Below are 54,942 nucleotides of genomic sequence, written 5' to 3' on the forward strand. Positions count from 1 at the left end.
GGACCCGCGCCCGGGCAGGCGCCGCCGGCCACGCCACGATGACGTCCGCCCCGGGCGGGCGCCCGACGGATCCCACCGGGCACGGGGCCGGTGGGATCCGCGGGTTCACCGTCCTCTACGACGCGCACTGCCCGCTGTGCCGGGCCGCCCGGCAGTGGCTCGCGTCGCGCGCCCAGCTCGTACCCCTGGAGTTCGTGCCGGCCGGTTCGGCGGAGGCCCGGCGGCGCTTCCCCGGGCTCGACCACGACGCCACGCTGCGGGACCTGACCGTGGTGGCCGACACGGGCGCGGTCTACGCGGGCGACGGCGCCTGGTTCGCCTGCCTCTGGGCCCTGGTTGACCACCGGAGCACCGCCGAGCGGTTGGCCGGCCCACACCTGCTGCCGCTGGCCCGGCGGATGGTGACGACCGCCTCCGCGGCACGCGAGCTGGTCCGGGAACCCCGCCCGGACCCGGGATACGGTGACGACGATGACCGAGCAGACTGCGCCGACGACCGCTGCGGGTGGCCCGAGCACCGGGGCGACGGCCCGGGGTGAGCAGACCCGCCAGCTGATCCTGGACACCGCCATGCGGCTGTTCCGCGAGCGGGGGTACGCGCGCACCACCATGCGCGCCATCGCCCAGGAGGCCGGCGTGGCGGTGGGCAACGCCTACTACTACTTCGGCTCGAAGGAACACCTGATCCAGGAGTTCTACGCGGAGACCCAGCGGGAACACCGGGTGGCGGCCGCGCCCGCGCTGGCCCGGGAGCGGGACTTCGCCGCCCGGCTGGGCGCCGTGCTGCACGCCGGCGTGGACGTGCTCACGCCGTACCACTCGTTCGCCGCCAGCTTCTTCAAGACGGCGGCCGAACCGACCTCGCCGCTCAGTCCGTTCTCCACCGAGTCGTCCGGCCCGCGGGACGCCTCGGTGTCGCTGTTCCGGGAGGTGCTGGAGGGCTCGGCCGCCACGGTGGACGCCGAACTGCGTGAACCCCTGCCGGAGCTGCTCTGGCTCGGCTACATGGGCGTGGTGCTCTACTGGGTGCACGACCGCTCCCCCGACCAGGCCAAGACCCGCCAGCTCATCGACGGCGCGGTCCCGCTGGTCGACCGGCTGGTGAAGCTGTCCCGGCTGCGGGTGCTGCGCCCCGTGACCCGCCAGGTGGTCGGCCTGATCCACACGCTGCGTCACTGACCGCCGCACCCGCCCCCATCGGCTGAACCGCAGGTCAAGTCCGCAACCGGACAGGGGCCAGCAGCCCTTCACCCCTTGCTCGGCACGCGGCGGACACTTAGCGTTACCAGGGTCGGGACCTGGGGGGAGAGGCCGCGGACCGTGGATCCGGCCCGGGATTCACGGTCCGCGCCCGCCCCGGTCAGCGGGGGAACACCCCGTACGAGGTCCAGCCCCGGTCCGGGAAGCCGGCCGCCTCGGCCACCCGCGCGGAGGTGTGGTTGTCGTGGTTGTGCAGATAGGTGGGAATGGCTCCCTCGTCCAGCACCCGCCGGGCCGCCTGGGCGACCAGCCGCCGGGCCAGCCCCCGCCCCCGCGCCGCCGGCACGGTCCCCACCGCCAGCTCGTGCCCGTACGCGTCGTGCCGTTTGATTCCCGCCCCGGCCAGGTACGCCCCGTCGGCGTCCCGGACCACCAGCACCTCCCGGTCGAACAGCCGCAGCCAGGGCGGCAGCCCGGGTGTGGTCGGCGCGACCCACTCGCCGGCGTCCGGCAGCGGTGCCGGTGCGGTGCTCCACCGGAACAGCCCGGCGTGGGTGGTGAAGTCGGGCGTGCCGACCGCCGACGGAAGGGCCGGCAGCAGCCGTTCGCCGGGCCGCTCCCGGACCAGGTCCCGCACCAGGCCGGCCCGGTCCGGCGGCACCGAGAGGATCGCGCACGCCGGTGACGCGACCGCGATGGCGGGACGCAGCCGCCCGTCCCAGGCCGGCCGGGCCCGCCGGTGCGAGCGGACCACGTGCAGCCCGGGACCGGCCGGCCACTGCCCCAACCAGGTCGCCAGGTGCAGGAACAGCCGCCGGTCGAGCACGTGATCATGGTACGCCCACCGCGGCCCTGCGGCGTGCCGGATCCACCGGGGTGATTGGAGTGCGCGGCGGGCGGGTAGACGACGTCAGAACCGCACCGACAGCGGCGGGAACCTCAGGCATCGATGCCGCGTCATATTCATTTCCATACATGTACAAGTTTCTCTGGGACGGTAATGGTCATGCCGAATCAGCCGAATGACCGGTACCAGCAGGACGCCGAGCAGCGCTGGCGGGCCGTCGACGCCGCCGGGCGGTTCCCGGCGCAGGCCGACTACCGGGGGGCTCGCCGCGGGACGCTGTCCTGGGCCGAGCTGAACGCGCTGCCGGCGGGCGCCTCGCCCCGGCGCGGCCTCACCGCCCGTTGACGCGCCCGACACACCGGGCGCTCCGCACCGAGCTTTCGCACACCTGTCCTGTAGCGTCTTGTGGTCCGAATCCCGGCTACCACAGGAGAAGCTTCGCGCATGGGCAAGAAGACGATCCACGTCTCCGACTTCAGCGGCCAGGTGCTGCGCCCCGACGACGAGGTGGTCAAGGTCGTCGTGCTGGAGCACCCGGACCTCGTCGCCGGGCCCGTGCAACTCGACGCCACCCCGGTCGAGGTGGAGAGCATCGACGACGCGGCGCTGGACGTGGCCGTCGTGGAGATCCACGACCGCCACGGCGGGGGCGAGCCGCGCCGGGTGGTGCTGACCGCCAGCGAGTTCGACGCCATGGCCACCGACATGCCGATGGCGCAGTTGCTGCGCACCGCCGAGCGGGTCAAGCCGCCCAAGGCCCGGCGCTCCGCCGAGAAGGTCGACTACGGCACCATCGAGCACGCCGGAAGGCCGCACCGGGGCCGGGTCACCGAGGAGGAGGCGAGACTCGTCCGCGAGCAGCTCGACGAGGTGAACAAGCGCCTCGCCGACGCGGGGATCCGCCAGGTCGACCCGGCCGACCCGGAGCACGCGGCCCGCTACGGCTTCCCCACCGCCTGACGTTGCACCGGCCGGGCACGCGCCCCCGTGGCGCGTGCCCGGCCGGTGCGGTACCGGGGCCCGGCGCGGGTCAGGCCCGCTTGCGGGTGATCTCGGCGAGGGCGCCCTCGACCGCCGACTCCATGGCCGCCTTCTCCAGCCCGAGCCCGGTGAGCACGCCGTCGCCGGCCTCCTCCTCGAGCAGGGCGAGCAGGATGTGCTCGGTGCCGATGTAGTTGTGGCCCATCCGCAGCGCCTCCCGGAAGGTCAACTCCAGCACCTTCTTGGCCCGCGCGTCGTAGGGAATCAGGTCCGGGACCGTGTCGGCCTTCGCCGGCAGGGTCTCGGTGACCGCCTCCCGCAGCCGCTCCAGGGGTACGCCCCGAGCGACGATCAGCGCGGCCGCCAGTCCCTCGGGCTCGGCCAGCAGGCCCAGGGCGACGTGCCCCGGCGTGATCTCGGCGTTGCCGGCGGCCCGCGCCTCCTCCTGAGAGGACACCACCACGTTGCGGGCCCGCGGAGTGAACCGGCCGAAGCCGGCGCTCGGGTCGAGGGCCGCCGCCGTCTCGGCCTTCGCGGCGGACCGCTTCTGGGCGGCCTGCTTGCTCACCCCCATGCTGCGGCCGATCTCCGTCCACGAGGCCCCCGAGCGGCGGGCCTGGTCGACGAAGTGCCCGATCAGGTGGTCGGCGATGTCGCCCAGGTGGTCGGCGACCAGGACGGCGCCGGCGAGCTGGTCCAGGGCGTCACCGTGCACCTTCTTGATGCCCTCGATCAGCTCGTCGAGGCGTATCGGTTGGGTCATCTTCAGCGGCTCGATCTCCTCCGTCATGCGTCAACCATAGGTTGACGAAGCGAGGTCGTCAACCACCGGTTGACGTTCTCCGGGCGCGCACGACGAAGCGCCCCGGTCCGCGGGTGCGGGCCGGGGCGCAGGGGGCGTGCGGTCAGGCGAGCGGGGCTGGACAGACATCAGGCCCGGTCCGCGAAGGACCGGGCCTGAGTGAACCGTGCGCCGCCAGGGACTCGAACCCCGAACCCGCGGATTAAGAGTCCGCTGCTCTGCCAGTTGAGCTAGCGGCGCTCGCCGGCAACGGGAAGCACGTTAACACGCCGCCCACCGGCTCGTTTCAGGGGCAGCCACCGTCCCAGCGAGGGTGTGGCGGCTACGGCCGGATCACCACCCGCCGGCCACGCAGCTCCCCCTGCTCCAGCATCCGGTGCGCCTCACCGACGGACGACAACGGCATCGGCACGACCTCGCGCGGGGCCACCCGACCGGCGGCGAGCAGGCGGTTCACCGCGCCCGCCGCCTCGGCCAGCTCGGCGACGGTGGCGTGCGAGATGACGAAGCCGAGCACGCTGCGGTCGTTCATGTAGAGCGGCCCGGCCGGCAGCACCGGCCGGGCCCGGGCACCGGCCAGCAGCACGATCCGGCCACGCAGCGCCAGCAGGTCGACGACCGACTCCAGCTCGTTGCGACCCGAGGTGTCCAGGTACACGTCGATGCCGTCGGGGCACACCGACCGCAGCCCGCTCAGCAGGGCCGGGTCCCGGTAGTCGAGCACCTCGGCGGCGCCGATCCGGCGGCAGTATCCGGCATCGGCCGCCGACGCGGTGGCCACCACCCGGGCGTCCGCCGCCGCGGCGAGGGTGACGAGCGCCGCGCCGACGTTGCCGGCGGCGCCCGCGACCACGACGGTCTCCCCCGGCCGGAGCCGGCCGTGCACGAACAGCGCCAGGTACGCCGTGGCGGCCGGGTGCAGCACGGTCACCGCGGTCGCCGGGTCGACCCCGTCGGGCAGCCGGTAGAGCCGGTCCGCCGGCACCACGGCCTGCTCGGCGGCGGCACCCTGCCGGCCGTCGTGCCCGAGGCTGTTGCACCAGACCAGGTCACCGGGGCGGACGCCGGGCACACCGGGACCGGCCTCGGCGACCCGGCCGACCAGGTCGCGGCCGACCACGAACGGCAGCGGCAGCGCCGTGGGGTACGCCCCGGAGCGGACGAAGGTGTCGACGGGGTTGACCGTGGTGGCGAGCACGTCGACCAGCGCGTCGGTCGGGCCGGGGCGCGGTGCCGGGAGTTCGCCGTACCGGATCTCGGCGGCCGGGCCGGGGCGCTCGATGTAGGCGGCTCGCATGCCCTCATTCTGGTCGCCGCCAGGCGGGAAAAAATTCAGGCCCGGTGCATCGCACCGGGCCTGACCTGAAGTGTGCGCCGCCAGGGACTCGAACCCCGAACCCGCGGATTAAGAGTCCGCTGCTCTGCCAGTTGAGCTAGCGGCGCTCGCTGACAACGGGAAGAACCTTAGCACGCACGCCGACCGGGGTTCCAATCCGATACCGGGCTCCACCCTTCGGACGAGCTTAACCGGCGAAAGCCCCCAAAATTCGCGTCTGTCCGGTCGAGGGGCGCGGGCGGCGGGCCCTCATGCGGCACGATGTCCGCCAGGCACGCGAGAACAGAGGTGGGGATGGGCAGGTTCGCGCGGTCCGGGGCGATGGTGGGTGTCCTGGTCCTCACGGCGTCACTGGCACTGACCGGGTGCGGTGACGACCAGAAGAAGCCGGCGTTCGTGGCCGGCGCGCAGCAGGGCGACCCGGCGGCGACCGCGTCGCCGGACGCGACGGGCGAGCCGAGCCGGCCCGCCGTGCCGGCGCTGACGGTGAACCCGGCCGACGGGTCCGACAAGCGCCCGGTCAGCACCGAGATCAGCGCGCGGATCCCGGGTGGCGGCAAGGTGTCGAAGGTCGTCCTGACGGCCGCCAACGGCGCGACCGTCGCGGGGCGGCTGCGCCGGGACGGCTCGTCCTGGGTGCCGTCGGCTCCGCTGAAGTACGGGACCCGGTACACCGCCACGGTCACGGGCACCGGCACGGACGGTCAGACCCGGCAGGGCACCAGCAGCTTCACCACGATGGCCAAGCCGAAGTCGATGATCGGCTCCGGGCTCTACATGTTCAGCGGCAAGACGTACGGGGTGGCCATGCCGGTGGTCGCCGAGTTCTCGCCGGGCATCCCGAAGAAGGACCGCGCCGCGATGCAGAAGCGGATGTTCGTGCAGACCGACCCGCCGCAGCCGGGCGCCTGGCACTGGCTCTACAACGGCACGCAGGCGTACTACCGCGCGCCGGAGTACTGGAAGCCGGGCACCACGATCACGGTCCGGCTGGCGCTGGCCGGGATCCCGCTGAGCAACGGCCGCTACGGCAACGTCGACCGGAGCGCCACCGCCAAGATCGGGCGCGCGTTCGAGATGAAGGTCGACAACGCGACCAAGCGGATGACCGTGTACGAGAACGGGTCGGTGGTCCGCACCGTGCCGGTGAGCCTGGGCAAGAAGAGCACCCCCTCCTCCAGCGGCACGATGGTGGTGATGGAGAAGAAGGAGTCCACGGTCTTCGACACCCGGGACGAGCCGGATCCGAGCAACCAGTACGTCACGAAGATCGACTTCGCTCAGCGGCTGACCTGGGGCGGCGAGTACATCCACGCCGCACCCTGGTCGGAGGGCGTGCAGGGCCGGGTGAACGTCTCGCACGGCTGCGTGAACGTCTCGATGGCGGACGGCCGGTGGCTCTTCGGCAAGACGCTGGTGGGCGATCCGATCACGGTGAAGGGCACCCCGCGGCGGCTGGAACCCGGCAACGGCTGGACGGCCTGGAGCATGAGCTGGTCGCAGTTCGTCGCCGGCAGCGCCGTGCCGGTGCCCGAGGGTGGCCAGGGGTCGCCCTTCTGAGCAGGCGTAACGTGGGCGGATGCGCCACCGGCGGTGGGTCGTTCGTCCGCGTACCCTCGGGCGGAGGTGGAGACCACTCCGCTCGACAAAGCGCCGCACGGTATCAGAATCGTTACATCGCGGGCGGGGTGTTTCGGTTCACTTCCGGCAACGGGTAACCGTTCCGGCGCGTCTGTAAGGACGATGGGACCCGGACCACGACTGTGAGGGAAGCATGCGAGCTAGCCAGGACGAGCTGATCCGGGGCGGGGCCCCCCGGCGCGGCGGGCGACGCCGCGTGTTCGCGGCCGCGGTGCTCGCCGCCGCCATGGCCCTGACCGGCTGCACCAGCGGCGGGGGCGGCGACGGGGACAAGTCGTCGAGCTGGCAGGGCGGCGGCGAGAGCGGCCCGAAGGCGGCCGCCACCATCACCGAGCCCGCGGCCGACGCCAAGGACGTGCCGGCCTCCACCGCCGTCACCTTCACCACGAAGGAGGCGCAGGAGACCACCGTCGAGCTGAAGGACTCCGCCGGCAAGGTCGTGGAGGGCCAGCTCGCGAAGGACGGGAAGAGCTGGCTGCCGGACGGCGCGCTGGCCTACGGCGAGACGTACACGGCCACCGTCACCGCGACCGGCGACGACGGCAAGCCGGCCACCGCGACCAGCACCTTCACCACGATGGCGAAGCCGGGCAAGCAGATCCGGGTGAGCAGCTTCCTCGGCGACAACCAGGTCGTCGGGGTGGCCATGCCGCTGATCGTCAAGTTCGGCCGGGCCATCCCGGAGGACTACCGCGACGACCTGCAGCGCCGGATGACGGTCACCGCGAAGCCGGCCCAGGAGGGCATCTGGCACTGGGTGAGCCCGACCGAGGTGCACTACCGGCCGAAGGCGTTCTGGAAGGCCAACAGCACGGTGACCTACAAGGTGCAGGCGGGTGGGCTGCCGCTCGGCGACGGCTGGTACGGCCGCTCCGACCTCACCGTCGACATCAAGACCGGCCCGTCGTTCGTGATGACCGTGGACAACCGCACCAAGAAGATGACGGTCACCAAGGACGGCAAGGTGATCAAGACGATCCTGGTGAGCCTCGGCAAGAAGAGCACCCCGTCGTCCAGCGGGACGATGGTGGTGATCGAGAAGCTCCGCCACACGGTCTTCGACACCATGGAGGAGCTGGGCCCCGAGGAGGGCTACCGCACCGAGATCGACTACGCCCAGCGCCTCACCTGGGGCGGCGAGTTCATCCACGCCGCACCCTGGTCGGAGGGCGTGCAGGGCAGGTCGAACGTGTCGCACGGCTGCGTGAACGTCTCGATGAAGGACGGCAACTGGCTCTTCGCCAACACCCGGATGGGTGACCCGATCACGGTGAAGGGCACCGAGCGCAAGCTCCAGAACGGCAACGGCTGGACCGACTGGAACATGAGCTGGGACGAGTACGTCAAGGGCAGCGCCGTGCCGTACGAGCCGCCGGCCGCGCCGGGCGACGACACCAGCCCGGGCGCCGACGAGCCGAGCGTCGAGCCGACCCCCTGACCGGCGGGCATCCGACGGCCTCCTCCCACCGGGAGGGGGCCGTTTCCCGCTTGGCGGACCGGAAACGACGCGAGCCCCCTCCCGGAGGAGGGGGCTCGCGTCATGTGGGGTGACTGATGGGAATTGAACCCACGACAACCGGGACCACAACCCGGTGCTCTGCCAACTGAGCTACAGCCACCATGCTCTCCGCGCCGGTCACCCGGGCGGGGCGCGGACTAATAATAGCCACACCCCGGCCGGCCCCGTCCACCGGGTTCGGGCGGCCCCGCCCGGCCGGGCTCAGAGCTGGGCGGCGATGGCCTTGGCGCTCTCCACGTCCGGGCCGGGCAGCGGCACGAAGACGGTCCGCCGGTAGTACTCCAGCTCCCGGATGCTCTCCCGGATGTCGGCCAGCGCCCGGTGGGCCAGCCCCTTCTGCGGCTGGCCGAAGTACACCCGCGGGTACCAGCGCCGGCACAGCTCCTTGATCGAGGAGACGTCGATCATCCGGTAGTGCAGGTGGGCGTCGAGCCGGGGCATGTCACGGGCGATGAAACCCCGGTCGGTGGCGATGGAGTTGCCGCACAGCGGGGCGGTACGGGGGTCCTTGACGTGGCTGGCGACGTAGTCGAGCACCATGTCCTCGGCCTCGGCCAGGGTGACCGTGGAGCGGCGCACCTCCTCGGTGAGGCCGGACTTGCCGTGCATGGTGCGCACGATCTCCGGCATCGCCTCCAGCGCCGCCTCGTCGGCGTGGATGACCACGTCGACGCCCTCTCCAAGCACGTTGAGGTCAGGATCCGTGACGAGCGCGGCGACCTCGATCAGCCTGTCCCGGCCGAGGTCCAACCCGGTCATCTCACAGTCGATCCAGACGAGAAGATCAGCCACCGCCACAGACTACGCGCCGCCGACCCGCCCGCGCCTGAAGCACCCGGGCCCAGGTGGACCGCTAGGGTTTCCCCGTGCCAGCCGAACCCGTCGCACCACCAGCCGTCACCGAGGACGATCCGGGCGGGCGTACGGCCCGTCGGCTGGTCACGGTGGTGGCACTCGCGGCGTTGCTGCCGGCGCTCTACCGTCCGGGCCTCAACCACAACTTCCTCGATCTCAAGATCTACATGAGCGCGATGGACTGGTGGCGGGCCGGGCATCCGCTCTACGACTACGTGCAGCCCGACCGGGTCCAGGGCCTGCTGTACTTCACCTATCCCCCGCTGGCCGGACTGGTGCTGTGGCCGTTCGCGCTCCCGCGGCTCGGCGTCACCATCGCCATCTTCACGGTGCTCACCGTGATCGGGGTGGTGGTGACCACCCGCTGGCTGGTGCTGCCCGTGGTGCGGCGGCGCGACCTGCCGAAGATGTTCAGCGTCACGGTGGCCGTGCTGCTGGTCCTCGCCGTGGAGAGCACCCGCGAGACGATCACCTTCGGCCAGATCAACATGCTGCTGGTGGTGCTGATCCTGGGCGACCTGCTGTTCGCCGTACCCCAGGGGCGGCGCTGGGCCGGCGTGGGCGTGGGGCTGGCGGCGGCGCTCAAGCTCTTCCCCGGCATCTTCGTGCTCTACCTGCTGGCCACGCGGCGCTGGCGGGCCGCCGTGGTGGCGGCCGTGACCGCGACGGTGGCCACGCTGCTCGCGGCGGTGGTCGCGCCCCGCGACTCGTGGCGGTTCTGGACCCACGAGCTGTGGGCGACCGACCGGGTGGGCCGGACCGACTACACCGGCAACCAGTCGCTGTTCGGCCTGCTCAGCCGGATCACCGCGCCGGACAAGCCGAGCCAGCTGCCCTGGCTGCTGCTGGCGCTGCTGGTCGCCGGGTACGGGCTGTGGCGGGCCGCCCGGGCGGCGCGGGCCGGGGACGCGCTGGCCGGCCTCACCCTGACCGGCCTGGTCGGCGGGCTGGTCAGCCCGATCACCTGGACCCACCACCTGTACTGGTTCATCCCGGCGGTGGTGGTGCTGGTCGACGCGGCGCTGGACGCGGACCCGGCCACGGTGGAGGGTGCCCGCCGGCGGCGCCGGCTGCTCGTCCTGGCCGCCGGCACCGGCTTCGTGATCGTCTACGGGGTGGTCACCTTCCAGGACTGGGGTGTCGCCCCGGCGCGCACGGACGATCCGGTGGACTTCGTCGTCCGCAACGCGTACGTCCTGCTCAGCCTGCTGCTGCTGGCCGTGCTGCCGAGTCGCCGCCCGGTGCGCGAGCCGGCCGGCACCCCGGTCGGAAACAGGCAGTAACCGGACACATCTCGCGACAAGCGTCGTTCGGCGCTAATCTGGTCTCAACTACCTCAGGTTTCTCCCAGGTAGCACCGATCCCCCGGTGATGGTGGCCCTCCGCGTCGGCAGCGCGGAGGGCCACCGCCGTAGGGGTCGGGTCACTCGTCGACCGGCGTGGCCGGCCGGACCGGGCGGGGCGTCCCCGCGGTGGTCACCGGGGGCCACGACCAGTCCGGGGCGACCGGCAGGTCGGCCAGGCTCTCGGGCCGCCGGCTCGGCACCGGACCGATGGCCACGCGGGACCGCTCGGCGGGCCGCGACCCGACCGAGACCAGCTGCCGGTCGGGCAGGGTGGACGGCTCGGCCCGCTGGCCCAGCCCGCTGAGCGAGCTGACGCCCAGCCGGCCGGCGAGCACCGGAACCTGGTCCGGCTCGACCACGAAGACCACCTCGCGCGGGCGGACCGGGCGCAGCAGCACCAGCACGGCGAGCACCACCAGCAGCGTCCCGCCGGCCAGCAGGGCCCAGGCCACGCCGGGGAACCAGCCGGCGCGCAGCTCGGCGCGCAGGTCCAGCGCCAGGTCGGCCCGCCCGTCCGGCCGCATGACCACCAGGCTCAGCGACCGGCCGGCCAGCTCGGCCGGGCTCCACTCCAGCGCGCCGACGCCCTCGCGTACCCAGAGGTCCTGGCCGAGCGGGACGGGGACCGCGGCGCCGGCGGTGGGCGGGTCCAGGCGGACCGGCAGCGGGCCCCGGGACAGCGCCACCCGGCGCACGGTGGTGTGCGGGACGTCGGCCAGCCACCGTCGCACCTGGTCGGTCGGGGCGAGGCCGAGGAAGGCGGGACCGTCGGCGGTCCGCGCGGTGAGCCGGAGCCGGGCCTGCCCGGCCCGGGCGACCGGCGCGTCGGCGCGGAGCAGGGCGTCCACGTCGGTCACCACGACCGCGCGGGTGGGGGTGCGGATCGTCTCGAAGCGGGCGCCGAAGCCGCCGTCCGGGTCGGCGTGCCGGGCGGCGATCCAGAGCCCCGCGCCCGCCAGCAGGGCCGGTAGCCCCACGGTCAACAGCAGCATGCCGGCGATCGTGCGCACGAAACGCATTCGCGTCGTCCCCCTCGGTAGCGAAGTACCCGGCCGACCTTACCGACGCGGGCCGACGATTCGCCGGATATCCACGGCAAGCACCCGAAGAACCGCGGAACGACCACCGGCCCGCCGGAAGATCCGACGGGCCGGCGTGACGGCGCAGGTCAGGACTTCGCGGTGGGCTCCCGGCGGGTACGCAGGAAGGCCAGCCCGCCGAGGATCAGGCCGGCCAGGCCGGCGACCAGACCGGCCACGCCGAACGCGGTGGCCGTGCCGGTGTCGGCGTCGTCGTCACCGTCGTCGTCGGCAGCGGCGGCCGCCGGGGCGCTCGCGACCGGCGAGGCTGACGCCGAGGCGGCGGCCAGGGTGAGCACCGGCGCCGGGTTCTCCGGCTCCTCCCCGCCCGGCGTGGGCTCCTCGATCCAGCGCGAGACGTTGCCGTCCGAGTAGGTCTGGAGCACCTTGAACACCATCCGGTCGACCTGCGGCAGCGGGCCCATCGACACCGGGAACTCCTGGAACTCGCCCGGCTTGACCCCGCCGTTCGGCGCGGCCGTCCAGGTCAGCTTCGAGACCGCCTCGGTGAGCTGGCTGCCGTGCACCTCGATGGGCGGGTCGACCTTGCGCTTCTCCACCGCGACCGTCCACCCCGGGACCGGCATGGTGGAGACCGAGCCGACCGGGGCGTTCTCCGGCAGGTTGACCTCCACCTTCGTGGTCGACGCCGTGTCGCTCTCGTTCGGCACCCGGAAGGCGAAGCGGCCGTAACTGCCCTGCATGGCCTCCTGCGGGTTGACGGTGACGTGCGCCGAGGCCGGCCCGGCCAGGCCGAGCACGGCCGTGGCCACGGCGGCGAGGGTGAGCGCGGCGGCGGTTGCGGGACGCCGGAGACGGGTCATGTGGGCGAGCCTTTCGGTTACCTGACGGGCACGGTGGCGGTCACCGTGGCCTGGTCGATGTCGGACGTGCGGACGGTGAAGCGGAGCTGCCACTGCCCCGCCGCCGGCAGGTTGATCTCGCCGAAGGCGTGGTTGTCGGTCAGCGGAAGCAGCGGGATCGTGATCGGCTCGATGCCGGCCGACGGCAGCGCGGCGGTGGCCTTCCACTCCTGCACCGGCTGAGGCCGGCTGTCCTTGGGCGTGTACGCGTAGAGGTGCAGCGAGTTGCTGCCGGTCTCGGCCGGGTCCAGCTCGACCTGCAGCGAGTAGAGCGGGCTGCTCAGCGTGGTGGAGAAGAAGCCGTCCGGGGCGCCGGCCACCGTGGCGGAGGCGGTCCGGGCCGGGGTGGTCTGCACCAGGGTCGCCGAGAGGCCGAGCACCACCGCGGTGATCGCCAGCTCGGCCACCACCGCCCGCCGCATGGACCCCGGACGGCCCGCGGCGGTGCGCTTCCGGACCAGCGCCCGGGAGTACGCGGCCACCGCGATCACCAGCGCGAACAGCACGATCTTGGCGAGCAGCAGCTGCCCGTAGGTGGTGTCGACCAGCGCCTTCGGCGTGGCCACCTCGATCAGCCCCTGCACGGTCCCGGCGAGCAGCAGCGCGGCCACCGCCAGCGCGGCCCAGCGGGACCAGATCGGCAGGATGGCGTCCAGCTCCCGCTCGTCGGCCCGGCGCAGCAGGAAGACCGCGAGCATCACCAGGCCACCCAGCCAGACGGCCATGCTGCCGAGGTGCACGGCGTCCACCACCACCGAGACGGCGGGCGCGGGCGACGCGGCCGGGTGGCCCGCGAGCGGCCAGGTGAACAGCGCGGCCCCGCCGAGGATGGCCAGGATGAGCCCGTCGGTGCGGCCGACGGGCCCGGCGAAGAGCGGGCGGAGCAGGAACGCCGCCGCGGCCAGCAGGCCGAGCCGGACCAGGTGCGTGGCGCCGTAGGTGCTGCCCAGCACGTCGCCGAAGCCGGCGCCGGTGGCGTCGAACAGGCCGCCGCCGTTGGTGTAGGGGACCTGGAGCCACAGCTCGGCGAGCGTGGCCACGGCCAGCAGGCCCAGCGCCGACCAGGCCAGCCGGGCCGGGCCGCGCCGGGACAGCCGGCGGGGCCAGAGCGCGGCCAGCACCAGCGCCGGGCCGACGAGCAGCAGCAGCCCGACGTAGCCGAGGTACTTCGCCACCTTGACCGCGTTGCCCACCACCGCGTTCGCCCGGGTGTCCGCGCCGGTGTCCGTCGGCGGCGTGGACGGCGCGCCGACGGAGTAGGTGAACGCGCCGGAGACCGGGTGGCTGTCGGCCGAGATCACCCGGTAGCTGACCAGGTAGGTGCCGCGCGCGCCGGACGGGTCCACCGGGATGGTGACCACCGCGCCCTTGAAGGTGGGCTCGCCCCGGTCGGCCCGGGAGCCGTCGGGCGCGATCACCCGGATCTTGTCGGGGACCTTGCGGACCCCCTCGCTGAAGGTGATCACCACTTCGGCGGGCGCGCTGGGCACCACGGCCGCGGCGGCGGGGCTGCTGCTCACCAGCACCGCGTGGGCGCTGGCCGGGGTGGCCGGGGCCAGCAGCAGGGCGACGAGGGTGACCAGCAGGCCGGCGGCGGTCCCCAGCCGGGCGGCCCACGGACGGTCGGCGACGGCCACGGGGCGGCGGCGTACGGCAGCAGTCATGACCATCATGCTTCCCGAACCGTGCGGCCCCCGGCGACCCGGCCTCATCCGCGCCCCGGCGCCGGCGCCGTACGCGGCCGGAGCTCCGCCACCCGGAGCCGCCGGGCCCGAGCCTGCGGCTCCTTCCCGTCCGGCCGGGCGGAAAGCGCCACGCGCACGTCGTCGCACGTCATGAGCGGGTAGTCGGCGGGCGGGTGGAAAAAGTTCCCGGCGTGGGCGGGACCACGTAATGGGCCGAAGGACCCTGTCCGGCACAGGTACGCCGCGTAACCTCGTCTGTCGTGATCCCCGCCCCGCGCGACACCTCCGCCGGCCGCCCCGCGGCGCCGGCGGGCGAGGCTGCGCGGGACGCCGCGACCGACTGGGCACTGGCCGCCCGGGCGGGTGACCCGGTGGCCCAGGCCGCCTTCGTCCGGGCCACCCAGGCCGAGGTGTGGCGCTTCGCCGCCGCCCTGGTCGACCCGGACAGCGCGGACGACCTGACCCAGGAGACGTACCTGCGTGCGTTCCGGGCGCTGCCCGCCTTCGAGGGGCGGTCCACGGCGCGCACCTGGCTGCTCGGCATCGCCCGCCGGGCCTGCGCCGACCACCTCCGCACCGTGATCCGCCGCCGGCGGCTGGACGCGCGGCTCGCCGCGCACGCGGCCACCGACCGGCCCCACCCGGACCCGGCCGGGCAGCTCGGCGCCACCGACCTGGTCCGCCGGCTCCCCGCCGAACGGCGCTCGGCGTTCGTGCTCACCCAGCTGCTCGGCCTGTCGTACGCCGAGGCCGCCGCGGTGGAGGGGGTGCCCGTGGGCACCATCCGCTCCCGCGTCGCCCGGGCCCGCGACGATCTGGTCGAGGCCGCCGGCGACGCGTTGACCGGCTGATCGTGGAACTTTCCTCGGAAACGGGACGACCAATGACCGTGACCGCACCCCCCACCCGGGCCGCCCGCTGGCCCGCCGTCCGGCCCTGGCTCGGCATCGCGGCCCGCCTCGGCCTGGCCGCCGTCTGGTTGGTCGCCGGCGCCGCCAAGGTCGACGACCTGGCCGCCTCCGGCCGGGCGGTCAACGCCTACCAGGTGATGCCGTACGACCTGGCCACCGTGATCGGCGCCGCGCTGCCCTTCGTCGAGCTGGCCCTCGGCGTGCTCCTGCTCCTCGGGCTGGCCACCCGGCTCGCCGCCGGCGTCTCCGCGGCACTGCTGGTCGTCTTCATCGCCGGCATCACCTCGGCCTGGTCCCGTGGCCTGGCCATCGACTGCGGATGCTTCGGCAGCGGCGGGCAGCTCGCCGCCGGCCAGGCACCGAGCTACCTCCCGGAGATCCTCCGGGACCTGGGATTCCTGGTACTGGCCGGGTTCCTGCTGACCTGGCCCCGCACCCCGTTCTCCGTGGACGGCTGGCTGGCGGGCGACACCGTGGAGGTCGACGATGAGTAGTCGCAAGGGGCGGAAGAACGCGGCCCAGGTGGTCCGCGCCCAGATCGCCCGGGAAAAGCGGCGCACCCGCACGATCTGGACCTCCGTCGCCGCGGTGGTGGTGCTGGTGATCGCCGGTCTGATCGGCTGGACGGTCTACTCCAGCCAGAAGTCGGACACGTTCACCACCCCGCCCGGCGCCAACCCGCCCGGCACCGCCATCGTCCTCGGCCAGGGCCCGGTCGCCGTCGACCTCTACGAGGACTACCTCTGCCCGGTCTGCAAGCAGTTCCAGCAGACCAGCGGCGAGACCATCAACCAGTTGATCAACGAGGACAAGATCCGGGTGAACTTCCACCCGGTGGCCTTCCTCAACCGCTTCTCCACCACGGAATACTCCACCCGCTCCTCGGCCGCCGCCGGCTGCGCCGCACAGGGCGGCAAGTTCAAGGAGTTCACCGACCAGCTCTTCGCCCGACAGCCGGCCGAGGGCAGCGCCGGGCTCAGCGACGACGAGCTGATCGACATCGGCGCGGGCGTCGGGCTCGACCGCGACGACTTCGGCTCCTGCGTGAAGGACGGAAAATACAAGGGGTGGACCGAGCACGTCACCGACGACGCCACCAAGTCCGGCGTGACCGGCACCCCGACCATCCGGGTCGACGGCAAGGACGTCACGGACCGCAGCCCGGAGGGGATCAGGGCGGCCGTGGAGGCGGCCGGCAAGTGATCCCCGCACCGCTGCGGCGGGCCGCCCTGGTGGTCACCGCCGCGCTCACCACCCTGCTCGCCCTCGCCACCCCGGCCGCCGCGCACGGCGCGGACGCCCCGGACGGCACCGACTACCGCGCCGAGGTCACCGGGATCGCTCCGGCCCGGCCCGGGCTCACCGCCCGGATGGTCGAGGCCGGCGCCCGCCTCGAACTGACCAACCGCACCGCGGCCGACGTCGAGGTGCTCGGCTACTCCGGCGAGCCGTACCTGCGGATCGGGCCCGGCGGCGTCTACGAGAACACCCGCTCCCCCGCCACCTACCTCAACCGCACCCTCGCCGGGGACACCCAGCTCCCGCCGGAGGCCGACCCGGCCGCCGCGCCGGCCTGGCGGCGGATCGCCGACGGGCGCACGGCCCGCTGGCACGACCAGCGGACGCTCTGGCTGGAGTCCGACCCGCCCGTCCAGGTGGCCGCCGCCCCCGACCGGGAGCAGCGGGTCCGCGACTGGGTGGTGCCGCTGCGCGCCGGCACCGACACCGTCGAGGTACGCGGCACGCTGGACTGGGTGCCGCCGCCCGACGCGTACCCCTGGTGGGTGACCGCCACCCTCGGCTTCCTGGTGATCGGCGCGGCCGGCCTCGTCCCGGCCGGCACCGCCACCGGCGTCCGCGCGCTGCGCGGGGTGGGCGCGCTGCTCGCCCTGGGCGGGGCCGCCACCGTGGCGCTCACCGTCGGCAAGGCCCTGGACGCCGGCGCCGCCGGAGCCGGCGGAGTGCTGCTCAACCTGCTCACCGGGCAGACGTGGACGCTGCTCACCGGGCTCGGCGCGCTCGCCGCCGGCGGCTACACGCTGGCCCGCCGCCCGGCCGCCGACTTCGCGCTGGCCCTGGTGGGCGCCTGCCTGACCCTGTTCGCCGGCGTGGGGAACCTGGCCGTCCTGTCCCGCTCGGTGGCCCCGGTCGCCGGCCCGCCCACCCTCGCCCGGGTGCTGGTCACCCTGGCGCTGGCCACCGGCGTCGGCGCGGTCGCCGCCGGCCTCCTGCGCCTGCGCACCGCCTCCCGGGCCGTCCACGTCACGCCCGCGGCGCCCGCCGCGCGCTGACTCAGGACGGGCGGGGCACGAAACCGTACGGCAGCTCCAGGCGGTGCTCGGCGAGCAGGCGCTCGTCGGAGAGCAGCTCCAGGGTGGGCGCGTCCGCGACGACCCGGCCGGCGTCCAGGATCACCGAACGGTCGCAGAGCTCCGCCGCGTACGGCAGGTCGTGGGTGACCATCAGCAGGGTCACCGGGAGGCCGCGCAGGATCTCCGCCAACTCCCGGCGGGCGGCCGGATCGAGGTTGGACGACGGCTCGTCCAGCACCAGGATCTCCGGGCGCATGGCCAGCACCGTGGCCACCGCCACCCGGCGGCGCTGCCCGAACGACAGGTGGTGCGGCGCCCGGTCCCGGTGCTCCGCCATCCCCACCGCGGCGAGCGCCTCGTCCACCCGGGCGGCCAGCTCCGCCCCGCGCAACCCCAGGTTCGCCGGCCCGAACGCGACGTCCTCGGCGACGGTGGGCAGGAAGAGCTGGTCGTCCGGATCCTGGAAGACGATTCCCACCCGGCGGCGGATCTCGGCCAGCGTGTCCCGGTCCCGGCTCACCGCCAGGCCGCCCACGCTGACCGTCCCCCCGGTCGGGGTGAGGATGCCGTTGAGGTGCAGCACCAGGGTCGTCTTGCCGGCGCCGTTCGGCCCGAGCAGCGCCACCCGCTCGCCGCGCGGCACGGTCAGGTCCACCCCGTGCAGGGCGACGTGACCGTCGGGGTACGCGTACCGGACGCCACGGACGTCCAGGGAGGGCGGCTGCTGCACGTACCCGATCATGTCAGGACGAGCGCGACGGCGGCGATGGTGGCCGCGATGGCCGGCACCGTCGCGGCGACCGCCCACTGGCCCGCGGTGGCCGCGCCCGCGCCCTGCCACACCGCCGGCATCCGGCCCGTGTAGCCACGGGAGACCATGGCCAGGTAGACCCGCTCGCCCCGCTCGAACGCCCGCAGGAACAGCGCGCCGACGCCGGCCGCGAAACCGCGGAGCTGCCAGAGGAAGCGCGGGTCGTCGCCCCGCGACATCCGGGCCACCCGCATCCGCCGGGCCTCCCCCACCAGCACGTCCAGGTAGCGCAGCATGAACGTGGCGATCTGGGTGAGGATCTGCGGGCACCGCAGCCGGTCCAGGCCCACGATCAGGTCCCGCGTCGTCGTGGTCGCCGCCAGCAGGAGCGACGCGAGTACGCCGAGCGTGCCCTTGGCCAGGATGTTCCACGCGCCGTGCAGCCCGTCGACGGAGAGGCTCAACCCGGCCACGTCGACCCGCTCCCCGGTGCCGAAGAACGGCAGCGCGAACGCGAACAGCACGAACGGCAGCTCGATCAGCGCCCGGCCGAGCAGCCAGCGCGGCCCCACCCGGGCCAGCGCCGCCACGGCGACGACCAGCAGGGCGTAACCGCCGAAGGCCCAGTACGCCGCCCGGGGCGTGGCGACCACCGCGAGGGTGAACAGCACCATCGCGGCGATCTTCACCTCCGGCGGGAGGCGGTGCACCGGCGAGGACGACTCGCGGTAGAGCACGTGGGCGTGGCCGGCACCCATCCGGGACTCAGCGGGTGCCGGCGGCGCGCGCCGGACGCTCGTCGGCCGGGTCGCCGGTGGTGGCGTCGCCGGTCGGGCCGGCCGAACCGGTCCCCGTGCCATCCGCCGTGCCGGTCGCCGTGCCGGCCGCTGGGCCGCGGCGGCGGGCCAGCCAGAACAGGCCGCCGCCGACGGCGAAGGTGAGCAGCACGCCGAGCACGCCGGACAGGCCGGTGGAGAGGAAGTCGTTGCCCACCCCGCGCACGCCGTAGTCGGCGAGCGGGCTGTCGGCCAGCTCATGGTCCTTGGCCTGCTGGGCCGGGCAGCTGCCGCCGGTGATCTCGCCGTCGGCGTCGACCGTGCAGCCCTTGAGCAGGGAGGAGTCGAGCCCGTCCGGGTGCGCCGAGGCGTAGTTGCTCACCACGCCGGCCAGCAGCAGGGCGACCAGCAGGCCGCCGAGGACGAACGGCCAGGAACGCCTGCTCATCGGGCACCTCCGGCGACCGGGACGGCGGGAGCCGGCACGGCCGGCTTGAGGGCGCGCAGCGCGTACACCAGGTCGGGGCGGACCTTGGCGACGGTGACCACGGTGGTCGCGGTGATCAGACCCTCGCCGATGCCGATCAGCAGGTGGACGCCGGCCATCGTGCCGGACAGCCCGGCCAGGTTGCCGCCCAGGTCGGTGGTGCCGCCCAGCCAGTACTCGAGCACGAACCCCTGCGACGCCACCACGACGCTGACCAGCGCGGAGACGAAGGCGGTGATGCCGAGCCCGGCCGGCGTGCGCGGGAGCACCCGCAGCAGCAGCGCGATCAGCAGGTAGGCGGCGGCGGTGCCGAGCAGCGCCATGTTGGTGATGTTGAGGCCGAGCATGGCCACCCCGCCGTCGCCGAACACCAGCGCCTGCACGACCAGCACCACGGCAACGCAGAGCGCGCCCACCCACGGGCCGACCAGCAGCGCGGCGAGGGCGCCACCCAGCAGGTGGCCGCTGACCCCGGCCGTGAAGATCGGGAAGTTGAGCATCTGCACGGCGAAGATGAACGCGGCCACCAGGCCGGCCATCGGCGCGAGCCGGTCGTCGAGGTCACGGCGCCCGCGCAGCACGCAGAAGGTGAGCACGGCCAGCGCGAGGGCCGCGAACACCGCGGCGACGGGACCGTCGATGATCCCGTTCGAGATGTGCATCGCCAGGGTTTCCACGGACCGAGCTTATTTGCAGGGCGTCGCTGTTGCCAATCCCTTGCAACAAGCCATGGTGATCATCACGCGGGCTGGCGCGTCGCCACCCGCCCCGGACCCGGCGACGGCGGTATCGTCTGCGCCATGACCGACCGCCTGAGCCCCGGCGACCCCGCCCCCGAGTTCACCCTCCCCACCGACAGCGGCGGGACCCTCTCCCTGGCCGGCCTGCGCGGCCGCAAGGTCATCCTGTACGCGTACCCGGCCGCCATGACACCCGGCTGCACCAAGCAGGCCTGCGACTTCCGCGACTCCCTCGCCTCGCTCCAGGCCGCCGGCTACGAGGTGGTCGGCATCTCCCCCGACAAGCCCGAGAAGCTGGCCAAGTTCCGCGACCGCGACGCCATCACCTTCCCGCTGGTCGCCGACACCGACAAGTCGGTGCTCACCGCGTACGGCGCGTTCGGCGAGAAGCAGATGTACGGCCGCACCGTCACCGGCGTGATCCGCTCGACCTTCGTCGTCGACGAGGACGGGAAGATCGAGCGGGCGCTCTACAACGTCAAGGCCACCGGACACGTCGCCAAGCTGCGCCGCGACCTCGGGCTCGACTGAGCCTGTCGGAGGGCGCCGTTACCGTCGGCGCATGCCTCGCTACAAGTACTCGCCCGAGCGGCTGGCGGCAGCGGCGGCGCAGGCGCGCAGCGTGACCGAGGTCATGCGGCTGCTCGGGGTCCGGGTGAGCGGCGGATCGCACGCGCACATCAGCCGCCAGCTCAAGCGCTTCGGCATCGACACCTCGCACTTCACCGGGAGCGCGCACAACAAGGGGCAGCGCGGCGTGCGGCGCACCACCTCGTCCCAGTTGCTGGTGCGACTGCCCGCCGGTTCGCGACGCACGCCCGGCAGCCGGCTGAAATGGGCCCTGGATGACATCGGCGTGCCCGAGGAGTGTGAGGTAGTGCCAGGTCGGTCCGGTCTGGCGCGGCCGGCCGCTGACCCTCCACGTCGACCACCTCAACGGCGACTTCCTCGACAACCGGCCGCCCAACCTCAGGATCCTCTGTCCGAACTGCCACAGCCAGACCGACACCTACGCCGGCCGCAACAAGAGCGACGCCCGGCCCCATCCGCCACCACCACCTGACCCGGCGACTCCGGCCGCCGGGGAACGACTGCCGGTGGGCCGCGTGGAGGACCTGCTCCGCCAGGTGGAACAGGGAATTCTCGGTCCGGGCGAGGCGGCGCGCCGGATCGGGTGTCATCGCAACCGCGTGGCCCGGCTCCGGGCGCGTCTGGCCACGCGGGGCAACCTCGCGCCCGCACCCCGGTTTCTTCGGAGCAGCCCGTGGGACGACATCGTGGTGCGGCACGCGCTGGCAAACCCCGACCTCGGGCCGCGCAAGCTCGCCGATGTCATCCGGGCGGCATCCGGCGGCACGCTGGTGATCAGCCATGGGACGGTGTCGAACGCTCTGCGGCGGGCCGGACTGCACACCGCCTCGGCGCGACGCTCTAGACTCGGCGGGTCGGCGGGAGTGGCGGAACGGCAGACGCGCAGGCCTTAGGAGCCTGTGTCCGAGAGGACGTGGGGGTTCGAAACCCCCCTCCCGCACCAACAGCGGTGTCGCGTGGATCACGAAGGCGGGTCGGCGCCGCGTCGGCTCGCGGAGGATGGCGGGCGTGAACCTGCGTTTCGTCCTCGACCCCGATCTCACCCCCGAGCTGCGCGACCAGATCACCGCGCTCTGGGTGGACGTGACCAACGCCGGTGGCGCCGTCGGCTTCGTCGCCCCGGTGACCGACGCCGACGTGCGGCCCATGGCCGCGGCGACCTTCGCCGCGATCGCCGACGGGCCGGACCGGCTGCTGGTGGGCTACGAGGGCGATCGCCTCGTCGGCGTCCTGATCATCGCGGACAACCGGTTCCACCTGAAGACGCACTGGCGGGTGCTGAAGCGGGTCATGGTGCACCCCGACACGCAGGGACGCGGCTACGGCGCGGCGCTGATGCGCGAGGCCGAGCGGATCGGTCGGGAGCTGGGCCTGGCGGCGCTGCACGTGACCGTCCGGGACGGGCTGGGCCTGGGCGGGTTCTACGAGCGCCTCGGGTACCGGGAGGTCGGGCGGCTGCCCGGCGCGCTGCGGCTCGCCCCGGGCGACGACCGGGACGAGGTCTTCATGTGGCTGGACCTGGGCGCCGACCCGGCCTGACCGCCGCCGATGCGAGGTGACCCGGCGGTGCAGGGGCCAGGTCAGTCGCAGGCGGCCGTGACCGGCGCGGGGGTGGCCGGCGGGGCGGCGGCCGCGTCCCGCACGGCGGGAGTGCCGGGCGGCGCGGTGACCGTCGGGGTGGCGGAGGCGCTCTTCCGGGGGCTGGGCCGAGCCGAGGGCGAGCGGCGGGGCGTGGCCGATCGGGTCGGCGCGGCGGCGCCGTACATGCGGACCGTGCTGCGCTGGACCTGGCCGGGGAGCATCCGGATGCCGGTGGCGGTGGCGCGGTGGCCGTACGCGTCGGTGACGCGGATGGTGTACGGCCCGGGGCCGGCGCCGGAGGCGATGAGCCAGTAGTTGTAGTCCTGGCGGGTGGCGGCGCGCCAGGAAGCGCCCTGCCGCACGTCGACGGCGCGCAGCGGGTTGCCGTGGTCGCCGATGAGGACGGCGAACCACCACTGCGAGGCGCCCTCCTTGACGCGGAAGGTGAGCGGGCCGGGCAGTGGCGGGTCGACCACGGCGCGGTAGCTGACCTTGACGATGCCCTGCACCGGGTCGGCGATCCGGGCGAACGCCTCGGCGGAGAGGTCGAGGTGGCCGGGTTCGCACTCCGGGCACTGGTCCATGACGAGGACGCGGACGGTTCCCTGGGGGCCGGTGACGTCGAGGTGGCCGCCGCAGGAGGTGCCGGCGGCGTATTCGCTGGGGCCGAGGGCGACGTAGAGCCGGTTGGTGGGTGCGGCGGGCCGGGAGCAGTTGCCGCCGGCGCCCTTCGAGTCGTAAAAGGTCGCCTTTCCGCTGTGGACGGTGCCGTCGAGCGGTGGGGCGGCGGGCAGGGCGCGCGGCGGTGAGGCGGCGCAGGCGGGGGCGGCGCCGCCGCGTACCGCGAGGGTCACGGCGACCACGGCGGCGAGCGCGGCGAGGCCGCCGGCGGCGAGCCGGCGGCGGGGGCCGGCGGGGGCGCGGCGGCGGCCGGCCCGGGTGGGTGGGTGCTGGTCGGCGGTGGGCAGGGGGCGGCCGGGTGCGCTGCCGTCGGTCACGCCGGTCGATGCTGCCGGACCGGTGGGGCGCCGGACAAGCGGGCTAAGCGAAAGCTAAGGGGGGATCGTCACCAGGCGACGCCGATGCCGTCGCCCGGATACCAGTGGCCGGCGGGGGTTTCCCGGTAGGCGAGGAATTTCCGGCCGGTGCGTTCGGCGTGCTCGGCGAGGACGTTGGTGGCGGTGACGTTGTCGGTGAGGAGCATGGCGCCGGGCGCGAGTTTCGGTTCGACCGCCTCGAACTCGCTGCGTTCGTGCACCCGGCTGTGGTCGCTGTCGTGCAGGAAGAGGTCGACGGGCCGGTCCAGCGCGCGGATCGAGGCGACCGAGTCGCCGATGACGAGGTCGACCACGTCGGCCCAGGGGGTGGCCCGGGCCAGGTAGCCGGCCTCGGGGTTGATGTCGAGCGAGGTGACCCGGCCGGGGTGGCCCTCGGCGGCGTTGCGGAGCAGGGCGGCGGCCAGGACGCAGGTGCCGAGGCCCTTGTCCACTCCGGTCTCCACGACGTGGGTGGGCTTGCGGGCGCGGACGATGGCGTACCAGCCGATGCGGCGGGCGTAGCGGACCTGCCGGTCGGCCAGGCCGCGGCGGGATGCGGCGGCGGTGGCGGCCTCGATGTGGGCGCGCAGCTTGTCGTCCTCTTCGATCTCGGCGAACCAGCGGCGTACCTGCCCGACGGGGACGTCGCAGACCACGCTGACGAACCAGGCCAGGTGGTGCCGGCTGAGCTTGGTCAGCTCGTACGTGTAGTTGTGGTGCTCCCGGGAGGTGAGCAGCCACCGGGCGGAGGTGCGCAGCACCCGGGCGTCGTGCCGGGCGACCCGGGCCAGGCGCTTCGGGAAGGCGGCGACCGGCGCGAGCGGGGTCCGGGCGATGGCCCGGCGGAGCTTCGTTGCATCCACCCGTGCCGTTGTATCAGGTTCGCGGCATCGGTCGAGAGGAAAGCGCCGAACGGATGGGCGGGGCTGGCCGGTCGGACGAGGGTCCCCGTGACGGAGCGTGAGTCAGTAGCATCGCGACCATGTCAGATCGCCACCCGCTCGCCTACCCCGACACCCGCTTCCCGTCGTCGGGTGTGGACACCGGCGCGGCGGAGGAGACCCCGGCGCCGGCGCCACGTCGCCGCCGTGGCCGGCGGATCGCCCTGATCGTGCTGCTGGTGGTGGTGCTGCTCGCCGGCGGTGGCCTGCTGGCGGGCGGCCTGTACTACCGGTCGGTCAATTCCTCGATCGACCGGGTGGATGCGTTCACCGGGGTGCCGGAGGGGGCCCGGCCTCAGGTCGTGGCCAAGGGCGCCATGAACATCATGATCCTGGGCAGCGACTCCCGCGACCCGGAGAACACCGGGGGTTCCCGGAGCGACACGATCATCCTGGCCCACCTGCCGAAGGACCGGTCGAGCGCACAGCTCATCTCGATCCCGCGGGACACGTGGACGGCGATCCCGCGGTCCAAGCAGGGCCGGGGCGGCCGGGACGCCAAGATCAACGCGGCGTACGCGTGGGGTGGCGTGCCGCTCATGGTGCAGACCGTGGAGAAGTTCACCGGCGTGCGCGTCGACCACGTGACCATGGTGGACTTCGCCGGCTTCAAGGAGATCGTGGACGCCCTGGGCGGCATCGAGATCGACGTGGAGCAGAACTTCACCTCGACCCACTCGCTCGACCCGAGCGGCAAGCGGGAGTTCGTCAAGGGCCGGCAGACGATGGACGGGGCCACCGCGCTGGACTACGCCCGGGAGCGGTACGCCTTCGCCAACGGCGACTTCACCCGGATCAAGCATCAGCAGCAGGTCATCAAGGCGATCCTCGACAAGGCGGCCTCCGGCGGCACGCTGAGCAGCCCCACCAAGCTGAACTCGTTCGTCCGGGCCACCGCGAACTCGGTGGCCGTCGACAAGTCGATGTCGCTTGTGGACCTGGCCATGGAGATGCGCCACCTGCGCAGCGGCAACCTCGGGTTCTACACCTGCCCGGTGAAGGGAACCGGCCGGGTGGGCAGCGAGAGCGTGGTGTTCGCGGACTCCGCGAAGGCCAAGACCCTCTTCGACGCGGTCCGCCGCGACTCGGTCCCGGAGATCCTTTCCGCCGATAAGTAGGACGTCGGATTGGCGTCCCGGCTCTGGCGGCGGGAGCCACGCGCTCATATCCTTCGATCGCCCTCACTGTGCTCGCGCCGGGGAGGGCTGTCACGGGGGAGGATCGACCATGTCAGGCCAACCGGCTACGACAGAGCCGGCGGCGACCGGTCGCTGGCACGAGTCACCGCAGATGATGATGCGGCGGCCGGAGACGGACAAGGGCACCGGTGTGCCCTCGGCCGTCCCCGGGGCCCGGTCCGGGAGCGGACCGGCGCCGGCCGCGGAGCCGCGCGCCGGTCTGGACACGACCGCGGTGCTGCCGTACGCCAGTTCCCGGGCCTCGACGCGCACGCGCTGGCTCCGGGCCTGGATGATGACGGCGCCGGTCGACGTCGTCGCGCTGCTCGCGCCGCTGCTGGTGACCCAGAACTACTGGCGCGGCACGCTGGCCAACGCCGTCCTCACGGTGTCCGTCTTCGCGGCCGGTGGGCTCTACCGGGCGCGCCGGCACCTCAGCATCCTGGACGAGCTGCCGAGCCTTTCCGGGCGGCTGCTGGCCTCGGGGGCGGTGGTCGCCATCGTGGCGGCCTACCGGCACGAATCGGTGCCGTACGTCAGTGGTTTCATGCACGGCGTGGCGCTCTCCGCGGCCCTCGTGGTGCTGGGGCGGGCGTGCAGCCGGAAGGTGACCCTCGTGGCCCGCCGGCGCCGGTGGGTGGAGCACAACGCGATCGTCGTGGGCGCCGGCCCGATCGGGGTGGAGCTGGCCCGGCTGCTGCGCCGCTACCCCGAGTACGGTCTGCGCTTCGTGGGCTCCGTCGACACGGCCCCGTCGGACCACGGGGCGGCGGTCCCGCTGATCGGCACCCTGAACGACCTCGAGCACCTGGCCCGGTTGCTGGAGTGCGAGGTGCTGATCATCGCGGACCCGGACTGTCCCGAGTCGGTGCTCATGGAGACGCTGCTCCGGCAGGCCGATTCCGCCCGTGACCTGTGGGCGGTGCCACGGCTGTGGGGTTCCCGGTCGCACGGCGGCTACCCCGACCACATCGGTGCCATCCCGATCGTGAAGATCGGCGACACCACCTTCTCCGGCCCGCGCTGGGCGGTGAAGCGCGCCTCCGACGTGGTCCTCGCCACGACGGCGTTGCTGCTGCTGAGCCCGGTGCTGCTGCTGTGCGCGATCGCCACATTCCTCGACGGTGGTCGCGGCATCTTCTTCCATCAGGAGCGGATCGGCCGCTACGGCAAGCCGTTCCAGGTGGTCAAGTTCCGGTCGATGCGGCCGGTGGACGAGCACGAGTCGCAGACGAACTGGTCCATCGCGCACGACCGGCGGGTCGGGCCGATCGGGCGGTTCATGCGCCGTACGTCGCTGGACGAGCTGCCCCAGCTGTGGAACATCCTGCGCGGGGAGATGAGCGTGGTGGGGCCCCGGCCCGAGCGGCCGTACTTCGTGGAGAAGTTCTCCGCCGAGTACCCGAACTACGCGATGCGCCACCGGGTGCCGGTCGGGCTGACCGGGTTGGCCCAGGTCAGCGGCCTGCGGGGGGACACGCCGATCTCGGACCGGGCGAGGTTCGACAACTACTACATCGAGAACTGGTCACTGTGGCTGGACGTCAAGGTGATCCTGCGGACCGTCGCGGAGGTGTTCCGGGCGGGCGGGCGCTGACCGGTCCTCAGTCGACGGTGAGCAGCGGCAGTGGCGTCGCCCGGTAGCCGCCGCCCAGGTAGCGGTCGGGTTCGGCGTCGAGCACCGAGGCCAGGACCGTGCCGAAGACGTCGCGGAAGTCCACCGTGGCCTTCAGGTCGCCGTCGTCCAGGTCGGTGAGGCTCGGCTGCTCGCCGTGAAGCCCGCCGGCCACCACCGGCCCGAGGACGAACACCGGCCCGGCCGTCCCGTGGTCGGTGCCCTGGGAGGCGTTGGCGCGTACCCGCCGGCCGAACTCGCTGTAGACGACCACGGTCACCTGGCGGCCCTCCTCGGTGCGCGCCATCCGGGCCACGAACGCGGACAGCGCGCGGTCGAGCCGGGTGAGCAGGCTCTCGTGCCCGGCCCGCTCCATGGCGTGGGTGTCGAACCCGTCGAGGCTCACCGAGTAGACCTGGGTGGGCACCCCGGCCTCGACGCAGCGGGCCACGAGCGCCAGCTGGGTCTCCAGGACGCTGCGGCTGCCGGGGCCGGTGGTGAGGACCTCCTGCTCGACACCGCCCGGGGTGGGGCTCTGGTGCTGTTCGGCGTCGCGGACCAGCTGCTCCACCCGGAGCAGGTCGCCGTAGGCGCGCGCCGCGCGGGCCTGCAGCTCCGGCTCGCCGGGCTCCCCCCGGCCGAGGGCGGCGACGGCGTCGGCGCTGATGCCCGGGGGCAGTTCGAGGCCGCCGACGTTGACGCAGGAACCGGCCCGGGTCTCCCCCGCGAGCACCGGCGGCAGCACCGGTTCGAAGCTGACCGCGGCCTCCGGGGCGGCCTTCGTGCCGTCGAGCCAGCGGCCCACCCAGCCGGTCGTCACCGGTTCGGCCGGGGACGCGGTCTGCCAGATGTCCATGGACCGGAAGTGGCTGCGGTCGGGCCGCGGGTAGCCCGCCCCGAGGACGACCGCCAGCCGCTTCTCGTCCCAGAGCTGCTTCATGCCCCGCATGACCGGGTTCAGGCCCAGGGCGTCGTCCAGGTGCAGCACCTTCTCCGGGTCGTACGCCAGCTCCGGCCGCGCATCGTGGTAGGCGGGGTCGGTGTAGGGGACGACGGTGTTCAACCCGTCGTTGCCGCCGTAGAGCGTCACGAGGACGAGCTTCTTCGACGGTGCGTCGGCCCGGTCCTGCCCCGCGGTCCGCAGCAGCTGGGCGAGCCCCATCCCGCCGGCGCCGGCGGCGAGCGCGGCACCCGCGGTGACGCCCGAGGCGAGCAGGAACCGACGTCGGGTCTGTGGGGTCATCGTCATGTCACCAGGTATTCCGGACTCGCCAAACCCAGGGTCAACAACTGCCGCCGGTCCTGCGTGCCGCGTAGCACGGCATAGGTGCGATTCGTCCACCGGTCGACGCCCAGCAGGTACGCCAGGCTCTCCGGGGTCACCTGGTCGACCGGCGTCTGCTCGGCTACCCGGCCGGCCAGCCGCAGGCGGACCTGCGCGGCGGCGGAGGTCAACCAGGAGCCGCCGGAGGGCCAGCCGCCCACGTTGGGGGGCGCGAACGGCAGCTGCCCCAGGTTCTCCAGGTCGTGCAGGACGGCCTTGCGGGTCTCCGCGGGCAGGTTGGCCGGCCGCACACCCAGTTGCCGCAGCGCACCGACGAGCCACTCGACCGGCTGCTTCACCATGGTGCCGGCGGTCGCCTGGAACGCCTCGTCGGCGAGGAGCACCCGGAGCATGGCCATCGGCGCCGGGAAGGCGCGCGCCATCTTCTCCTGGAGCCCCTTCGGGATGGGCCGGGTGGACGAGCCGTACCGGAACCAGAGGCGGGCGGCGACGAACCGGGGACAGGCCTCCTGGCTCACCAGCAGGTCGACGAGGCTCTGCGCGGTGAAGTTCCCGGTGCGGCCCAGGATGCTCTTGCGACCCGGGTCGTGGGCCCGCGGGTCGAACACCGAGCGGCCCATGGTGAGGCTGAACCGCCAGCCGGTCAGCGCCCGCCCGGCCTCCTTGACGTCCTTCTCGGTGTAGTTGCCGATCCCCAGCAGGAACAGCTCGCACAGCTCGCGGGCGAGGTTCTCGTTGGGCGCCTGCCGGGTGTTGAGGTGCCCGTCCAGGTAGTGGTTCAGCGCCGCGTCGACGACCATCCGCCGGGCCATCACGGTGAAGTCGGGTGCGCCGCGCAGCGTCCGGTGCTGGCTGAGCATCAGCTGGGGGCTGCGCACCTTCTTGACCGACGTGGCCCAGTGCCCGTGCCAGAAGAAGACCAGCTTCTCGACCGCCTGGTGGCTGGCCACCGTCATCCGGTTCAGCCACCACTCGGTGAGCTGCGCGGTCTGCGCGTCGCGGAGGTCCTCCAGCCGAACCTTCTCCTCGTAGGTCAGGTCGTGCTTGCCCGCGTACGCGTCGGGCCCGAGGTCCGGGACGGGCGCGCCCGTCGCGCCGACGTCCGGGCCGGGCGGGGCGGTCAGACCGGTCAGTGCGGCGGCGTAGCCGGCCTGGCGAGCGGCGGCCAGCTCGACCGCGGTCGGGCCGAATCCGGCACGCCGCAGCAGCAGGCCGACACTGTCGCTCATGCCGACAACCTTAGCGAGGGCGACCGGTCAGGACAGACCGGTGTCCGACGCGACCGGTGTCGGCCGTGGACGGTCACGGGCCGGCAGCGCGACGAGAACCAGCGAGTAGACGACCATCCCGGCGGCCGACGCGACCAGGTAGCCGGACGCTCCGTACTGGACGGTCAGCAGCGGCGCGGCGAGCACCGTCAGGCCGAGCATGACGTAGCGGGCGCGCAGGAGCAGCGCGAACTCGCCCCGGATGAACCTGCTCAGCGAGCAGCCGTAGGAGAACCCGAGCGCGGTCTTCTCCAGCCCGGCGGCGACCAGGACCCAGCCCACCGGCAGGAACGACAGCGCGGGGACGAATTCCTGCCCGACGAGCACGGCCAGCCCGAGGGCGGCCGAACCGGCGGCCATGAACGCCCACGCCTGCACCCCGTCCCGCAGGTCCTGCCGCCGGGTCGTGCCGACGTCGGCCTTGCGCTGGTAGACCAGCACCCGCCGGACGGTGATCGACACGAACGCCAACGGCCCGAACAGCTGCTGGGTGAGGCGGATGACGCCGAGCGTGGCGGCCTCGGCGACGAACGCGGTGGCCTGCAGGGCGAGCACCGGGGTGAGGCCGACGAGCAGGGCGTCCAGGGAGGCCGCGCCCATCACGCCCCGCCGGGACCGCACCCAGCCGGGCAGCCCGGCGAAGCGCGGCCGCCGCTCGGGTCGGCCGGCGGCGGCCAGGAGGAACACCACGTTCACCACGGTCCAGGACAGGCAGACGGCCAGCGGTGAACGGGTGGCGGCGACCACCAGCACGACAAGCTGCGCGGCCAGCCACGCGGCCGTCTCCAGGAACACGGACCGGGCGGCGCCGGCCGCCACACCCGCGGCCCGGCCGATGTCCAGCGCGATCGCGAACGGGATGCCGGCCGCGTAGGCGACGGCCAGCTCGATCGACCCGCCGGACACGGCCAGCGCCGACGCCACCGCCAGGGCCGCGCCGGCGAGCCCGCCGGCGAACGCGGCGGCCACCGACCGCTGGCAGTCCGTCCGCTCGGCGTTCCGCTCGGCGTGCGCCTCGGCGAGCAGCGTCGCCTCGGCGAGGGACCGCTGCAGGACGCCGCAGGTCAGTTGGAACACCAGCATCGCGGGCGCGGTGGCGCCGACCGCGGACAGGTCACCGGCGTAGCCGAGGGCCAGGCTGAACACCAGGCTCGTGCCCATGAGGGCCAGTTGCCCGAGGGTCAGGGCGAGCCGGGCCCAGTTGCGCCCGGCGGCGGCCCGGGGCGGGGCGACCGTCCCGGTCACGGCCGCCGCCCCGCCGTCACGCCGTCCGCGGCGGACAGTGCCCGCCGGGTGGCGGCCACGACGGCCTGCGGCAGCGTCGTCGCCGCGCCGCCGCCGGGTCCGGCGATCGGGGGCGCCGCGCCCGCGAGGAGCTCACCGAGCGCGGCCGCCGCCGCGGCCGGGTCCTGGAAGTCGGCGTACGCGTAGACGCCGCCGGACACGGCCGCCGCCTCGGGCAGGCCGCCGAGCGGCGCGACCAGCATCGGCTTCCCGGTGCGCCCGACCTCGACGGCGACCCGGCCGAACGGCTCCATCCAGCGGGACGGGATGAGGACGACGTCGACCGCGTCGCAGAACGCGTCCACCGTCAGGTGGCCGGCCAGGTGCAGGTCGACCCCCTCCGAGCGGGCCAGCTCGGCCAGCGTCCGGGTGTAGTCGGGCTGCCCCTCACCGGCGACCAGCATCCGCACCGGCGTGCCGGTGCTCCGCTGGTGGGCGCCGGCCGTGCGGATGGCCGACTCGATGCCCTTCACCGGGTCGAGACGCCCGAGGTAGCCGACCACGAGCTGGGTCTCGTCGACGCGCCGGGCCGGGCGTACCGCTTCCGGCGGGCCGACAAGCGGGTAGCCGACGAGGCTCGCCGCCGGGGTGGTCAGGCCCGCCCCGGCGAGTTCGTCGCGGACGAAGCCGGAGACGCAGACGCCCACCGCGCCGCGCGGAGTGGCGCCCCGCATGATCCCGGCCTTGACCCGGCACTCCCCGCACAGGGTCACGCAGGTGCGCGAGTCCTTCAGCCGCGACCGGCGCCAGCACGTGTCGCTCAGGTCGTGGAAGACCCGGACGTACCGCAGGCCGCGCGCCCGCACCCAGCGGGGCAGCCAGGGCCCGGTGCGGGAGATGTTGGTGGCCACCACGACGTCGGGCCGGAACGTCCGGATCCGCCGGGTCAGGCGGAACGCGACGAGGGGCAGCAGCCAGGCGGTCAGGAACTCCAGCCCGCGCCGGATCCGGGTGTCCGCGTGCTGCCGCCGGGCGAAGGGCCGCCGGACGGCGTGCACGGTGAGCGGACCGTCGGCGTACGTGTTGTCGGTGGTGGACGGCACGAAGACCGACACGTCGGCGAAGCCGGCCAGTTCCCGCGCGGCCGCCCGGGCGGAGCGCTCCGCGCCGCCGACCTCGTCGGGCCACCACCAGTCGGCGAGGACGGCGACCCGGGGCCGTGGTTCAGTCATGGGGCGCCATCTCCTCTGTTCGGGTGGGTGCCACGGTCGGGGGGCCGTGGTCCACCGGTGGGGGCGGTCGGGTCAGCCGCCAGCCCCGGTCGGGCAGGGCGAGCACGCCCACGACGAGCACCGCGAACGCGGCGCCGACGAACGGGATCTGCGCGCCGAGGGGACCGCGCAGCAGGCCGATCTGGAAGGCGGCGAAGGTGACCGTGAGGGCCGTCCCGAGGCCGGCCGGCGTGGCGCTCAACGCGCGGTCGAGCCGCCGGGCGAGCCGCCCGTAGAAGAAGAACAGCACCACCACGCCGACGAAGGCGAACTCCAGGTACGTCTCGGCCCAGAACGGCAGGGCCAGGTTCTGGAAGGAGTAGCCCCGGCCGGCCGCCACCGCGTTGCCGGCCGGGATGGCCTTCCCCTCCCACCAGGACCGGGGTACCCAGAACAGCAGCGCGGAGACGAGGTGGTGGCCCCAGCTGTGGCCGTGCACGCGGGCGTAGTAGACGGCGTTCACGGTCTGCTGGAACCCGTCGAAGTCCCACGTGTAGTAGGCGTCCAGGCCCAACCGGAGGTCGCCGCGCGAGCGCTCGTTGCGGAACAGGTTCGCCAGCGGGTAGAGCACGGCGAGGCCGGTGAGCATGCCGAGCGAGAACAGGGTCCGCCAGCGCTGCCGCTCGAACCGCACGATCGCCAGGCCGGCGGCGAGCAGCACGCCGAAGGCGGTGAACCGGTTCGCGGAGAGCGGGTTGTTGTAGACGACGTTGAGGAGCACCGCGACGGCCGTGGTGCCCAGCAGCACCCACCGTGCCCTCGGTCCGGCGTAACTCCGGCTCCGCCAGCAGAGCAGGCACAGCACCAGGGCGATCGCGGCGACGGCGGCCGGGAAGGTGCTGAGCAGGCCGAGCAGCGCCAGGTCCTGCCGGCTCTTCAGGCCGGCCTCGGCGATGGCCCGCTGGAGGTCGTCGCGGCTGCCGAACCGGACGGCCAGGCCGCCGGTCATCGGCAGGCAGACGACGGCCAGCACCGCGGCGGTGACGGTGACCGCCAGCGCCTTCTCGATGGTGATCCGGGTGCGGGGCGAGGTGTTGGAGCGCGGCGCGGGCAGGCGCCGGGTGTTGCCGGCCCAGTAGGCCAGCACCGCGAACAGGAGGATGACCTGCGCGCTGACGTAGTACTGGTCCAGCGGCAGGTCGGGCCAGGGCAGCCGCCGGTCCCGGATCTGCAGCAGCGGCGCGAAGCCCACCCAGACCGTGACGAAGGCCCAGAACGTCACGGAGACCGGGCTGAACGACGCCGACCGGGTGGTCTGGTAGAGGGCCGTCAGGCACACCGCCACCACGACGAGGCCGAGCCCGCCGGCGACGGTCGGGCGGGGCAGCACGGTGGTCACGCCGAGGGCCGTGACGACGGCGAGCACCGCGACGGCCACGACCAGGGTGTGGCCGCCCGGCCTGCGGAGGCGCGGGGTGGCGTCAGGCGGTCTCATCGGCGACCCACGAGGCGACGTTGGCGCGGAAGACCGCGGTGGAGAACCGGGCGGCGTGGGCGTGCACCCGGTCCCGGTCCAGGCCGTCGACGTGCCGCAGCATGGCGGCGTACGCCCGGGGGTCGTCCGAGTCGACCAGGAAGCCGGTCTCGCCGTCGACGACCGTCTCCAGCACCCCGCCCCGGCGCAGCCCCAGCACCGGGGTGCCGCAGGCCATCGCCTCCACCGGGATGATGCCGAAGTCCTCGTGGGTGGGGAAGAGCAGGCACCGTGCCCCCCAGTACAGCTCGCGGAGCCGGTCCCGGGACGGCTGCCGCTCGAAGGTGACGGGGACGCCGACCCGGGCCGCCTGCCGGCGCAGGGCCTCCTCCTCCGGCCCCGACCCGGCGATGACCAGCGGCATCCCCGCGGCGTCGGCGATCTCGATCATCAGGTCGAACTTCTTGTACGGGATCCAGCGTCCGACGCCGAGCAGGTAGTCGCGGTCCTGCCGGCGCTGCGCGGCCGGGGCGTCGGCGAAGTGGTCCACGTCGACCGGCGGGTGGATGATGCGGGCGTCGCGCTGCCAGAACCGCTGGATGCGGGCCTGCACCTCGCGGGAGTTGGCGGCGTAGCTGTGCACGTGTCGGCTCAGGCGGACGTCGGCGCCCTGAAGCACGCGCCGGGGCACGGTCAGCACGCCGTTCGAACCCCGGCCGTCGAAGTCCGGGCTCCACAGGTAGCGGGCCGGCGAGTGGATGTAGCTCAGGTAGCGCGCGTCCGGGGCGGACCGGAACTTCACGGTGTGCGCGAAGGCGTGGCTCGACGAGATGACCACGTCGAACCGCTCGCTGCTGAGCGTGCGCCAGGTCAGCGGCATGAGCGGCAACGCCAGCGCCTTGGACCGCCGCAACGGGGTCCGGGCCAGCCACGACTCCTGGAGGTCGAGGCCGCGTCGCGCGTCGCGGTCGCGCCACAGCACGAACCCCTTCGCGTCGGGCAGCACCTCCTGGATGGCCAGGAAGACGTTCTCCGAGCCGCCGGTGGCGCCGAACCACTCGTGCACGAGGGCGACCGACCGGCCGGCCAGCAGCGGGCCGCCCGCGCCCCCGCCAGCAGGATCGACCCCGGCGACGTCGCCGTCCCTGCTGATCATTCCGCTCACCCCATCACCATCTGCAACTGCTCGTCGAGCCGGGCCGCCAGCGTCCGCGCGTACGTCGCCGTGAGGTGATTCGTGTCGCGGTACACGAGCACCCCACCGATCACCGCCGCGCACCGTTCGGCGGGACAGATGGCGTCGTTCAGGTCGACCAGCCGTACGCCGGACAGACCCCGCGCCGCGTCCACCTGGAGCGGACCGATGCCCGCCAGGGCCTCGTCGCGGGGCACCGCGCACCGGGTCAACTCCTCCCGGTGGGCCGACACGCACTCCGCGACGTCCAGCCGCGGCGCCGGGGTGTCCCGCAGCACCACCACGGGGGCGATTCCGGCCAGCGACCGCCACGTCCGGCGCATCCCGTCCACCAGCGCGGCGCGCCCCGCCGCACCCTTGAGCGGCCGGCCGTCGCGGTAGGCGGAGTAGTTGTAGCTGCTCGTCACGACCAGGTTCGGGCGGTCGGCGGCGAGCCGGTCGGGCAGGTCCCGGTTCCACGCCGCGCAGGCGTCGACGGGCCGCTGGCCGTCCGCGCCGACCACCTCGACGTCGAGGACCGGGCAGCTCGACTTGGTGTACGTCAGCAGCCGCCAGTTCCGCCGTTCCGCCACCGCCCGCAGCGTCGGCACCCACTGGGCGGCGTGCGAGTCGCCGACCACGGCGATGGTGACCGTGGCGTCCGGCGGGCCGTACGCGCACCGCAGCACCTCGCGTTCGGTGGAGCCGGCGTGGCACCGGTCGGCGTAGACCGACGGCAGGTCGTCCCGGGCCACCGCCGGGTCGGGCACCACCGACGGGGCGCGGTCGACGGGCACCCCCGCGCCGGCCGCGCCGGCCGCGGTCAGCACGGCGGCGCCCGGCGCGTCGGGCACGCCCCCGTTGGCCTGGGGCGGGGCCGGCGCGGTGGCGGCGGTCTGGAAGGCCAGCCCCGCGCAGACCGACAGCACGGTGCAGGCCGCCCCGACCGCGAGCGCCACCCGGGGCCGCACCGCAAGCCGCGGCGAGTGCCAGACCGGCCGTTCCACCAGCCGACTGGTCAGGTACGCGAGCACCACCGAGAGGGCCACGGTGGCGACCACGGCCAGCGTGCCCGGGTCGGGCATCTGCGCCGTGAGGACCACCAGCAGCGGCCAGTGCCAGAGGTAGAGCGTGTACGAGATCCCGCCGAGGAACTGCATCGGCGGCAACCGCAGGAGCGCGACCGGACCGTACCGCGCGGTGGCCCCGGCGGCGATGACGAGGGCCGCACCGACGGTGGCGGGCAGCGCCATCGTGCCCGGGAACGGGGTCGAGCTGGTCAGCACCACCGCGGAGGCGGCGATGGCCGCGACGCCGAGCCAGCCCGCAACCGCGGCGACCCCGCCGGTCAGCCGCCGGATCGGCGCCAGCGCGAGCAGCGCCCCGACGGCGAGTTCCCACATCCGCGTGGTGGTGACGAAGTAGGCCCGGCCGGGGTCGGCCTCGACCAGCAGCACCGACCAGGCGAAGGAGGCCGCCCAGACGACGCCCACGGCGACGAACGCGAGGGTGCGGAACCGGGACGCCGGAGCGCGTCCCCGCCGGGCCAGCCAGGCGACGCCCACCAGCAGCACCGGCCACACGAGGTAGAACTGCTCCTCGACCGCGAGCGACCAGTAGTGCTGCACGATGCTCGGCGCCTGGCCGGCGGCGAGGTAGTCGACGGCCTGGTCGGCGAGCCGCCAGTTGACCAGGTAGAGGGCGCTGCTCACCACGTCGCCCGCCGTGTCCCGCCAGCGGATGTCCGGCAGCAGGAGGTACGTCAGGGCCACGGCCGCGAGCAGGACGAGCGCGGAGCTGGGCAGCAGGCGCTTGGCCCGCCTGGCCCAGAACCGGCCGAGCGACAGCCGCCCCCGGGCGGCCACCTCGGCAGCCATCCCGGTGGTGATCAGGTAGCCGGAGATCACGAAGAAGACGTCCACCCCGACGAAGCCGCCGGAGACGTACGGGACGCCGGCGTGCCAGAGCACCACCAACAGCACGGCGACCGCGCGGAGACCCTCGATGTCCGGGCGGAACGCGCTGCGGCGCCGCTCGCGGGGCGCCGCAGCGTCGGTGGGCGTCGCCGGCCCGCCGCCGTCGGCCGGCTCGGCCGCCGGCGTGCCGGGTCCCGCCTCGGGCAGGTGCAGCACCACCGTGTCGTCCAGGGCGGACGGCACGCCCGTCCGGTCCGGGCCGGCGGTGTCCGCCGGCGCCGGCGGCGCGGGCGCCTCCGTCCGGCGGGCCGCGGGCACGGTCAGCACGAGGGTGTCCTCGGCTGACGACGACACCGGCGGGGCGCTCGGGGCCGGCGGGCCGACCTCCGCCGTGGTGGGCGGCGGCGCGCCGACGGCCACCGGTTCCGCGTCGGTGCCGGGCCCGACCGGCCGCGGCCGGCGACGGAGCGCGCGCTGCCCGAGGGTCACCGCGCCGATGACCAGCACGCCGCCCGCGGCGGAGAGGAGGTACGACCACCAGTCCGCGGCGTTCTCCGTGGCGTCCCCGTCCAGCCGCAGCCGCTCCTGCGCCCGCTGCCGGTACGCCCGGGCCGCGGCGTGCCCGGGGTCCCGGCCGAGCACGTCGTCGAACCGCTCGATCGCCTGGGAGTAGTGGCCGGCGAAGTAGACGGCCAGGGCCGACCGGAAGGCGCGGTCGCTCTCGCTCAACCGGTTGTCGACGCCGCTCTGGGCGAGCAGGCGGTCGATGTTGGCGGTGCCGATCAGGTCGCGGATCGGTTCGCCCTCGGCGGAGGTGTCGGTGTCCAGGAGCGCGACGAGCCGGCCGGCGGAGTCCACCACCGGGCCGCCCCGGGAGTCGGGACCGATCTGGCCGCTGACTCCGGTGCGGTTGGTCCCGGTACGCCCGATGACCTCGACCGTGCGGTCACGGACGGTCCAGGTGCCGGAGTCGCCGGTGCCCTCGCCGAGCGCGTAGCCGAGGATGTCCACCGAGGACCCGGCGCGCAGGTCGGGGTGGTGGGCGAGCTCGACGGCCGGGAGGCCGGCGCGGCGCAGCCTCACCAGTGCCACGTTGCCGTCCACCGCCGGCAGCGCCTTCGTGACGGCGCCGGCGACGGCCGGGACGGAGCTGTCCCCCGAGGTCGCCGCACCGAACTGGCCGGTCAGCCGCAGGGTCGGCGCGGTGCCGCGCCGGGCTCCGGTGAACGTGGAGGAGCCCTGGAGGCCGGCGACGAAACCGTCCAGCCGTTCCGCGGGCAGCTCGTTGCGCTGCACCAGCGTGCGGCCGAGCCGGTAGAGGGCGTTGACCAGCAGCACCTCCCGGCTCGGCTGCACGCAGACCGTGGTGGTCACCACGTAGCCGTCGGGGTTCACCACCGCCCCGCTGCACCGGCGCACCACGACCACCTGTTCGGGACGGACCAGAGCGCCCGTGGCGGTGTTCCGGAGGTAGCCGGCGTACCGCGCCTCCAGGAAGGCGGTCGCCGGGGTGGCCACGGCGACCGCCGGCTCGTTGCGGGCGTACGTCGGCACCGCCGCCGCACCGGGGACGGCGGCGGCACAGCCGATCGCGACGGTGCCCAGCAGGACGGCGAACCGACGTGCCAGGGCCGTACCAGAGGGCATGTCGGAACTCCGCGCGGCGAGGAGGGGTCGGGCGGTCAGAAGATCAGGGTGTCGCGCAGGTGGTTGGCCACCCGGCGCAGCCGACCCGCACCGTCGATCGGGGAGGTCATCCGGAAGACGACCTGACGGTCGATCTGCCCGCTGTTCCCGCCCCGCCAGTACGCGACGAGCACCAGGCCGTACCGGCGCTCACCGTCGAGCTGGAGCTTGCTGGAGTCGGCGTAGGAGACGAACTGGCCGCCCCGCATCCACTGCAGACCCCAGGCCTCCTCCTCCTGGCGCATCGCGGTCTGCCGCCGCACGTCGCACGGCACCGGGCACTCGCGCACGATCAGCTCGCCGCCGATCTGCTGCTTGTCGTTCGAGACGCCGCAGGTGTACTTGACGAACCCCTGCGCGCGGCCGGCCGGCGTGCAGTCCCACTCCCCCGGCACCTTCAGGGCGAAGCCCAGACCGTCGAGGTCGGAGAAGGTGCGCACCGAGTCGCCCGGGGTGAACTTCGGCCACTCCTTCGGCCAGTCGCCGGCGCTGGGCGGCTCGAGGCCGGGCGACTGGGGCGGCGTCTTCTGCTCCGGCTGCAGCGCCGGGCTGGTGGTCCCCTCCGTCTTCGGCGTGCCGGGGTCGTCCGGTCCGAACCAGACGACGACGCCGCCGACACCGGCCACGACCACCAGGACGAGCGCGGCGATTCCGATCCAGAGCCCGGTCCGGCGGGGGCGCGGCTCGGACGGCGTGATCCGGCGGACCGGCGCGGTGAACGGGTCCTGCGGCGGGGCGCTGACCGGCTGCGGCGCGGGGGACACCTGCTGCGGCGCCGGGGACACCTGCTGCGGCGGGGACGACACCTGGTGCGGCACGGCGGCGTGCATGGCCCAGGGCAGCGGCGCTCCCGAGGTGGGGCTCGGCGTGCCGGAGGTCGGCACCCCGGAGACCGGCTGGGGCGGCCCGCCGACGGCGCCGGACTCGGGGATCAGGACCTGCGTCTCGGACTCCGCCGGGTGCAGGTCCATGCCGAGGGTCTGGAACAGCCGCTGCGCCCCCATCCCCTCCTCCGAGGGGTACGCCACCCACGGCTTGGCGGCGGCGAAGTCGGCGTTGACGTAACGCTGCCCTCCCGAGGTCAGCGCCATGGCGTTGGCCGCGTTGGCGAAGGCCTCCCGCCACGGCGGGTCGGCCGCCGCCGCGCCCTCGAGCACGGCCACCGTCACCAGCCGGTCCTGCCCGTCGATGGCCCACCACGCCGTGCCGACCTGGCAGACGCCCAGCGCCTCGGTGAACCTGTACGGGCCGACCGGCTGCATGCGACAACTCCTCTGGTTTTTCCGCCGTGCGGATAGTACAGAGCGCACGCCTCCCGGCTCGTCCTCCGGTCGCCGCACGACCACCGGCCGAAGGTTGCGTTGTGAAAGTTTTCATGCATAGAGTCAGGCCGTGAATGAAAGCGGTGCGGCACCCACCGACCGCCTGCTCGACCTCTTCCACGGCGTCCGGCTCACCCCGACCCAGCGCCGCATCGCGCACTGCCTGGTCCAGCAGGCGGGCGCGGCGGCGTACCTGTCCGCCGCGGAGGTGGCCGAGCTGGCCCGGGTCAGCCAGCCGTCGGTGACCCGCTTCGCCATGGCGCTCGGGCACGACGGCTACCCCGCGCTGCGCCGCCGGCTGCGCGAGCTGACCGCCACCGGCGCCACCGACCCGGCCGAGGCCGGCAACGCCCTCCAGCGGGCGGTCCACGCCGAGATGGGCAACCTCGACCGGCTCGCCGGGCAGCTCGCCGACGCGCAGCGCATCGCCGAGGTCGGCCGGCTGCTCGCGGCCAGCCGCCCGCTGCCGGTGCTCGGTCTGCGCGCCGCCGCGCCGCTCGCGGCGTACTTCGCGTACTTCGCCGCGAAGGTGCACCCGGACGTGCGGGTCGTCGACGACGGGGGCAGCCTCCTGGCCGACCGGCTCGAACAGGCCGCCGCGGCCGGGGCGCGCGCGCTGCTCGCCTTCGTGCTGCCCCGCTACCCCCGGGAGACCCTGGACGCGCTGCGCGAGGCCCGCGACGCCGGGCTGACCGTCGTGGCGATCACCGACTCCCCGGTGAGCCCGGCCACCGACCACGCCGACGTGGTGCTCCCCGCCGCCGTCGGCACCGACCTTGTCTTCGACCTGCACACCGCCCCGATGACCCTGGCCATGGTGGTTCTCCAGGCGATCTGCGACGCCACCCCCGCCGAAACCCAGGCCCGGCTCGAGGCGTTCGAGTCGTCCGCCACCCGTCGTCAGTTGTTCCTCGGCTGAGAGGAGTACGAGATGCACCAGCCCGTCCGCGCCGCCCGCGGCACCGCACGCACCGCGAAGGGGTGGCCCCAGGAGGCCGCGCTGCGGATGCTGATGAACAACCTCGACCCGGAGGTGGCCGAGCGCCCCGAGGACCTGGTGGTCTACGGCGGCACCGGCAAGGCGGCCCGAGACTGGCCGTCGTACCACGCGCTGGTCCGGACGCTGAGCGACCTGCGCGACGACGAGACCATGCTGGTGCAGTCCGGCCGCCCGGTCGGCGTCATGCGCACCCACGAGTGGGCCCCCCGGGTGCTGCTGGCCAACTCGAACCTGGTCGGCGACTGGGCCACCTGGCCGGAGTTCCGCCGGCTCGAAGCGCTCGGCCTGACCATGTACGGGCAGATGACCGCCGGTTCCTGGATCTACATCGGCACCCAGGGCATCCTCCAGGGCACCTACGAGACGTTCGCGGCGGTGGCCGAGAAGCGGTTCAACGGCACCCTGGCCGGGACGCTGACGCTGACCGCCGGCTGCGGCGGGATGGGCGGGGCGCAGCCCCTGGCGGTCACCATGAACGGCGGCGCCTGCCTGATCGTCGATGTGGACCGCACCCGGCTGGAACGCCGGGCACGCGACCGCTACCTGGACGAGATCGCCGACTCGCTGGACGACGCCGTCGAGCGGGTGCTCGCCGCGAAGCGTGAGCGCCGGGCGTTGAGCGTCGGCGTGGTCGGCAACGCCGCGGTCGTCTTCCCCGAGCTGCTGGTCCGGGGCGTCGAGATCGACGTGGTGACCGATCAGACCAGCGCGCACGACCCGCTGTCGTACCTGCCGGTGGGGGTGGAGCTGGCCGACGCCCGGGACTACGCGGCGAAGAAGCCGGCGGAGTTCACCGATCGGGCCCGGGCGTCGATGGCCCGGCACGTGGCGGCGATGGTCGGCTTCCTCGACGCCGGCGCCGAGGTCTTCGACTACGGCAACTCCATCCGCGGCGAGGCCAAGCTCGCCGGCTACGAGCGGGCCTTCGACTTCCCCGGCTTCGTGCCGGCGTACATCCGGCCGCTGTTCTGCGAGGGCAGGGGCCCGTTCCGCTGGGCCGCGCTCTCCGGTGACCCGAAGGACATCGCGGCCACCGACCGGGCCATCCTCGACCTGTTCCCGGAGAACGAGTCCCTGGCCCGGTGGATCCGGTTGGCCGGCGAGCGGGTCGCCTTCCAGGGCCTGCCGGCCCGGATCTGCTGGCTCGGCTACGGCGAGCGGGACAAGGCCGGGGTGCGGTTCAACGAGATGGTCGCGTCCGGCGAGCTGAGCGCGCCCGTCGTGATCGGCCGGGACCACCTGGACTGCGGCAGCGTGGCCAGCCCCTACCGGGAGACCGAGGCCATGGCGGACGGCTCCGACGCGATCGCCGACTGGCCGCTGCTCAACGCGCTGGTCAACACCGCCAGCGGGGCGTCCTGGGTGTCGATCCACCACGGCGGCGGGGTCGGCATCGGCCGCTCCATCCACGCCGGACAGGTCTGCGTGGCCGACGGCAGCGCCCTCGCCGGGCAGAAGATCGAGCGGGTGCTCACCAACGACCCGGCCATGGGCGTCATCCGGCACGTCGACGCCGGCTACGACGACGCCCGCGAGGTCGCCACCCGCACCGGCGTCCGCGTCCCCATGGCCGAGGCGTAAGGAAGGGCCCTTGTTAACGCATTCGGTAGAGGAAGGGACCCTTCCTAACAGGTTTCGCGCGCTGTGGGACGAGATCGCGCCGGTCGGGCGGGACTCGAGCAGCGGCGGCTACCTGCGCTACGCGCTCACCGAGCCGGAGCGCACCCTGCGCGGCTGGTTCCGGGAGCAGGCCGGGCAGCGGGGCATGCCGGTCACCGAGGACGGCAACGGCAACCTGTTCGCCTGGTGGGGCGACCCGGCCGCCGGGGACGCGGTGCTCACCGGCAGCCACTTCGACTCGGTGCCGCACGGCGGGGCGTACGACGGACCGCTGGGCATCGTGAGCGCGTTCCTGGCCGTGGACGAGCTGCGGGCCCTCGGGGTCGCCCCGGTCCGGCCGGTCGCGGTGGCCGCGTTCGTGGAGGAGGAGGGCGGCCGGTTCGGCGTACCCTGCCTGGGGTCGCGGCTGCTCACCGGGGAGATCCCGGTGGAGCGCGCGGCCGGGCTGCGCGACGCGGCGGGGGTGAGCTTCGCCGAGGCGCTGGGTGACCGGCCGGCGGGCGCCGATCCGGGCCTGCTCGGCCGCTTCGCGTCCTTCGTGGAGCTGCACGTCGAGCAGGGCCGCGCGCTTGTCGACCTGGGCGCGCCGGTCGCGGTGGCCAGCGCCATCTGGCCGCACGGCCGCTGGCGCTTCGACTTCGCCGGTGAGGGCAACCACGCGGGTACGACCCGGATGGCCGACCGCCGCGACCCGATGCTCACCTACGCGTTCACCGTGCTGGCGGCGAACAAGGAGGCCCGGCTGCGCGACGCGCACGCCACCGTGGGCCGGGTGGCCGTCGAGCCGAACGCCACCAACGCCATCCCGTCGAGGGTGACCGGCTGGCTGGACGCCCGGGCGGCCGAGCCGGAGACGCTGCACGGCCTGGTTGAGGCGGTCCGGGCCAAGGCCGCGGAGCGGGCGAAGCGGGACGGCACCGAGCTGACCTGCACCCAGGAGTCGGCCACCCCGCTGGTGGCCTTCGACGGCGGGCTGGCCGGCCGGCTGGCCGCGCTGCTCGACGCGCCGGTGCTGCCCACCGGGGCCGGGCACGACGCCGGGGTGCTGGCCGCGCACCTGCCGACCGCGATGCTCTTCGTGCGCAACCCGACCGGGGTGTCGCACTCCCCCGCCGAGGCCGCCACCGACGCCGACTGCGCGGCCGGGGTGAGCGCCCTGGCCCGGGTGCTGGAGGAGCTGGCATGCCGCTGACCCGCTGGCTGGCCGAGTACGCCTGGCTGCCCGACCACGCCGAGCCCACCCCCGACGTGCTGATCGAGGCCGAGGCCGGGCGGGTCACCGCGGTCACCCCGCTGGTCGGCGGTGGCGCGGCCCCCGCCGGGGTCGAGGTGCTCGGCGACGCGGTACGGCTGCCCGGGCTGACCCTGCCCGGCCTGGCCAACGCCCACTCGCACGCCTTCCACCGGGCGCTGCGCGGGCGCACCCACGGCGGGCGGGGCGACTTCTGGAGCTGGCGGGACGTCATGTACGACGTGGCGGCCCGGCTCGACCCCGACTCGTACCTGGCCCTGGCCCGGGCCGCGTACGCGGAGATGGCCCTCGCGGGGATCACCTGCGTGGGCGAGTTCCACTACCTGCACCACGGCCCGGAGGGCCGGCCGTACGCCGACCCGAACGCCATGTCGGCCGCGCTGGTCGAGGCCGCCGCGCACGCCGGGATCCGGCTCACCCTGCTGGACACCGCGTACCTGACCGCGAGCGTGGACGGCGCGGAGCTGGTCGGGACGCAGCGCCGGTTCGGTGACGGCGACGCGCTGCGCTGGGTCGAGCGCGTCGACGCGTTCCGCCCCGAGAACGACCACGCCCGGCTGGGCGCGGCCATCCACTCGGTCCGCGCGGTGCCCGCCGAGCAGCTCGCCACCGTGGCCGGCTGGGCCGACCGCAACGGCGTGCCGCTGCACGTGCACCTCTCCGAGCAGCCGGCCGAGAACGACGCCTGCCGGGCCGTGCACGGCTGCACACCGACCCGGCTGCTGGCCGACCACGGGGTGCTCGGCCCGCACACCACGGCGGTGCACGCCACCCACCCGACCAGCGCCGACGTCGCGCTGCTCGGGGACAGCCGGACCGGGGTGTGCCTCTGCCCCACCACCGAGCGGGACCTGGCCGACGGGATCGGGCCGGCCCGGCGGATGGCCGAGGCGGGCAGCCCGCTCAGCCTGGGCAGCGACAGCCACGCCGTGGTGGACCTCTTCGAGGAGGCCCGCGCCGTGGAGCTGGACGAGCGCCTGCGCACGCGCCGGCGGGGGCACTTCAGCCCGGCCGAGCTGTTCACCGCGGCCACCGTCGCCGGGCACGCCGCGCTCGGCTGGGGCGACGCGGGCCGGCTGTCGGTCGGCGACCGGGCCGACCTCGTGACGGTACGGCTGGACAGCGCCCGCACCGCAGGGGTGCCGCCGGTCGGCGCGTTCTTCGCGGCCACCGCCGCCGACGTGACCCACGTGGTGGTCGACGGGCGGACGGTCGTGGCCGACGGCCGGCACCGGACCGTGGACGTCCCCACCGAGCTGCGGCACGCCATCCAGGACGTGACGGCATGAGCCCGGGCGACCGGCGGCACCGACCGGTGCGACCGGGCGACCCGGTGCGGCCGGCACCGCGGAACAGCGGCAGCCTGCTGGTCGACAACATCGGGGAACTGGTCACCAACGACACCGGCGGCGAGGGCGGGCCGCTCGGCATCCGCCGGGACGCCGCCGTACTGGTCGAGGACGGGCAGGTGGCCTGGATCGGCCCGGCCCGGTACGCCCCGGCCGCCGACCGGCGGATCGACGCCGAGGGCGCCGCCGTGCTGCCCGGCTTCGTGGACAGCCACGCCCACCTGGTCTTCGCGGGCGACCGGGCCGCCGAGTTCGCCGCCCGGATGGCCGGCGAGCCCTACACCGGGGGCGGCATCCGGACCACCGTCGGCGCCACCCGGGCCGCCTCCGACGATCAGCTGCGGGACACCGTCCGGCGGCTGCGCGGCGAGGCGATGCGGCAGGGCACCACCACAGTCGAGATCAAGAGCGGGTACGGGCTGACCGTCGCCGATGAGGCCCGCTCGCTGCGGGTCGCCGCCGAGTTCACCGAGGACACCACGTTCCTCGGCGCGCACGTGGTCCCCGCCGAGTACGCCGACCGCCCCGACGACTACGTGGGCCTGGTGTGCGGGCCGATGCTGGCCGCCGCCGCGCCCCACGCGCGCTGGATCGACGTGTTCTGCGAGCGGGGCGCCTTCGACGTGGACCACGCCCGGGCGATCCTCGCCTGCGGGCAGGCCGTCGGGCTGGGGGTGCGGGTGCACGCCAACCAGCTCGGCCCCGGCCCGGGCGTGCGGCTCGGGGTGGAGCTGGGCGCGGCCAGCGTGGACCACTGCACGCACCTGACCGACGCCGACGTCGGCGCGCTCGCCGCCTCGGAGACGGTCGCCACGCTGCTGCCCGGGGCGGAGTTCTCCACCCGGTCCCCGTATCCGGACGCGCGTCGGCTGCTCGACGCGGGCGTCACCGTGGCGCTCGCCACCGACTGCAACCCCGGGTCGTCGTACACGTCGTCCATGCCGTTCTGCATCGCCCTCGCCGTACGCGAGATGCGGATGACCCCGGCGGAGGCGGTGTGGGCCGCGACGGCCGGCGGGGCGGCGGCGCTGCGCCGCGACGACGTGGGGCGGCTCGCGCGGGGCGCGCGGGCCGACCTGATGATCCTCGACGCCCCGTCCCACCTGCACCTGGCCTACCGGCCGGGTGTCCCGCTGATCCGCCAGGTTCTGCACAACGGAGTACCGCAATGTCGACCGTAGTCATCCAGCCCACCGGGATCTCCCCCGCCGACGTGCTCGCCGTGGCCCGCGGCACCGCCAAGGTCGTCCTCGACCCCGCCACGGTGGAGGCGATGGCCACCAGCCGGTCCATCGTGGACGGCATCGAGGCCGCCGGCCGGCCCGTGTACGGCGTCTCCACCGGGTTCGGGGCGCTCGCCAACACCTTCGTCGCACCCGAGCGGCGGGCCGAGCTCCAGCACGCGCTGATCCGCTCGCACGCCGCCGGGGTGGGCGCGCCGATGCCCCGCGAGGTGGTGCGCGCCATGATGCTGCTGCGGGTGCGCTCGCTCGCCCTCGGCCGCTCGGGGGTCCGCCCGCGGGTCGCCGAGGCCCTGGTGGACCTGCTCAACCACGAGGTGACCCCGTGGGTGCCCGAGCACGGCTCGCTCGGCGCCTCCGGCGACCTGGCGCCGCTGGCGCACTGCGCGCTGGCGCTGCTCGGTGAGGGCTGGGTGCTCGGCCCGGCGGGCGACCGGCTGCCGGCCGGCGAGGCGCTGCGCCGGGTCGGGCTGGAGCCGGTGGAGCTGGCCGCCAAGGAAGGGCTGGCGCTGATCAACGGCACCGACGGCATGCTCGGCATGCTGCTGCTGGCCATCCACGACGCACGGCACCTGTTCGCCATGGCGGACGTGACCGCCGCGCTGGCCATCGAGGCGATGCTCGGCTCGGAGCGGCCGTTCCTGCCCGAGCTGCACGCCATCCGGCCGCACCCCGGCCAGGCCGCCTCGGCCGCGAACATCCACAAGCTGCTGCAGAACTCGGCGGTCATGGACTCGCACCGCGACGACCTGGCGCACGCCGTGCAGGACGCCTACTCGATGCGCTGCGCGCCGCAGGTGGCCGGAGCGGCCCGGGACACCCTCGACTTCGTCGAGGTGGTGGCCGGGCGGGAACTGCTGTCGGTGGTGGACAACCCGGTGGTGCTGCCGGACGGGCGGGTCGAGTCGACCGGCAACTTCCACGGCGCGCCGCTCGGCTTCGCCGCCGACTACCTGGCCATCGCCGCGTCCGAGGTGGGCGCGATCGCCGAGCGCCGGGTGGACCGGCTGCTCGACGTCACCCGCTCCCGGGAGCTGCCGGCGTTCCTCTCCCCCGACGCCGGGGTCAACTCCGGCCTGATGATCGCCCAGTACACGGCCGCCGGGATCGTCGCCGAGAACCGCCGGCTGGCCGCACCCGCCTCGGTCGACTCGCTGCCCACCAGCGGCATGCAGGAGGACCACGTCTCGATGGGCTGGGCGGCGACCAAGAAGCTGCGCACCGTGCTGGACAACCTGACCAGCGTGCTCGCGGTGGAACTGCTGGCCGCCGTACGCGGGCTCCAGCTCCGCGCCCCGCTGACCCCGTCCCCGGCCGGCCGGGCCGCGCTGGCCGCGCTCGGCGAGGCGATCGGCGAGCCGGGGCCGGACGTGTTCCTCGCCCCGCTCATGGAGGCGGCGCGGGACGTGGTGGGCGGCCCCGCGCTGCGCGCCGCCATCGAACGCGAGGTCGGCCCGCTGGGCTGAGCCCCGGACACGGTCGGGCCGTCCACGTCCCGGCAGCCGGTCAGCGGTATGCCGGGGCGTGGGCGAGCAGGGCGACCGCGTCCCGGTCCGGGGTGCCCGGGTCGGGCTGGAAGGCGACGAACCGCTGCCCGTCCGGGGCGGTCAGGATCTCGGACGTCAGCTCCAGCCGGCCCACCCCCGGGTGCTGGAAGCTGCGCCGCGCGCCGCTCTTGACCCGTACGTCGTAGTGCCGCCAGAGCGCCGCGAACTCCTCGGCGACCCTGGACAGCTCGGCCACCAGCCGGGCCAGCTCCGGCGATTCCGGGTCGGCGGCGGCGACCGTCCGCAGGTGCGCCACGCAGTCCTCGGCCATCCGCCGCCACGGCACGAAGAGCGTGCGGGCGGCCGGGTGCACGAAGACGTACCGGATCAGGTTCCGTCGTTCCCCGGGCCACTGCTCGATCCCGGCCAGCAACCGGAGCCCCTCGGGATTGGCGCCGAGGACGTCGCTGGTCTGGCTCAGCACGTACGCCGGGGTGGGCCGGACGCTCTCCAGCAGCAGCCGGAGCCCGGGCCGGACCCCGGTGGCCGGGCGCGGGCGGCGGGCGGGCCGGCCGGCCGCGTGGTGGGCCAACGCGTGCAGGTGCGCCCGCTCGTCGTCGTCGAGACGCAACGCCGTGGCCAGCGCGTCGAGGACGGCCGGGCCGGGGTTGGTGTCCCGGCCGCGCTCCAGCCGGATGTAGTAGTCGACGCTCACGCCGGCCAGTGCGGCCAGCTCCTCCCGGCGCAGCCCCGGGGTCTGCCGGCGGCCGGCGCCGGGCGGCAGACCGACCTCGGCCGGCCCGATCCGGCCCCGCCGGTTGCGCAGGAACTCCCCGAGTGCGCCGTGCTCCACCACCCGCAGAGTCTGACATCCCCGACCGGCACGCGGGGTAGCCCCGTCAGGGCCGGTCCCGCCACGGTCTTCCGGGCTCACGGGCGGACCGGGAACCTGGGCGGCATGGAACGATCTCGAATCCTGATCGTCGGCGGCAGCTCGGGCATGGGGCTGGCGCTGGCGGAACTGTTGTTGCACGGCGGCGCGGAGGTGACCATCGCCGGCCGTTCCGCCGACCGACTCGCCGAGGCGGCCCGCCGGCTGGGCGCACCCGAGCGGCTGAGCACCCATCCCGTCGACATCACCGACGAGGAGCAGGTACGGCGCCTGGCCGGCGAGTGCGGGCAGCTGGACCACGTCGTGGTCACCGCCGCCGACATGACCGGCGCGTACGGTCCGCTGGCCGACTTCGACCTCGACGCGGCGCGTGCGGTCCTCGGCACCAAGGTGCTCGGGCCGTGGCTGGTCGCCAAGCACGTCGCGGTGGCCCCGACCGGTTCGCTGACCGTCACGTCGGGCATCGCCGCCTACCGGCCCGCACCGGGCGGGTCGATGGTCGCGACCGCGAACGGGGCGCTGGAGTCCCTCGTGCGGGCGTTGGCGCTGGAACTCGCCCCGGTCCGGGTCAACGCGGTCTCGCCGGGCTGGGTGGACACCCCGATCTGGGACACCTTCGCCGGCGACGCGAAGCACGACAGGCTGGCGGCCATGGCCGAGCGGCTGCCGGGTGGCCGGGTGGGCGACCCGGCCGACATCGCCCGGGCCTTCGTGGCGGTCCTGGAGAACAGCTTCATCACCGGGACCGTGCTGCACGTCGACGGCGGACACCGGCTGGTCTGACCGGTGCGCCTCTCCTCGCCGTCCGCCTCGGCGGACGGCGAGGTCGGCCGGCCCGTCGCGGTCAGGCGGCCGGCGGGAGCACCTTGGCGACCAGCTTGGCCAGCTCGCGGAGCGCCTTGCCGCGGTGGCTGACCGCGTCCTTCTCCTCCGGGGTCAGCTCCGCGTTGGTCCGCTCCTGCCCGTCGCCCAGGAAGATCGGGTCGTAGCCGAAGCCGCCGTCGCCGCGCGGGGCGCGCAGCAGGCGGCCCGGCTGCCGGCCGTCGACCAGGTGCTCCTTCCCGCTGGGCAGCACCAGCGCCACCGTGCAGACGAAGGCGGCGCCCCGGTGCTCGTCCGGCAGGTCGGCGATCTGGTCCAGCACGAGCTGCAGGTTGGCGTGGTCGTCGCCGTGCCGGCCGGCCCAGCGGGCGCTGAACACGCCCGGCATGCCGTTCAGCGCGTCCACCGCCAGACCGGAGTCGTCGGCGATGGTCGGCAGGCCGGTCCGCCGGCAGCCCTCCCGGGCCTTGATGAGCGCGTTCTCGCCGAAGGTCAGGCCCGACTCGGGCAGCTCCGGGTATTCCTCGACGTCGTCCAAGCCGAGCAGGGCGATCCGGTGGGCGCCGAGCGCGCCGTCGAGGATCCGCTGCAGCTCGACGAGCTTCTTCCGGTTGCGGGTGGCCAGGAGCACCGTGTTCATGTTCAACGCCCTCCGCTGCGCGTCAGCCGGTTCATCAGTTCAACGCCTTCCGCTGGGCGTCGGCCAGGTCCAGGCAGCCCGCCACACCCAGGTCGAGCAGGGCGTCCAACTGCTCCCGGGCGAAGACGCCGGCCTCGCCCGTCCCCTGCACCTCGACGAAGTCACCCGTCCCGGTGCAGACCACGTTCATGTCGACCTCGGCCGCCACGTCCTCCTCGTAGCAGAGGTCCAGTCGCGGCTCGCCGGCGATGATGCCGACGCTGACCGCCGCCACCGACCGGTGCATGACCTTGTCCACCTTGCCGGCCAGGGCCTTGCGCTCGGCGAGCCAGGTCACCGCGTCGTGCAGCGCCACGTACGCGCCCGTGATGGCCGCCGTCCGGGTGCCGCCGTCGGCTTGGAGCACGTCGCAGTCGAGCACCACCGAGTTCTCGCCGAGCGCCTTGAGGTCGACGCAGGCCCGCAGGCTACGGCCGATGAGCCGGGAGATCTCGTGGGTCCGGCCGCCGACGCGCCCCTTGACGCTCTCCCGGTCCGAGCGGGTGTTCGTGGCCCGGGGCAGCATCGCGTACTCGGCGGTCACCCAGCCGAGCCCCGAGCCCTTGCGCCAGCGGGGCACGCCCTCCGTCACGCTGGCCGTGCAGAGCACCCGGGTCGCGCCGAACTCGACGAGCACCGAGCCCTCCGGGTGGGTGCTCCAGCCGCGGGTCAGGGTCACCGGTCGGAGTTGGTCGGGCCGCCGCCCGTCAGGTCGCGCCATGCCTGCACCCTATGCGGTGCCGTGATCGAACCGCCCCCGGGTGCCCACCGTTCAGTCGTGCCAGCCGACGCTCAGCGTCACGGTGACCGAACCGTCGACGCTGCTCCGCCCGCCGCGGGGCAGGACGCTGACCACGGTGGCGGTCACCGAGAAGCCGTCGCGCTTCCAGGTGAAGACGCCGCAGGACGGAGTGCCGGGATCGGCCAGGCAGGTCCGCATCCGCTCCACGGTGATGGGCAGACCGGCGTTGGCCAGCCACGCCTGGAGGCTCTGTGCCACGTCGACGGGGCAGGTGCCCCGCTGGCAGACGAGCTTGTAGGTGGCGCCGGCCGTGTTCTCGTCCGCCCCGACGCCGGCGCTCGTGAAGCCGGCGGGCACGCCCGCGTCGGCGACCATCTCCTTGCGCTGTTCCTGTAGCTGGCGGGGCTGGTACCAACCGTTGTAGGTGAACGCGCCGCAGCAGCAGAGCCCGAGCAGCAGCGCGCCGACGGCCAGCAGGACCACCACCACCCGGCCGGCGCCGGACCGCTTGCCCGGCGCCGGGTGCGGCGCGGCCGGAAAGGGCGCGGGGTACGCCGGGTGCGGCGGACCGCCGAAGTGCCCCGGGTACGGGGCACCGGGCGGCGGCGGTCCGGCCGGCGGCGAACCCGGCGGCGGCCAGCCCGGCGCGGGCGGCTGCTGGGCGGGCGGCCAGCCGGACGGCTGGTGCGGGCCGGGTGCGCCGGAGGAGGGGTCGGTCACCCGCGTGATCCTAAAGCGCGCTCACCGCCCGCGGCTGCCCCGTGGACCGTCGCGCACCCGGGGGCACGCGGCGGTCAGACCTCGTAGGACGCGCCGGCGCGGACCACCTCGAGCGGCCCGCTGTACGCCCCGGCCGCCGACTCCACCGTGTGCGACTCACTGCCCCAGGCGGGGACCAGGTGGGTGAGCAGCAGCCGGCCCACCCCCGCCTTGGTGGCCGCCTCGCCGGCTTCCCGGCCGGTCAGGTGCAGGTCCGGTGGGTTGTCCACCCCGTCCATGTAGCTGGCCTCGCAGAGGAACACGTCGGCGCCCTGGGCCAGGCGCAGCAGCGCGTCGCACGGCGCGGTGTCCGCCGAGTAGCAGAACACCCGGCCGTCGTGCTCCAGCCGCACCCCGTACGTCTCGACCGGGTGGTTCATCCGGTCGACGGTGACGGTGAACGGGCCGATCGGGAAGGTGCCCGGCTGCAGGCCGTAGAACTGGTAGACGTCCTCCACCGAGCCCTCCTCCTGCCCGTACGCGCTGGCCAGCCGGTCGGGCGCGCCGGAGGGGGCGTACATGGGCAGGGGCGCGTACGGGCCGTCCGGCGCGTACCGGCGTACCACCACGTAGGACACGGCGTCGAACATGTGGTCGCAGTGCAGGTGGGTGAGGAGGATGGCGTCGGGGGCGTGCAGCCCGACGTAGCGCTGGAGCGTGGAGAGCGAACCCACCCCGAAGTCGATCAGGAGCCGGAACCCGTCGGCCTCCAGGAGGTAGGCGGAGCAGGGAGACTCGGGCCCGGGGAAACTGCCCGCGCACCCCAGGACGGTCAGTCGCATCCGGTCGCCTCGATCTCACGCTCGGTAGTCGACACACCGGCGGTCGCTCCGCCGATGATCTCTACCGACGCGTTCGCCACGCTGCGCAGCCTACGCGTCGGCCCGGTCGGGCAAGAATCATCTGCCGGAAGTTGTCATCAACGTGACACCCGCACACGTACGGTCCCCGGAGGTAACGGTCGGTTCGGTCAACGGCGTGCGCGGACCGAACCGACCGTCCGGCCGTCAGGCCCAGAGCTGCCCCTCCAGGGCGTCCTCGGCGTCCGCCAGGGTGCCGCCGTACGCCCCGGTCGACAGGTACTTCCAGCCGCCGTCGCAGACCACGAAGGCCACGTCGGCGCGGCGACCCTCACGGACCGCCTCGTGCGCCACCGCGAGGGCGGCGTGCAGGATCGCCCCGGTGGAGAAGCCCGCGAAGATCCCCTCCACCTCGACGAGCTGCCGGGTCCGCAGCACCGCGTCCCGGGTGCCCACCGAGAAGCGCCGGGACAGCACCGTGGCGTCGTACAGCTCGGGCACATAGCCCTCGTCGATGTTGCGCAGCCCGTAGACCAGCTCGCCGTAGCGGGGCTCGGCCGCGACGACCTGGATGCCGTCGACCTTCTCCCGCAGGTAACGCCCCGTGCCCATCAGCGTGCCGGTGGTGCCCAGGCCGGCCACGAAGTGCGTGATGGTCGGCAGGTCGTGCAGCAGCTCCGGCCCGGTCGTCTCGTAGTGAGCCCGCGCGTTCGCCTCGTTGCCGTACTGGTAGAGCATCACCCAGTCCGGGTGCTCGGCGGCGATCTGCTTGGCGGTGGCCACGGCCTGGTTCGAGCCGCCCGCCGCCGGCGAAAAGATGATCTCCGCGCCGTACATCCGGAGCAGCTGGACCCGCTCGGTGGAGACGTTCTCCGGCATCACGCAGACCAGCCGGTAGCCACGCAGCTTGGCCACCATGGCCAGCGAGATGCCGGTGTTGCCGCTGGTCGGCTCCAGGATCGTGTCACCGGGGCGGAGCCGGCCGGCCTCCTCGGCCGCGCGGACCATGAACAGGGCCGCCCGGTCCTTGATGCTGCCCGTCGGGTTCCGGTCCTCCAGCTTCGCCCACAGCCGCACCGGCGGCGCGCCGTCGGGGACCGTCGGCGAGAGCCGTGGCAGCCCGACCAGGGGCGTGCCGCCGCTGGCGTCGAGCAGGCTGTCGTACCGTGCCATGCCGCCCGCCCTCAGCGACGCGCTGCGCGTGCCGCGGCGGCACCGTGCTGCGCGGTCACCGCCGCCGCGGCACTGTGCTGTGCGATCGCCGCCGCCGCGGCACTGTGCTGCGCGATCGCCGCCGCCGCGGCGAAGCCGAACGCGCCACCGGCCACGGCCGGCAGGATGGTCACGCTGTCGCCGTCGTTGAGCTTGGCGTCGAGCGCGCCGAGGAAGCGGACGTCCTCGTCGTTGACGTAGACGTTGACGAACCGGTGCAGCGCGCCGGCGTCGGTGACCAGCCGGGCCCGCAGGCCGGCGTGCCGGGAGTCCAGGTCGGCGAGCAGGTCGCCCAGGGTGTCGCCGCTGCCCTCGACGACCTTCGCGCCGCCGGTGTAGCTGCGCAGGATGGTGGGGATGCGAACCTCGATGGCCATAATGTCTCGTGCTCCTTGTTCGGGTCGTGCCAGGTGACGGGAAGAAGAAAGGTGTGCCGGCGCTGGAAGGTCAGCGGTCGGAACACTCGTAGTCGACCGTCGCCGGGCTCTGCCCGAACATGTAGGACTGGACGGCGTGCGGGTCCACGGCAGCCACGATCTCGACCGGCTCCTCGGTGACCACGCCGTCGACGATCCGGAAGGAGCGGATCTCCTCGGTGTCGGGCTCGCGGGTCGAGACGAGCAGGTAGTGCGCCCCCGGCTCCCCGGCGAAGGACACGTCCGTGCGGGACGGGTAGGCCTCCGTCGCGGTGTGCGAGTGGTAGATGACGACCGGCTCCTCGTCGCGGTCGTCCATCTCCCGCCACACCCGCAACTGCTCCATCGAGTCGAACTCGTAGAAGGTCATGGAGCGGGCGGCGTTGTCCATCGGGATGTGCCGGGTCGGGGTGTCGCTGCCGGCGGGACCGGCGACCACGCCGCACGCCTCGTCCGGGTGGTCCCGACGCGCGTGGGCCACGATCGCGTCGATGATCGACCGGTCGATGCTCAGCACGCCGCCAAGCCTAGCCGCTGGCCGTCCCGGGCCGCGAGGTGGCGACCGTCACCACTCAGTCGATCAGGGCGTTGAGCAGGGATTCCTGGAGATAACCGAGGTACGCGTAGACCGATAGTTGGAACACCCGCGACGAGGTGGGGTCCTCCGCGACCGCGTCGTCCAGCTCCTCGCCCAGGTCGGTGCCGTCCTTGATCTCCAGCCGGACGCCCATGGCCAGCCGGGCGTCGTTGAGCGCGCGCAGCCACGCCTCGGCCGCCTCGGCGTCGAGCCGCACCTCGCCGCCGGCCTCGCCGTCGGGCAGCGCCGCCAGGATCGCGCCGGCCTGGTCGATCTTGGCGGTCTTGAGATCGCCCTCGGTGTAGCGGCGGAACTCGGCGCTGCCCGCCGCGTCGTCCGGGTAGACCTCGGGGAAGAGCCGGCCGACCACCGGGTCGCCGTGGTCGAAGCCGTCGGTGAGCAGGCCGACCACCTCGGAGGCGACCTTGCGCAGCACCCGGACCTCGTCGACCGCGAAGAT

At 74.1% G+C, this 54,942-nt stretch carries 55 protein-coding genes and 4 tRNA genes (2 of these 59 cut by a window edge); 26 read left to right on the forward strand and 33 right to left on the reverse strand.

The window, feature by feature from the left end:
- The 3 genes in view from RMN56_RS05235 to RMN56_RS05245 are tightly spaced (each overlapping or abutting the next) and all read left to right on the forward strand, a layout consistent with a single transcriptional unit that may run on beyond the window.
- A protein-coding gene (locus tag RMN56_RS05235; RefSeq protein WP_313722699.1) for a hypothetical protein crosses the window boundary here: on the forward strand, positions 1 to 42 show its 3' portion. The gene continues 441 nt to the left of window position 1, outside the view; only the last 42 of its 483 coding nucleotides appear in the window; its start codon lies beyond the left edge, outside the window; its stop codon occupies positions 40 to 42.
- Complete coding sequence (locus RMN56_RS05240; RefSeq protein WP_313722700.1) at positions 39 to 539, forward strand: thiol-disulfide oxidoreductase DCC family protein; 501 nt, start codon at positions 39 to 41, stop codon at positions 537 to 539. Before RMN56_RS05235 ends, RMN56_RS05240 begins: the two co-directional genes overlap by 4 nt.
- A complete protein-coding gene (locus RMN56_RS05245; RefSeq protein WP_313722701.1) occupies positions 472 to 1,179 on the forward strand; it encodes a TetR/AcrR family transcriptional regulator in 708 nt (235 codons plus the stop codon). Before RMN56_RS05240 ends, RMN56_RS05245 begins: the two co-directional genes overlap by 68 nt.
- 181 nt (positions 1,180 to 1,360) lie before the next feature.
- Here RMN56_RS05245 and RMN56_RS05250 read toward each other — a convergent pair whose 3' ends face one another.
- Positions 1,361 to 2,026 (reverse strand): GNAT family N-acetyltransferase, encoded by a 666-nt coding sequence (locus RMN56_RS05250; RefSeq protein WP_313722702.1) that lies wholly within the window; start codon positions 2,024 to 2,026, stop codon positions 1,361 to 1,363.
- A 180-nt stretch (positions 2,027 to 2,206) separates the two neighbouring features.
- Between RMN56_RS05250 and RMN56_RS05255 the strand changes: the two genes are divergently transcribed.
- Positions 2,207 to 2,392, forward strand: coding sequence for a DNA repair protein (locus RMN56_RS05255; RefSeq protein WP_313722703.1), 186 nt, complete (start codon positions 2,207 to 2,209; stop codon positions 2,390 to 2,392).
- 99 nt (positions 2,393 to 2,491) lie between these two features.
- On the forward strand, positions 2,492 to 3,007 hold the full coding sequence (locus RMN56_RS05260; protein WP_262281556.1) for a hypothetical protein: 516 nt from the start codon (positions 2,492 to 2,494) through the stop codon (positions 3,005 to 3,007).
- A 70-nt stretch (positions 3,008 to 3,077) separates the two neighbouring features.
- Here the strand turns inward: RMN56_RS05260 and RMN56_RS05265 are convergent, their stop codons facing one another.
- The 4 genes from RMN56_RS05265 to RMN56_RS05280 form a co-directional block, all read right to left on the reverse strand.
- Positions 3,078 to 3,818, reverse strand: coding sequence for a Clp protease N-terminal domain-containing protein (locus RMN56_RS05265; RefSeq protein ID WP_313722704.1), 741 nt, complete (start codon positions 3,816 to 3,818; stop codon positions 3,078 to 3,080).
- A gap of 179 nt (positions 3,819 to 3,997) precedes the next feature.
- A tRNA-Lys gene (locus tag RMN56_RS05270) sits at positions 3,998 to 4,070 on the reverse strand.
- An 82-nt stretch (positions 4,071 to 4,152) separates the two neighbouring features.
- On the reverse strand, positions 4,153 to 5,127 hold the full coding sequence (locus RMN56_RS05275; protein WP_313722705.1) for an NADPH:quinone reductase: 975 nt from the start codon (positions 5,125 to 5,127) through the stop codon (positions 4,153 to 4,155).
- 73 nt (positions 5,128 to 5,200) lie between these two features.
- Positions 5,201 to 5,273: transfer RNA gene (locus RMN56_RS05280), tRNA-Lys, on the reverse strand.
- Positions 5,274 to 5,460: 187 nt separating this feature from the next.
- Between RMN56_RS05280 and RMN56_RS05285 the strand changes: the two genes are divergently transcribed.
- Both RMN56_RS05285 and RMN56_RS05290 read left to right on the forward strand, forming a co-directional pair.
- The gene (locus tag RMN56_RS05285) at positions 5,461 to 6,726 is read left to right on the forward strand and encodes a L,D-transpeptidase (RefSeq protein WP_313722706.1); all 1,266 of its coding nucleotides are present in this window, start codon (positions 5,461 to 5,463) and stop codon (positions 6,724 to 6,726) included.
- A 214-nt stretch (positions 6,727 to 6,940) separates the two neighbouring features.
- Positions 6,941 to 8,245, forward strand: coding sequence for a L,D-transpeptidase (locus tag RMN56_RS05290; RefSeq protein WP_313722707.1), 1,305 nt, complete (start codon positions 6,941 to 6,943; stop codon positions 8,243 to 8,245).
- A 105-nt stretch (positions 8,246 to 8,350) separates the two neighbouring features.
- Here the strand turns inward: RMN56_RS05290 and RMN56_RS05295 are convergent.
- Positions 8,351 to 8,426 (reverse strand) — tRNA-His (locus RMN56_RS05295).
- Positions 8,427 to 8,527: 101 nt separating this feature from the next.
- A complete protein-coding gene (gene orn, locus RMN56_RS05300) occupies positions 8,528 to 9,124 on the reverse strand; it encodes an oligoribonuclease (RefSeq protein WP_313722708.1) in 597 nt (198 codons plus the stop codon).
- A 68-nt stretch (positions 9,125 to 9,192) separates the two neighbouring features.
- On the opposite strand from orn, the gene RMN56_RS05305 reads away from it, so the two are divergent.
- Positions 9,193 to 10,464, forward strand: a complete 1,272-nt coding sequence (locus tag RMN56_RS05305; protein ID WP_313722709.1) for a glycosyltransferase family 87 protein — start codon at positions 9,193 to 9,195, stop codon at positions 10,462 to 10,464.
- A 140-nt stretch (positions 10,465 to 10,604) separates the two neighbouring features.
- Here RMN56_RS05305 and RMN56_RS32605 read toward each other — a convergent pair whose 3' ends face one another.
- From RMN56_RS32605 to RMN56_RS05320, 3 genes are all read right to left on the reverse strand, one after another.
- Complete coding sequence (locus tag RMN56_RS32605) at positions 10,605 to 11,546, reverse strand: hypothetical protein (RefSeq protein ID WP_376787276.1); 942 nt, start codon at positions 11,544 to 11,546, stop codon at positions 10,605 to 10,607.
- A gap of 149 nt (positions 11,547 to 11,695) precedes the next feature.
- Positions 11,696 to 12,430 carry a YcnI family copper-binding membrane protein gene (locus RMN56_RS05315; RefSeq protein WP_313722710.1) on the reverse strand — a complete coding sequence of 245 codons (735 nt, stop codon included), beginning with the start codon at positions 12,428 to 12,430 and terminating at the stop codon, positions 11,696 to 11,698.
- 17 nt (positions 12,431 to 12,447) lie between these two features.
- Entirely contained in the window at positions 12,448 to 14,133 is a 1,686-nt protein-coding gene (locus RMN56_RS05320; protein ID WP_313722711.1) for a copper resistance CopC/CopD family protein, read from the reverse strand.
- Positions 14,134 to 14,414: 281 nt separating this feature from the next.
- On the opposite strand from RMN56_RS05320, the gene RMN56_RS05325 reads away from it, so the two are divergent.
- From RMN56_RS05325 to RMN56_RS05340, 4 genes are read left to right on the forward strand one after another with little or no spacing between them, the layout of a single operon-like run.
- Positions 14,415 to 15,005, forward strand: coding sequence for a sigma-70 family RNA polymerase sigma factor (locus RMN56_RS05325; RefSeq protein ID WP_313722712.1), 591 nt, complete (start codon positions 14,415 to 14,417; stop codon positions 15,003 to 15,005).
- A gap of 32 nt (positions 15,006 to 15,037) precedes the next feature.
- Complete coding sequence (locus tag RMN56_RS05330) at positions 15,038 to 15,559, forward strand: MauE/DoxX family redox-associated membrane protein (RefSeq protein WP_313722713.1); 522 nt, start codon at positions 15,038 to 15,040, stop codon at positions 15,557 to 15,559.
- Entirely contained in the window at positions 15,552 to 16,268 is a 717-nt protein-coding gene (locus RMN56_RS05335; protein WP_313722714.1) for a DsbA family protein, read from the forward strand. The genes RMN56_RS05330 and RMN56_RS05335 overlap by 8 nt, the downstream gene beginning before the upstream one ends.
- Positions 16,265 to 17,356: a hypothetical protein gene (locus tag RMN56_RS05340; protein WP_313722715.1), complete on the forward strand. Its 1,092-nt coding sequence runs from the start codon at positions 16,265 to 16,267 to the stop codon at positions 17,354 to 17,356. The genes RMN56_RS05335 and RMN56_RS05340 overlap by 4 nt, the downstream gene beginning before the upstream one ends.
- A 1-nt stretch (position 17,357) precedes the next feature.
- On the opposite strand, the gene RMN56_RS05345 is transcribed toward RMN56_RS05340, so the two are convergent.
- Genes RMN56_RS05345 through RMN56_RS05360 form a run of 4 tightly spaced genes read right to left on the reverse strand, consistent with a single transcriptional unit; the run spans position 17,358 to position 20,068 of the window.
- The gene (locus RMN56_RS05345) at positions 17,358 to 18,119 is read right to left on the reverse strand and encodes an energy-coupling factor ABC transporter ATP-binding protein (protein WP_313722716.1); all 762 of its coding nucleotides are present in this window, start codon (positions 18,117 to 18,119) and stop codon (positions 17,358 to 17,360) included.
- Complete coding sequence (gene cbiQ / locus RMN56_RS05350) at positions 18,116 to 18,886, reverse strand: cobalt ECF transporter T component CbiQ (protein WP_313722717.1); 771 nt, start codon at positions 18,884 to 18,886, stop codon at positions 18,116 to 18,118. Before cbiQ ends, RMN56_RS05345 begins: the two co-directional genes overlap by 4 nt.
- 7 nt (positions 18,887 to 18,893) lie before the next feature.
- Positions 18,894 to 19,352, reverse strand: coding sequence for a PDGLE domain-containing protein (locus tag RMN56_RS05355; RefSeq protein ID WP_313722718.1), 459 nt, complete (start codon positions 19,350 to 19,352; stop codon positions 18,894 to 18,896).
- Positions 19,349 to 20,068, reverse strand: coding sequence for an energy-coupling factor ABC transporter permease (locus tag RMN56_RS05360; protein ID WP_313722719.1), 720 nt, complete (start codon positions 20,066 to 20,068; stop codon positions 19,349 to 19,351). The genes RMN56_RS05355 and RMN56_RS05360 overlap by 4 nt, the downstream gene beginning before the upstream one ends.
- A 123-nt stretch (positions 20,069 to 20,191) precedes the next feature.
- On the opposite strand from RMN56_RS05360, the gene bcp reads away from it, so the two are divergent.
- The 5 genes from bcp (at position 20,192) to RMN56_RS05385 (ending at position 22,261) form a co-directional block, all read left to right on the forward strand.
- Complete coding sequence (bcp, locus tag RMN56_RS05365) at positions 20,192 to 20,662, forward strand: thioredoxin-dependent thiol peroxidase (RefSeq protein ID WP_313722720.1); 471 nt, start codon at positions 20,192 to 20,194, stop codon at positions 20,660 to 20,662.
- Between the two features lie 31 nt (positions 20,663 to 20,693).
- On the forward strand, positions 20,694 to 21,194 hold the full coding sequence (locus tag RMN56_RS05370; protein ID WP_313722721.1) for a hypothetical protein: 501 nt from the start codon (positions 20,694 to 20,696) through the stop codon (positions 21,192 to 21,194).
- A 43-nt stretch (positions 21,195 to 21,237) separates the two neighbouring features.
- Positions 21,238 to 21,615, forward strand: a complete 378-nt coding sequence (locus RMN56_RS05375; RefSeq protein ID WP_313722722.1) for a hypothetical protein — start codon at positions 21,238 to 21,240, stop codon at positions 21,613 to 21,615.
- A tRNA-Leu gene (locus RMN56_RS05380) sits at positions 21,580 to 21,665 on the forward strand. The genes RMN56_RS05375 and RMN56_RS05380 overlap by 36 nt, the downstream gene beginning before the upstream one ends.
- A 56-nt stretch (positions 21,666 to 21,721) precedes the next feature.
- Positions 21,722 to 22,261, forward strand: a complete 540-nt coding sequence (locus RMN56_RS05385; RefSeq protein WP_313722723.1) for a GNAT family N-acetyltransferase — start codon at positions 21,722 to 21,724, stop codon at positions 22,259 to 22,261.
- 41 nt (positions 22,262 to 22,302) lie between these two features.
- On the opposite strand, the gene RMN56_RS05390 is transcribed toward RMN56_RS05385, so the two are convergent.
- Positions 22,303 to 23,301: an expansin EXLX1 family cellulose-binding protein gene (locus RMN56_RS05390; protein WP_313722724.1), complete on the reverse strand. Its 999-nt coding sequence runs from the start codon at positions 23,299 to 23,301 to the stop codon at positions 22,303 to 22,305.
- A gap of 68 nt (positions 23,302 to 23,369) precedes the next feature.
- On the reverse strand, positions 23,370 to 24,203 hold the full coding sequence (locus RMN56_RS05395; protein ID WP_313722725.1) for an O-methyltransferase: 834 nt from the start codon (positions 24,201 to 24,203) through the stop codon (positions 23,370 to 23,372).
- A 119-nt stretch (positions 24,204 to 24,322) separates the two neighbouring features.
- Between RMN56_RS05395 and RMN56_RS05400 the strand changes: the two genes are divergently transcribed.
- Both RMN56_RS05400 and RMN56_RS05405 read left to right on the forward strand, forming a co-directional pair.
- Positions 24,323 to 25,399, forward strand: coding sequence for an LCP family protein (locus tag RMN56_RS05400; RefSeq protein WP_376787277.1), 1,077 nt, complete (start codon positions 24,323 to 24,325; stop codon positions 25,397 to 25,399).
- Positions 25,400 to 25,508: 109 nt separating this feature from the next.
- Positions 25,509 to 27,056 (forward strand): sugar transferase, encoded by a 1,548-nt coding sequence (locus tag RMN56_RS05405; protein ID WP_313722726.1) that lies wholly within the window; start codon positions 25,509 to 25,511, stop codon positions 27,054 to 27,056.
- 7 nt (positions 27,057 to 27,063) lie between these two features.
- Here the strand turns inward: RMN56_RS05405 and RMN56_RS05410 are convergent, their stop codons facing one another.
- From RMN56_RS05410 to RMN56_RS05445, 8 genes are read right to left on the reverse strand one after another with little or no spacing between them, the layout of a single operon-like run.
- Positions 27,064 to 28,323 (reverse strand): DUF1501 domain-containing protein, encoded by a 1,260-nt coding sequence (locus tag RMN56_RS05410; RefSeq protein WP_313722727.1) that lies wholly within the window; start codon positions 28,321 to 28,323, stop codon positions 27,064 to 27,066.
- Positions 28,320 to 29,588 (reverse strand): DUF1800 domain-containing protein, encoded by a 1,269-nt coding sequence (locus tag RMN56_RS05415; protein WP_313722728.1) that lies wholly within the window; start codon positions 29,586 to 29,588, stop codon positions 28,320 to 28,322. The genes RMN56_RS05410 and RMN56_RS05415 overlap by 4 nt, the downstream gene beginning before the upstream one ends.
- Before the next feature lie 27 nt (positions 29,589 to 29,615).
- Entirely contained in the window at positions 29,616 to 30,872 is a 1,257-nt protein-coding gene (locus RMN56_RS05420) for a hypothetical protein (protein WP_313722729.1), read from the reverse strand.
- Positions 30,869 to 32,083 carry a glycosyltransferase gene (locus RMN56_RS05425; protein ID WP_313722730.1) on the reverse strand — a complete coding sequence of 405 codons (1,215 nt, stop codon included), beginning with the start codon at positions 32,081 to 32,083 and terminating at the stop codon, positions 30,869 to 30,871. Before RMN56_RS05425 ends, RMN56_RS05420 begins: the two co-directional genes overlap by 4 nt.
- Complete coding sequence (locus tag RMN56_RS05430) at positions 32,076 to 33,557, reverse strand: hypothetical protein (RefSeq protein WP_313722731.1); 1,482 nt, start codon at positions 33,555 to 33,557, stop codon at positions 32,076 to 32,078. Before RMN56_RS05430 ends, RMN56_RS05425 begins: the two co-directional genes overlap by 8 nt.
- Positions 33,544 to 34,692, reverse strand: a complete 1,149-nt coding sequence (locus RMN56_RS05435) for a glycosyltransferase (RefSeq protein WP_313722732.1) — start codon at positions 34,690 to 34,692, stop codon at positions 33,544 to 33,546. The genes RMN56_RS05430 and RMN56_RS05435 overlap by 14 nt, the downstream gene beginning before the upstream one ends.
- A 5-nt stretch (positions 34,693 to 34,697) precedes the next feature.
- Positions 34,698 to 38,273 carry an SGNH hydrolase domain-containing protein gene (locus tag RMN56_RS05440; protein ID WP_313722733.1) on the reverse strand — a complete coding sequence of 1,192 codons (3,576 nt, stop codon included), beginning with the start codon at positions 38,271 to 38,273 and terminating at the stop codon, positions 34,698 to 34,700.
- 35 nt (positions 38,274 to 38,308) lie between these two features.
- The gene (locus RMN56_RS05445) at positions 38,309 to 39,574 is read right to left on the reverse strand and encodes a hypothetical protein (protein WP_313722734.1); all 1,266 of its coding nucleotides are present in this window, start codon (positions 39,572 to 39,574) and stop codon (positions 38,309 to 38,311) included.
- Between the two features lie 130 nt (positions 39,575 to 39,704).
- On the opposite strand from RMN56_RS05445, the gene RMN56_RS05450 reads away from it, so the two are divergent.
- The 6 genes from RMN56_RS05450 to hutH are packed head-to-tail and all read left to right on the forward strand — an operon-like array spanning position 39,705 to position 47,562.
- Positions 39,705 to 40,553, forward strand: coding sequence for a MurR/RpiR family transcriptional regulator (locus tag RMN56_RS05450; protein ID WP_313722735.1), 849 nt, complete (start codon positions 39,705 to 39,707; stop codon positions 40,551 to 40,553).
- A 12-nt stretch (positions 40,554 to 40,565) separates the two neighbouring features.
- Positions 40,566 to 42,215, forward strand: coding sequence for a urocanate hydratase (hutU, locus tag RMN56_RS05455; protein ID WP_313722736.1), 1,650 nt, complete (start codon positions 40,566 to 40,568; stop codon positions 42,213 to 42,215).
- A gap of 10 nt (positions 42,216 to 42,225) precedes the next feature.
- Entirely contained in the window at positions 42,226 to 43,446 is a 1,221-nt protein-coding gene (locus RMN56_RS05460) for an allantoate amidohydrolase (RefSeq protein ID WP_313722737.1), read from the forward strand.
- Positions 43,443 to 44,795 carry a formimidoylglutamate deiminase gene (locus tag RMN56_RS05465; protein ID WP_313724655.1) on the forward strand — a complete coding sequence of 451 codons (1,353 nt, stop codon included), beginning with the start codon at positions 43,443 to 43,445 and terminating at the stop codon, positions 44,793 to 44,795. Before RMN56_RS05460 ends, RMN56_RS05465 begins: the two co-directional genes overlap by 4 nt.
- Positions 44,792 to 46,036 (forward strand): imidazolonepropionase, encoded by a 1,245-nt coding sequence (gene hutI / locus RMN56_RS05470; RefSeq protein WP_313722738.1) that lies wholly within the window; start codon positions 44,792 to 44,794, stop codon positions 46,034 to 46,036. The genes RMN56_RS05465 and hutI overlap by 4 nt, the downstream gene beginning before the upstream one ends.
- Positions 46,024 to 47,562, forward strand: a complete 1,539-nt coding sequence (gene hutH / locus RMN56_RS05475) for a histidine ammonia-lyase (protein ID WP_313722739.1) — start codon at positions 46,024 to 46,026, stop codon at positions 47,560 to 47,562. The genes hutI and hutH overlap by 13 nt, the downstream gene beginning before the upstream one ends.
- A 40-nt stretch (positions 47,563 to 47,602) precedes the next feature.
- Here hutH and RMN56_RS05480 read toward each other — a convergent pair whose 3' ends face one another.
- Positions 47,603 to 48,439, reverse strand: a complete 837-nt coding sequence (locus RMN56_RS05480; protein ID WP_313722740.1) for a helix-turn-helix domain-containing protein — start codon at positions 48,437 to 48,439, stop codon at positions 47,603 to 47,605.
- Between the two features lie 102 nt (positions 48,440 to 48,541).
- On the opposite strand from RMN56_RS05480, the gene RMN56_RS05485 reads away from it, so the two are divergent.
- The gene (locus RMN56_RS05485) at positions 48,542 to 49,258 is read left to right on the forward strand and encodes an SDR family oxidoreductase (RefSeq protein ID WP_313722741.1); all 717 of its coding nucleotides are present in this window, start codon (positions 48,542 to 48,544) and stop codon (positions 49,256 to 49,258) included.
- 61 nt (positions 49,259 to 49,319) lie between these two features.
- Here RMN56_RS05485 and rdgB read toward each other — a convergent pair whose 3' ends face one another.
- The 8 genes from rdgB to RMN56_RS05525 form a co-directional block, all read right to left on the reverse strand.
- On the reverse strand, positions 49,320 to 49,937 hold the full coding sequence (rdgB, locus tag RMN56_RS05490) for an RdgB/HAM1 family non-canonical purine NTP pyrophosphatase (RefSeq protein ID WP_313722742.1): 618 nt from the start codon (positions 49,935 to 49,937) through the stop codon (positions 49,320 to 49,322).
- A 34-nt stretch (positions 49,938 to 49,971) separates the two neighbouring features.
- Positions 49,972 to 50,697, reverse strand: coding sequence for a ribonuclease PH (gene rph / locus RMN56_RS05495; protein ID WP_262281593.1), 726 nt, complete (start codon positions 50,695 to 50,697; stop codon positions 49,972 to 49,974).
- A 51-nt stretch (positions 50,698 to 50,748) separates the two neighbouring features.
- A complete protein-coding gene (locus tag RMN56_RS05500; RefSeq protein WP_313722743.1) occupies positions 50,749 to 51,438 on the reverse strand; it encodes a hypothetical protein in 690 nt (229 codons plus the stop codon).
- A 74-nt stretch (positions 51,439 to 51,512) separates the two neighbouring features.
- Complete coding sequence (locus RMN56_RS05505; RefSeq protein ID WP_313722744.1) at positions 51,513 to 52,259, reverse strand: MBL fold metallo-hydrolase; 747 nt, start codon at positions 52,257 to 52,259, stop codon at positions 51,513 to 51,515.
- A gap of 225 nt (positions 52,260 to 52,484) precedes the next feature.
- Positions 52,485 to 53,450 carry a PLP-dependent cysteine synthase family protein gene (locus tag RMN56_RS05510; protein ID WP_262281595.1) on the reverse strand — a complete coding sequence of 322 codons (966 nt, stop codon included), beginning with the start codon at positions 53,448 to 53,450 and terminating at the stop codon, positions 52,485 to 52,487.
- An 11-nt stretch (positions 53,451 to 53,461) separates the two neighbouring features.
- Entirely contained in the window at positions 53,462 to 53,866 is a 405-nt protein-coding gene (locus tag RMN56_RS05515) for a MoaD/ThiS family protein (RefSeq protein WP_313722745.1), read from the reverse strand.
- Positions 53,867 to 53,936: 70 nt separating this feature from the next.
- Positions 53,937 to 54,422 (reverse strand): M67 family metallopeptidase, encoded by a 486-nt coding sequence (locus RMN56_RS05520; RefSeq protein ID WP_151463080.1) that lies wholly within the window; start codon positions 54,420 to 54,422, stop codon positions 53,937 to 53,939.
- 55 nt (positions 54,423 to 54,477) lie between these two features.
- Positions 54,478 to 54,942, reverse strand: partial view of a DUF2017 domain-containing protein gene (locus RMN56_RS05525; protein ID WP_313722746.1) — the 3' portion only. Its footprint extends 39 nt past the window's final position; the window shows 465 of its 504 coding nt (coding positions 40-504); the start codon falls outside the window, past its right edge; its stop codon occupies positions 54,478 to 54,480.

Origin of the sequence: Micromonospora halotolerans, from assembly GCF_032108445.1 — a bacterium.
GTDB classification, from domain to species: domain Bacteria; phylum Actinomycetota; class Actinomycetes; order Mycobacteriales; family Micromonosporaceae; genus Micromonospora; species Micromonospora halotolerans.

What these genes read in the sequence shown, in the direction of transcription:
- RMN56_RS05240 (WP_313722700.1), top strand. Translation starts at nt 39, where the DNA reads ATGACGTCCGCCCCGGGCGGGCGCCCGACGGATCCCACCGGGCACGGG.
- RMN56_RS05245 (WP_313722701.1), top strand. Translation starts at nt 472, where the DNA reads ATGACCGAGCAGACTGCGCCGACGACCGCTGCGGGTGGCCCGAGCACC.
- RMN56_RS05255 (WP_313722703.1), top strand. Translation starts at nt 2,207, where the DNA reads ATGCCGAATCAGCCGAATGACCGGTACCAGCAGGACGCCGAGCAGCGC.
- RMN56_RS05260 (WP_262281556.1), top strand. Translation starts at nt 2,492, where the DNA reads ATGGGCAAGAAGACGATCCACGTCTCCGACTTCAGCGGCCAGGTGCTG.
- RMN56_RS05265 (WP_313722704.1), bottom strand. Translation starts at nt 3,818, where the DNA reads ATGACGGAGGAGATCGAGCCGCTGAAGATGACCCAACCGATACGCCTC.
- RMN56_RS05275 (WP_313722705.1), bottom strand. Translation starts at nt 5,127, where the DNA reads ATGCGAGCCGCCTACATCGAGCGCCCCGGCCCGGCCGCCGAGATCCGG.
- RMN56_RS05285 (WP_313722706.1), top strand. Translation starts at nt 5,461, where the DNA reads ATGGGCAGGTTCGCGCGGTCCGGGGCGATGGTGGGTGTCCTGGTCCTC.
- RMN56_RS05290 (WP_313722707.1), top strand. Translation starts at nt 6,941, where the DNA reads ATGCGAGCTAGCCAGGACGAGCTGATCCGGGGCGGGGCCCCCCGGCGC.
- RMN56_RS32605 (WP_376787276.1), bottom strand. Translation starts at nt 11,546, where the DNA reads ATGCGTTTCGTGCGCACGATCGCCGGCATGCTGCTGTTGACCGTGGGG.
- RMN56_RS05315 (WP_313722710.1), bottom strand. Translation starts at nt 12,430, where the DNA reads ATGACCCGTCTCCGGCGTCCCGCAACCGCCGCCGCGCTCACCCTCGCC.
- RMN56_RS05320 (WP_313722711.1), bottom strand. Translation starts at nt 14,133, where the DNA reads ATGACTGCTGCCGTACGCCGCCGCCCCGTGGCCGTCGCCGACCGTCCG.
- RMN56_RS05330 (WP_313722713.1), top strand. Translation starts at nt 15,038, where the DNA reads ATGACCGTGACCGCACCCCCCACCCGGGCCGCCCGCTGGCCCGCCGTC.
- RMN56_RS05335 (WP_313722714.1), top strand. Translation starts at nt 15,552, where the DNA reads ATGAGTAGTCGCAAGGGGCGGAAGAACGCGGCCCAGGTGGTCCGCGCC.
- RMN56_RS05345 (WP_313722716.1), bottom strand. Translation starts at nt 18,119, where the DNA reads ATGATCGGGTACGTGCAGCAGCCGCCCTCCCTGGACGTCCGTGGCGTC.
- cbiQ (WP_313722717.1), bottom strand. Translation starts at nt 18,886, where the DNA reads ATGGGTGCCGGCCACGCCCACGTGCTCTACCGCGAGTCGTCCTCGCCG.
- RMN56_RS05355 (WP_313722718.1), bottom strand. Translation starts at nt 19,352, where the DNA reads ATGAGCAGGCGTTCCTGGCCGTTCGTCCTCGGCGGCCTGCTGGTCGCC.
- bcp (WP_313722720.1), top strand. Translation starts at nt 20,192, where the DNA reads ATGACCGACCGCCTGAGCCCCGGCGACCCCGCCCCCGAGTTCACCCTC.
- RMN56_RS05370 (WP_313722721.1), top strand. Translation starts at nt 20,694, where the DNA reads ATGCCTCGCTACAAGTACTCGCCCGAGCGGCTGGCGGCAGCGGCGGCG.
- RMN56_RS05385 (WP_313722723.1), top strand. Translation starts at nt 21,722, where the DNA reads ATGGCGGGCGTGAACCTGCGTTTCGTCCTCGACCCCGATCTCACCCCC.
- RMN56_RS05400 (WP_376787277.1), top strand. Translation starts at nt 24,323, where the DNA reads ATGTCAGATCGCCACCCGCTCGCCTACCCCGACACCCGCTTCCCGTCG.
- RMN56_RS05405 (WP_313722726.1), top strand. Translation starts at nt 25,509, where the DNA reads ATGTCAGGCCAACCGGCTACGACAGAGCCGGCGGCGACCGGTCGCTGG.
- RMN56_RS05410 (WP_313722727.1), bottom strand. Translation starts at nt 28,323, where the DNA reads ATGACGATGACCCCACAGACCCGACGTCGGTTCCTGCTCGCCTCGGGC.
- RMN56_RS05415 (WP_313722728.1), bottom strand. Translation starts at nt 29,588, where the DNA reads ATGAGCGACAGTGTCGGCCTGCTGCTGCGGCGTGCCGGATTCGGCCCG.
- RMN56_RS05425 (WP_313722730.1), bottom strand. Translation starts at nt 32,083, where the DNA reads ATGACTGAACCACGGCCCCGGGTCGCCGTCCTCGCCGACTGGTGGTGG.
- RMN56_RS05430 (WP_313722731.1), bottom strand. Translation starts at nt 33,557, where the DNA reads ATGAGACCGCCTGACGCCACCCCGCGCCTCCGCAGGCCGGGCGGCCAC.
- RMN56_RS05435 (WP_313722732.1), bottom strand. Translation starts at nt 34,692, where the DNA reads ATGATCAGCAGGGACGGCGACGTCGCCGGGGTCGATCCTGCTGGCGGG.
- RMN56_RS05440 (WP_313722733.1), bottom strand. Translation starts at nt 38,273, where the DNA reads ATGCCCTCTGGTACGGCCCTGGCACGTCGGTTCGCCGTCCTGCTGGGC.
- RMN56_RS05445 (WP_313722734.1), bottom strand. Translation starts at nt 39,574, where the DNA reads ATGCAGCCGGTCGGCCCGTACAGGTTCACCGAGGCGCTGGGCGTCTGC.
- hutU (WP_313722736.1), top strand. Translation starts at nt 40,566, where the DNA reads ATGCACCAGCCCGTCCGCGCCGCCCGCGGCACCGCACGCACCGCGAAG.
- hutI (WP_313722738.1), top strand. Translation starts at nt 44,792, where the DNA reads ATGAGCCCGGGCGACCGGCGGCACCGACCGGTGCGACCGGGCGACCCG.
- hutH (WP_313722739.1), top strand. Translation starts at nt 46,024, where the DNA reads ATGTCGACCGTAGTCATCCAGCCCACCGGGATCTCCCCCGCCGACGTG.
- RMN56_RS05485 (WP_313722741.1), top strand. Translation starts at nt 48,542, where the DNA reads ATGGAACGATCTCGAATCCTGATCGTCGGCGGCAGCTCGGGCATGGGG.
- rdgB (WP_313722742.1), bottom strand. Translation starts at nt 49,937, where the DNA reads ATGAACACGGTGCTCCTGGCCACCCGCAACCGGAAGAAGCTCGTCGAG.
- rph (WP_262281593.1), bottom strand. Translation starts at nt 50,697, where the DNA reads ATGGCGCGACCTGACGGGCGGCGGCCCGACCAACTCCGACCGGTGACC.
- RMN56_RS05505 (WP_313722744.1), bottom strand. Translation starts at nt 52,259, where the DNA reads ATGCGACTGACCGTCCTGGGGTGCGCGGGCAGTTTCCCCGGGCCCGAG.
- RMN56_RS05510 (WP_262281595.1), bottom strand. Translation starts at nt 53,450, where the DNA reads ATGGCACGGTACGACAGCCTGCTCGACGCCAGCGGCGGCACGCCCCTG.
- RMN56_RS05515 (WP_313722745.1), bottom strand. Translation starts at nt 53,866, where the DNA reads ATGGCCATCGAGGTTCGCATCCCCACCATCCTGCGCAGCTACACCGGC.